53 protein-coding genes (1 of these 53 only partly in view) are annotated in these 57,671 nt (G+C 37.3%); 17 read left to right on the top strand and 36 right to left on the bottom strand.

Annotation, left to right across the window (positions count from 1 at the left end; all coding sequences use genetic code 11):
- Window positions 1–59 precede the first annotated feature (59 nt).
- From O0931_RS19030 to O0931_RS19015, 4 genes are read right to left on the bottom strand one after another with little or no spacing between them, the layout of a single operon-like run.
- Window positions 60–641 (bottom strand): peroxiredoxin-like family protein, encoded by a 582-nt coding sequence (locus O0931_RS19030; protein ID WP_269417076.1) that lies wholly within the window; start codon window positions 639–641, stop codon window positions 60–62.
- Window positions 642–691: 50 nt separating this feature from the next.
- The gene (locus tag O0931_RS19025) at window positions 692–940 is read right to left on the bottom strand and encodes a hypothetical protein (protein ID WP_269417075.1); all 249 of its coding nucleotides are present in this window, start codon (window positions 938–940) and stop codon (window positions 692–694) included.
- Window positions 941–998: 58 nt separating this feature from the next.
- The gene (locus O0931_RS19020) at window positions 999–1,265 is read right to left on the bottom strand and encodes a hypothetical protein (protein ID WP_269417074.1); all 267 of its coding nucleotides are present in this window, start codon (window positions 1,263–1,265) and stop codon (window positions 999–1,001) included.
- A 1-nt stretch (window position 1,266) separates the two neighbouring features.
- Window positions 1,267–1,860, bottom strand: a complete 594-nt coding sequence (locus tag O0931_RS19015; RefSeq protein ID WP_269417073.1) for a sigma-70 family RNA polymerase sigma factor — start codon at window positions 1,858–1,860, stop codon at window positions 1,267–1,269.
- Window positions 1,861–1,988: 128 nt separating this feature from the next.
- On the opposite strand from O0931_RS19015, the gene O0931_RS19010 reads away from it, so the two are divergent.
- Genes O0931_RS19010 through O0931_RS19000 form a run of 3 tightly spaced genes read left to right on the top strand, consistent with a single transcriptional unit; the run spans window position 1,989 to window position 4,239 of the window.
- Window positions 1,989–2,741 carry a DUF1223 domain-containing protein gene (locus tag O0931_RS19010; RefSeq protein WP_269417072.1) on the top strand — a complete coding sequence of 251 codons (753 nt, stop codon included), beginning with the start codon at window positions 1,989–1,991 and terminating at the stop codon, window positions 2,739–2,741.
- Between the two features lie 21 nt (window positions 2,742–2,762).
- Entirely contained in the window at window positions 2,763–3,464 is a 702-nt protein-coding gene (locus O0931_RS19005) for a cytochrome b/b6 domain-containing protein (RefSeq protein WP_269417071.1), read from the top strand.
- On the top strand, window positions 3,448–4,239 hold the full coding sequence (locus O0931_RS19000) for a molybdopterin-dependent oxidoreductase (protein ID WP_269417070.1): 792 nt from the start codon (window positions 3,448–3,450) through the stop codon (window positions 4,237–4,239). Before O0931_RS19005 ends, O0931_RS19000 begins: the two co-directional genes overlap by 17 nt.
- Window positions 4,240–4,392: 153 nt before the next feature.
- Here the strand turns inward: O0931_RS19000 and msrA are convergent, their stop codons facing one another.
- The 3 genes from msrA to O0931_RS18985 all read right to left on the bottom strand — a co-directional run bounded on the left by msrA (window position 4,393) and on the right by O0931_RS18985 (window position 6,729).
- Window positions 4,393–5,049 carry a peptide-methionine (S)-S-oxide reductase MsrA gene (gene msrA, locus O0931_RS18995; protein WP_269417069.1) on the bottom strand — a complete coding sequence of 219 codons (657 nt, stop codon included), beginning with the start codon at window positions 5,047–5,049 and terminating at the stop codon, window positions 4,393–4,395.
- Window positions 5,050–5,056: 7 nt separating this feature from the next.
- Window positions 5,057–5,557 carry a peptide-methionine (R)-S-oxide reductase MsrB gene (gene msrB / locus O0931_RS18990; RefSeq protein ID WP_269417068.1) on the bottom strand — a complete coding sequence of 167 codons (501 nt, stop codon included), beginning with the start codon at window positions 5,555–5,557 and terminating at the stop codon, window positions 5,057–5,059.
- 191 nt (window positions 5,558–5,748) lie between these two features.
- Entirely contained in the window at window positions 5,749–6,729 is a 981-nt protein-coding gene (locus O0931_RS18985; protein WP_269417067.1) for a GlxA family transcriptional regulator, read from the bottom strand.
- A gap of 203 nt (window positions 6,730–6,932) precedes the next feature.
- Between O0931_RS18985 and O0931_RS18980 the strand changes: the two genes are divergently transcribed.
- From O0931_RS18980 to O0931_RS18970, 3 genes are read left to right on the top strand one after another with little or no spacing between them, the layout of a single operon-like run.
- Window positions 6,933–7,823: an alpha/beta fold hydrolase gene (locus tag O0931_RS18980; protein WP_269417066.1), complete on the top strand. Its 891-nt coding sequence runs from the start codon at window positions 6,933–6,935 to the stop codon at window positions 7,821–7,823.
- A 19-nt stretch (window positions 7,824–7,842) separates the two neighbouring features.
- Window positions 7,843–8,250 (top strand): DoxX family protein, encoded by a 408-nt coding sequence (locus O0931_RS18975; RefSeq protein WP_269417065.1) that lies wholly within the window; start codon window positions 7,843–7,845, stop codon window positions 8,248–8,250.
- The gene (locus tag O0931_RS18970; protein ID WP_269417064.1) at window positions 8,247–8,852 is read left to right on the top strand and encodes a dihydrofolate reductase family protein; all 606 of its coding nucleotides are present in this window, start codon (window positions 8,247–8,249) and stop codon (window positions 8,850–8,852) included. Before O0931_RS18975 ends, O0931_RS18970 begins: the two co-directional genes overlap by 4 nt.
- 8 nt (window positions 8,853–8,860) lie before the next feature.
- On the opposite strand, the gene O0931_RS18965 is transcribed toward O0931_RS18970, so the two are convergent.
- The 4 genes from O0931_RS18965 to O0931_RS18950 form a co-directional block, all read right to left on the bottom strand.
- Window positions 8,861–9,100, bottom strand: coding sequence for a hypothetical protein (locus O0931_RS18965; RefSeq protein ID WP_269417063.1), 240 nt, complete (start codon window positions 9,098–9,100; stop codon window positions 8,861–8,863).
- A gap of 326 nt (window positions 9,101–9,426) precedes the next feature.
- On the bottom strand, window positions 9,427–10,746 hold the full coding sequence (locus tag O0931_RS18960) for an OmpA family protein (RefSeq protein ID WP_269417062.1): 1,320 nt from the start codon (window positions 10,744–10,746) through the stop codon (window positions 9,427–9,429).
- A gap of 96 nt (window positions 10,747–10,842) precedes the next feature.
- Window positions 10,843–12,564 carry a gamma-glutamyltransferase gene (gene ggt, locus O0931_RS18955; protein WP_428982699.1) on the bottom strand — a complete coding sequence of 574 codons (1,722 nt, stop codon included), beginning with the start codon at window positions 12,562–12,564 and terminating at the stop codon, window positions 10,843–10,845.
- The gene (locus O0931_RS18950; protein ID WP_269417061.1) at window positions 12,536–14,311 is read right to left on the bottom strand and encodes an AMP-dependent synthetase/ligase; all 1,776 of its coding nucleotides are present in this window, start codon (window positions 14,309–14,311) and stop codon (window positions 12,536–12,538) included. Before O0931_RS18950 ends, ggt begins: the two co-directional genes overlap by 29 nt.
- 255 nt (window positions 14,312–14,566) lie before the next feature.
- On the opposite strand from O0931_RS18950, the gene O0931_RS18945 reads away from it, so the two are divergent.
- The gene (locus tag O0931_RS18945) at window positions 14,567–15,034 is read left to right on the top strand and encodes a hypothetical protein (protein ID WP_269417060.1); all 468 of its coding nucleotides are present in this window, start codon (window positions 14,567–14,569) and stop codon (window positions 15,032–15,034) included.
- A gap of 91 nt (window positions 15,035–15,125) precedes the next feature.
- Here the strand turns inward: O0931_RS18945 and O0931_RS18940 are convergent, their stop codons facing one another.
- A complete protein-coding gene (locus O0931_RS18940) occupies window positions 15,126–16,994 on the bottom strand; it encodes a M61 family metallopeptidase (protein ID WP_269417059.1) in 1,869 nt (622 codons plus the stop codon).
- 464 nt (window positions 16,995–17,458) lie between these two features.
- Between O0931_RS18940 and O0931_RS18935 the strand changes: the two genes are divergently transcribed.
- From O0931_RS18935 to htpG, 6 genes are all read left to right on the top strand, one after another.
- Complete coding sequence (locus O0931_RS18935; protein ID WP_269417058.1) at window positions 17,459–18,565, top strand: efflux RND transporter periplasmic adaptor subunit; 1,107 nt, start codon at window positions 17,459–17,461, stop codon at window positions 18,563–18,565.
- Window positions 18,562–21,672 (top strand): efflux RND transporter permease subunit, encoded by a 3,111-nt coding sequence (locus O0931_RS18930; RefSeq protein ID WP_269417057.1) that lies wholly within the window; start codon window positions 18,562–18,564, stop codon window positions 21,670–21,672. Before O0931_RS18935 ends, O0931_RS18930 begins: the two co-directional genes overlap by 4 nt.
- A gap of 5 nt (window positions 21,673–21,677) precedes the next feature.
- Complete coding sequence (locus O0931_RS18925) at window positions 21,678–22,991, top strand: TolC family protein (RefSeq protein ID WP_269417056.1); 1,314 nt, start codon at window positions 21,678–21,680, stop codon at window positions 22,989–22,991.
- 17 nt (window positions 22,992–23,008) lie between these two features.
- On the top strand, window positions 23,009–23,872 hold the full coding sequence (locus O0931_RS18920) for an N-acetylglucosamine kinase (RefSeq protein WP_269417055.1): 864 nt from the start codon (window positions 23,009–23,011) through the stop codon (window positions 23,870–23,872).
- 94 nt (window positions 23,873–23,966) lie between these two features.
- A complete protein-coding gene (locus tag O0931_RS18915; protein WP_269417054.1) occupies window positions 23,967–24,359 on the top strand; it encodes a response regulator in 393 nt (130 codons plus the stop codon).
- A gap of 353 nt (window positions 24,360–24,712) precedes the next feature.
- On the top strand, window positions 24,713–26,599 hold the full coding sequence (gene htpG, locus O0931_RS18910; protein ID WP_269417053.1) for a molecular chaperone HtpG: 1,887 nt from the start codon (window positions 24,713–24,715) through the stop codon (window positions 26,597–26,599).
- Window positions 26,600–26,691: 92 nt separating this feature from the next.
- On the opposite strand, the gene O0931_RS18905 is transcribed toward htpG, so the two are convergent.
- Window positions 26,692–27,186, bottom strand: a complete 495-nt coding sequence (locus O0931_RS18905) for a type I restriction endonuclease (RefSeq protein ID WP_269417052.1) — start codon at window positions 27,184–27,186, stop codon at window positions 26,692–26,694.
- 379 nt (window positions 27,187–27,565) lie between these two features.
- Between O0931_RS18905 and O0931_RS18900 the strand changes: the two genes are divergently transcribed.
- Entirely contained in the window at window positions 27,566–28,306 is a 741-nt protein-coding gene (locus O0931_RS18900) for a LytR/AlgR family response regulator transcription factor (protein WP_269417051.1), read from the top strand.
- A 907-nt stretch (window positions 28,307–29,213) separates the two neighbouring features.
- Window positions 29,214–30,326 carry a sensor histidine kinase gene (locus O0931_RS18895; RefSeq protein ID WP_269417050.1) on the top strand — a complete coding sequence of 371 codons (1,113 nt, stop codon included), beginning with the start codon at window positions 29,214–29,216 and terminating at the stop codon, window positions 30,324–30,326.
- Between the two features lie 30 nt (window positions 30,327–30,356).
- Here the strand turns inward: O0931_RS18895 and O0931_RS18890 are convergent, their stop codons facing one another.
- The 21 genes from O0931_RS18890 to O0931_RS18790 all read right to left on the bottom strand — a co-directional run bounded on the left by O0931_RS18890 (window position 30,357) and on the right by O0931_RS18790 (window position 53,727).
- A complete protein-coding gene (locus tag O0931_RS18890; RefSeq protein ID WP_269417049.1) occupies window positions 30,357–33,146 on the bottom strand; it encodes a lantibiotic dehydratase in 2,790 nt (929 codons plus the stop codon).
- 152 nt (window positions 33,147–33,298) lie between these two features.
- Complete coding sequence (locus O0931_RS18885) at window positions 33,299–34,138, bottom strand: OmpA/MotB family protein (protein WP_269417048.1); 840 nt, start codon at window positions 34,136–34,138, stop codon at window positions 33,299–33,301.
- 188 nt (window positions 34,139–34,326) lie between these two features.
- Window positions 34,327–34,986: a DUF2461 domain-containing protein gene (locus O0931_RS18880; protein ID WP_269417047.1), complete on the bottom strand. Its 660-nt coding sequence runs from the start codon at window positions 34,984–34,986 to the stop codon at window positions 34,327–34,329.
- Between the two features lie 219 nt (window positions 34,987–35,205).
- Window positions 35,206–35,604: a DUF983 domain-containing protein gene (locus tag O0931_RS18875; protein WP_269417046.1), complete on the bottom strand. Its 399-nt coding sequence runs from the start codon at window positions 35,602–35,604 to the stop codon at window positions 35,206–35,208.
- 2 nt (window positions 35,605–35,606) lie between these two features.
- On the bottom strand, window positions 35,607–35,879 hold the full coding sequence (locus O0931_RS18870) for a hypothetical protein (protein WP_269417045.1): 273 nt from the start codon (window positions 35,877–35,879) through the stop codon (window positions 35,607–35,609).
- Between the two features lie 94 nt (window positions 35,880–35,973).
- The gene (locus tag O0931_RS18865; RefSeq protein ID WP_269417044.1) at window positions 35,974–36,516 is read right to left on the bottom strand and encodes a DUF420 domain-containing protein; all 543 of its coding nucleotides are present in this window, start codon (window positions 36,514–36,516) and stop codon (window positions 35,974–35,976) included.
- 38 nt (window positions 36,517–36,554) lie between these two features.
- Window positions 36,555–37,253, bottom strand: a complete 699-nt coding sequence (locus tag O0931_RS18860; RefSeq protein ID WP_269417043.1) for an SCO family protein — start codon at window positions 37,251–37,253, stop codon at window positions 36,555–36,557.
- On the bottom strand, window positions 37,250–37,606 hold the full coding sequence (locus O0931_RS18855) for a cytochrome C oxidase subunit IV family protein (protein ID WP_269417042.1): 357 nt from the start codon (window positions 37,604–37,606) through the stop codon (window positions 37,250–37,252). Before O0931_RS18855 ends, O0931_RS18860 begins: the two co-directional genes overlap by 4 nt.
- Before the next feature lie 24 nt (window positions 37,607–37,630).
- Window positions 37,631–38,338, bottom strand: a complete 708-nt coding sequence (locus O0931_RS18850) for a cytochrome c oxidase subunit 3 (RefSeq protein ID WP_269417041.1) — start codon at window positions 38,336–38,338, stop codon at window positions 37,631–37,633.
- 31 nt (window positions 38,339–38,369) lie between these two features.
- Window positions 38,370–38,936 carry a cytochrome c oxidase subunit 3 gene (locus tag O0931_RS18845; RefSeq protein WP_269417040.1) on the bottom strand — a complete coding sequence of 189 codons (567 nt, stop codon included), beginning with the start codon at window positions 38,934–38,936 and terminating at the stop codon, window positions 38,370–38,372.
- Between the two features lie 18 nt (window positions 38,937–38,954).
- Window positions 38,955–39,863 carry a heme o synthase gene (cyoE, locus tag O0931_RS18840; RefSeq protein WP_269417039.1) on the bottom strand — a complete coding sequence of 303 codons (909 nt, stop codon included), beginning with the start codon at window positions 39,861–39,863 and terminating at the stop codon, window positions 38,955–38,957.
- Between the two features lie 11 nt (window positions 39,864–39,874).
- Complete coding sequence (locus O0931_RS18835) at window positions 39,875–40,933, bottom strand: COX15/CtaA family protein (RefSeq protein WP_269417038.1); 1,059 nt, start codon at window positions 40,931–40,933, stop codon at window positions 39,875–39,877.
- 84 nt (window positions 40,934–41,017) lie between these two features.
- Entirely contained in the window at window positions 41,018–42,898 is a 1,881-nt protein-coding gene (locus O0931_RS18830) for a cytochrome c oxidase subunit I (RefSeq protein WP_269417037.1), read from the bottom strand.
- Window positions 42,899–42,921: 23 nt separating this feature from the next.
- Window positions 42,922–44,154, bottom strand: coding sequence for a cytochrome c oxidase subunit II (locus O0931_RS18825; RefSeq protein WP_269417036.1), 1,233 nt, complete (start codon window positions 44,152–44,154; stop codon window positions 42,922–42,924).
- Between the two features lie 67 nt (window positions 44,155–44,221).
- Complete coding sequence (locus tag O0931_RS18820; RefSeq protein WP_269417035.1) at window positions 44,222–45,475, bottom strand: quinol:cytochrome C oxidoreductase; 1,254 nt, start codon at window positions 45,473–45,475, stop codon at window positions 44,222–44,224.
- 16 nt (window positions 45,476–45,491) lie between these two features.
- Window positions 45,492–46,076: a c-type cytochrome gene (locus O0931_RS18815; protein ID WP_428982698.1), complete on the bottom strand. Its 585-nt coding sequence runs from the start codon at window positions 46,074–46,076 to the stop codon at window positions 45,492–45,494.
- The gene (locus tag O0931_RS18810) at window positions 46,069–46,605 is read right to left on the bottom strand and encodes a DUF3341 domain-containing protein (RefSeq protein ID WP_269417033.1); all 537 of its coding nucleotides are present in this window, start codon (window positions 46,603–46,605) and stop codon (window positions 46,069–46,071) included. Before O0931_RS18810 ends, O0931_RS18815 begins: the two co-directional genes overlap by 8 nt.
- Before the next feature lie 2 nt (window positions 46,606–46,607).
- Complete coding sequence (gene nrfD, locus O0931_RS18805; protein WP_056869620.1) at window positions 46,608–48,080, bottom strand: NrfD/PsrC family molybdoenzyme membrane anchor subunit; 1,473 nt, start codon at window positions 48,078–48,080, stop codon at window positions 46,608–46,610.
- A gap of 26 nt (window positions 48,081–48,106) precedes the next feature.
- The gene (locus O0931_RS18800; protein ID WP_269417032.1) at window positions 48,107–51,142 is read right to left on the bottom strand and encodes a TAT-variant-translocated molybdopterin oxidoreductase; all 3,036 of its coding nucleotides are present in this window, start codon (window positions 51,140–51,142) and stop codon (window positions 48,107–48,109) included.
- Between the two features lie 48 nt (window positions 51,143–51,190).
- Complete coding sequence (locus tag O0931_RS18795; protein ID WP_269417031.1) at window positions 51,191–52,492, bottom strand: c-type cytochrome; 1,302 nt, start codon at window positions 52,490–52,492, stop codon at window positions 51,191–51,193.
- 254 nt (window positions 52,493–52,746) lie between these two features.
- The gene (locus tag O0931_RS18790) at window positions 52,747–53,727 is read right to left on the bottom strand and encodes a deoxyhypusine synthase family protein (RefSeq protein ID WP_269417030.1); all 981 of its coding nucleotides are present in this window, start codon (window positions 53,725–53,727) and stop codon (window positions 52,747–52,749) included.
- 383 nt (window positions 53,728–54,110) lie between these two features.
- On the opposite strand from O0931_RS18790, the gene O0931_RS18785 reads away from it, so the two are divergent.
- Both O0931_RS18785 and O0931_RS18780 read left to right on the top strand, forming a co-directional pair.
- Window positions 54,111–55,181 carry a BamA/TamA family outer membrane protein gene (locus O0931_RS18785; protein ID WP_269417029.1) on the top strand — a complete coding sequence of 357 codons (1,071 nt, stop codon included), beginning with the start codon at window positions 54,111–54,113 and terminating at the stop codon, window positions 55,179–55,181.
- Window positions 55,182–55,931: 750 nt separating this feature from the next.
- A complete protein-coding gene (locus O0931_RS18780) occupies window positions 55,932–56,684 on the top strand; it encodes a GH12 family glycosyl hydrolase domain-containing protein (protein ID WP_269417028.1) in 753 nt (250 codons plus the stop codon).
- Window positions 56,685–56,716: 32 nt separating this feature from the next.
- On the opposite strand, the gene O0931_RS18775 is transcribed toward O0931_RS18780, so the two are convergent.
- The gene (locus O0931_RS18775) at window positions 56,717–57,154 is read right to left on the bottom strand and encodes a CAP domain-containing protein (RefSeq protein ID WP_269417027.1); all 438 of its coding nucleotides are present in this window, start codon (window positions 57,152–57,154) and stop codon (window positions 56,717–56,719) included.
- 150 nt (window positions 57,155–57,304) lie between these two features.
- Window positions 57,305–57,671, bottom strand: the 3' portion of a protein-coding gene (locus O0931_RS18770; RefSeq protein ID WP_269417026.1) for a hypothetical protein. Its footprint extends 41 nt past the window's final position; only the last 367 of its 408 coding nucleotides appear in the window; the start codon falls outside the window, past its right edge — the gene reads right to left on this strand; the stop codon is at window positions 57,305–57,307.

The following is a 57,671-nucleotide window of genomic DNA, read 5'->3' as shown; positions in this document are numbered from 1 at the left end:
GAAAGGTGAATACATATTGATGTAATGTTAATTATTCCGTTGAACCGTCAAAATTGGCCTTAGAGTTCGGCAAGTAACGTTTTGACAGAAGCTCTTTTCTGATAATTCGGATCAAAATGCATAAACTTTATCTTACCTGAACGATCGATGATATAAGTTGCAGGCACCGGAAGGGTACGGCGGGTATTGCCATTATTTGCTTCCAAATCAATACCATAGCCTTTATATTTTGTAAAAGTAGCATCATCCATGGTAAAGTTAACCCCATAGGCTTTCATGATGGCATCGTCCTTATCCTGGATAATGGAGCAGCCTGCGCTTGTTTTCTTTATCGTTTTTGCAATGTTATCGCTCGTTTCTGGCGTAACCCCGATAACATAAGCATCCTTACCGGTAAGTAATTGCAATGAATCCTGCAGTTCTTTAATATGTTTATTGCAATATGGGCACCATTGGCCGCGGTAAAAAAAGAGTACAACCGATTTATGTTCTTTTAGTAAACCCTTCAATGTAATTTTTTTACCGTTCTGATCTACCCCACTGAAAGCCGGGGCATTAGCGCCGGCAGCTAAACCTTTTTGAGCATTGGCATTTGAAGCCAAGGCGATGAACAGCGCAAAAAATAGTATAATTCTTTTCATGATCATAATTAAAATTTGGCAGGGAAGAATTACCCTCCCCTGCCTTTTTTTTACATTTTACTTTTAGACATTTTAGATTGCTCCATTTTAGCTTTTTTTGTCGAATCTGCTTTCATTTTTGACATTTTGCTTTTCTCCATCTTATCCATTTTCTTCTTGCCCATCTTATCCGGTTTCATTTTGGACATTTTTTCTTTTTCCTGCTGAAGACTGTTTGCGAATGTTGGCATCGAAAGGCTTAAAGCAACCAAAGCCATAATAAAAACTTTACCTGCCGATTTTAAGAATTGATTTTTCATGTTATTGTGTTTTTGTTTCCCTCTTAGTCGCAGCATTTCGTAACACCTTACAATAAAATCAATTTTTATTTATTTCCTTTTCAATTCTACGCTTTAAACCGGCTTTAAAATCCTCATCAAGCTTTAAATCCTTTGTTTGAAAACCGGTGAACAAACGATTTATGAGTAAACTTTGCTGCTGGTAAGTCCTGCAAACAGCACAGCCTGCAAGGTGTATCTGCAATTGTAAAGCCTCTGCTACGGTAATTTTCCCTGAGTTTTTTTTCTCAATAAGAAAAGTCGCCTGTTTGCAGTTATAAATTATCTTTTTTAGTGCGCTTGTCATATCATTTCAGGTATTTTTGAAGGCAAGCCCTCAGGTTAAGTTTTGTACGGTGCATAATCACCCAGAAATTCGAGTCTGTAAGTTTAAGTTCCATGCAAATTTTCTCCGATTGCAGATCATCCATATGTTTCATTGAAAATACCGAATACCATAGCGGCGGTAGTTTCTTTAAGCAAGCGGTTAAAATACCGCTCAATTCTTTTGTTAACAAAGGATTATTAATTTCTAGACCAAATACGCCCGGCGCATGTAGCGCATTCCAGTGTCCGTTTTCTAAATCGAAGAAATCCTGCTGCACTGTTTCAGATTGTCTGATTTCATTTAAACCCCTTGAGGCCTGCTTCCTGTAAAAATCTGAAATCTTATTTTTTAATATTGCGGCCAGCCAGGTTTTTTCGCTACTGTTTCCTTCGAAGCGACTTAACTGACTTAAAGCAGCAAGAAAAGTATCCTGCACCAGGTCTTTTGCCACTTCTTCATCTCTCAATCTTGAAATGGCAAAGCGGTAAAGGTCATCAGCATATTTTTCAACCCAGCTCACCGGGTCGCTATGAAGTTGTTTACTTATTCCCAAACCGTTTTTTTCTTCATTCATCTTTTTACGTACATTGTATAAATATAGTGCTTAACCTAATTAGTCGTCATAATTCAGATTCCTTACATTTTATTTATTTTTTTGTAAGGAATAATCAAAGCCTGCGACTAATTTTTAAAATTAATGTCATGGTTAAAAAAATAGCATTTGTACTTATCGCAATTTCTACGATAAGTTTAGCTTTTACTTTAACGCCACATCAACCACCACAAAATGGTTTTGCCGTGGTAGAACTGTTCACCTCCGAAGGTTGTTCAAGTTGCCCGCCTGCTGACGCACTAATTGCAAGGATAGCAAAAGAAAGCAAAGAAAAACCGGTTTATATATTGGCTTATCATGTCGATTATTGGGATAGGCTGGGCTGGAAAGACAGTTTTAGTAGTGCCAGGTTTTCGCAAAGGCAAAACCAGTATGCAAATTGGTTGCATCTTAATAGTGTTTACACACCTCAAATTGTTGTGAATGGAACGCAGGAGTTTATTGGTTCACAAGAAAAAACCCTTAGAAATGCACTGCAGCATGCTTTAGTACAAACCGCTTCCAATGGTTTGGAAATTGCCATTGAAAAGCAAACCGATGGAAATATTTCGCTAAGCTATCAAACCAGCCAGCAGATACAATCAGAGAACCTTGTTGTCGCAATTGTTATCCCAAATGCAACGAATAAAATTGAACGGGGTGAAAATAAAGGTAAAACACTATCACATATTCAAATAGTAAGCAGCTTTGAAACTTTTAACCTCAACAGGAAAGAAAAGGGAGTCGTAAATTTAGCTTCAGACAAAATAAAAAATGATTCCGAGCTTATCGCATTCCTGCAAAACGTTAAGACGGGAAAAATAACCGCAGCCGCGAAACGCCCGTTCAAATTACCTGGTTAATCATTAATATTATAAAATCAGATGAAAGAAATAAAGGAAAAACACGCTTTTCTTATGCGCTGGACCCATTGGGTAAATTTCCCGGTACTGGCGGTAATGATTTGGAGCGGCTTATTTATTTACTGGGCAAATGATGCTTATGGCATTTCCATATTTGGCATTACATTAATTAAATTCTTTCCGGAGTGGTTTTATAATTACTTCCATATTCCCCAGCGCCTGGCCGAAGGTATGGCCTTTCATTTTCTGTTTATGTGGTTCTTTTTTATCAATGGCCTCCTTTATATAATTTATACCATTTTTTCGGGCGCCTGGCGGGAACTTATTCCTCAAAAACATTCATTTAAGGAGGCGTGGCTCGTTTTACTGCACGATTTACACATCCGAAAAACTGTTCCTCCGCAAAAGAAATATAATGCTGCACAACGAATCGCATATACCGCAATTATATTGATGGGTGCCGGCTCGGTGATAACAGGACTTGCCATTTACAAACCTGTTCAGTTTTACTGGATATGCTGGCTTTGTGGTGGCTATCATTTCGCAAGGATAATCCATTTTACCCTGACCATCGGTTATGTACTTTTCTTTCTGATACACATTGTTCAGGTAGCACTTGCCGGCTGGAATAATTTCCGTTCGGTTATATCGGGCTTTGAGGTGGTAGAAAGTGAGCCAAAAATTAAAGCAAAAAAAACAATTGAAAATGGAACAGCCGAATAAGAAAAAAGTTAAAGCACCGCTTACAATTGAACAGAAAATAAAACGCCGGAATTTTATTTCTTTTGGTGCTTTTTTCGCCTTGGGGGGTGGTGCAGTTGCAGGCTGGAAATGGCTGCTCGATGCACCTGAAGAAACTGCGGGTATTACCGGGGGAGCAAGAGCACCATTAAGAAGGGCATTGAATAAGACAGAACTTTTCTTCCGCAATTTTTTCAGCAACAACCATACAGTTAAAACCTATCCAAAAGAAAGGGCTGCAAAAACGGTTCGTGTTAATAGCCTGATTGGTATTGAAGATGATGAAGATTTCAATGAGAAAAACTGGAAACTTGAGGTTAAAACCGGTGTTTTGCAGTCGTTACATATCGGTATTGAGGAGATTAAGGCCTTACCCAAAACGGAAATCGTATTCGATTTTAAATGTGTGGAAGGCTGGGACCAGATTCAACACTGGGGCGGCGTTAAGCTAAGCGATTTCTTGTCGCATTTTAAGCTCGAAACACTTGCAGAAAAAAACTACATGGGACTTAAAACACCAAATGGGGAATACTATGTTGGCCTGGAAAGAGATAGTGTATTGCATCCTCAAACCATTCTGGCTTACGAAATGAATGGCCAGCCGATTACCATCAATCATGGTGCACCGTTAAGGTTGATTATACCGGTTAAATATGGCATCAAAAACCTGAAGAGAATTGGCGTAATGTCTTTCAGTAACAGCCGGCCACGAGATTACTGGGCAGAGCAGGGTTATGATTATTATTCGGGTTTATAATTAAAAGAAACTATTCTCATAAAATGAAATATTATCCTGAGTTAGCTCGCACTGGGCGAAGTCGATTGAAGGACAAATATTTTTTGTTATGAATTAAAGAGGTCTTCGCTTTTTCGAAGACCTACATAACGATTAAAAGTTAACCACATCCTGTTATTTTTTGAACTCCGGTTTTAGGAGTGCAGCCATACTCTTCCGGAGTTTCATAACCTTCGGTACCGAAACATTTTGAATATAGCCGCTTCCGGGATTTAATTTATAGTAATTCTGGTGGTATTTTTCAGCCGGATAAATAACCTTGAACGGCAAAACCTGCGTTACAATTTTATTTTCGTAATGCTTGCCTGCATTTACTTTTGCGATAACTTCTTCAAGGCTTCGCTTTTCTTCGGCATCTCTGTAAAATGCAATTGAACGATAATCTTTACCCTCATCCGGACCTTGCCTGTTCAATGTAGTCGGGTCGTGTGCATAAAAAAATGCTTCTGCAAGTTGTGCATAACTAATTACAGCAGGGTCATAATAAACCTGAACAGATTCGGCATGACCGGTATTATCTGAACAAACTTCTTCATAAGTCGGATTTTTTACCGTTCCGCCGGCATAACCTGCAACAACCTTGTCAACTCCTTTAAGTTCGCTCATTCCTTCTGCCAAAGCCCAGAAACAGCCGCCGGCAAAAGTTGCAACTTTTTCATTTACCTTTGGAGCAGGCAGCTCGGCAAAGGCATTTTCATTTTTTCGGGTTTGACCATTAGTACACGAGCCCAGAAAGATTAATGCAACAAGCCATAATTTATACTTTTCCATAAATTTCTTATTTAGCCGGAATAAACTTTAATGCGTAAGAATTCATACAATACCTTTTTCCGGTTGGCTTTGGCCCATCATCAAATACGTGCCCAAGATGCAAACCAGTGCTGGCTTCAACAACTTCATCTCTTACCATTCCATCTGATGTGTCGCGAACAATTTTAATGGCTTTTTGGTCAATTGGTTTGAAAAAACTTGGCCAGCCCGTTCCGGATTCAAATTTAGTATCAGAACTGAATAAAGGCTTGCCTGTAGCGGCACTTACATAAATACCTTTTCTATGATTATTCCAGTATGGATTTTGGTAAGGCGTTTCTGTTCCGCTGTTTACCATAATATCATATGTTTGTGCAGAGAGCACCTTTTTCCAATAGGCGGCTGTTTTAGCTTGCGGGTATTTTTTGATGTCTCTCGAAAATGCGTTTTTATTTGAATTTTTATCCTGAGCACAAGAACTCAACGCCAGTCCTATAAACAATACGCTTAATATTTGTAATCTTTTCATAGCATTTAGTCGTTAAATATGACATATCCTTACAAGGAGATAAAATCTAACCTTGATACATTGATATTTACGCATAAAATAGCATACCAGTTCTTCATACAAACGTAAACTGTTTAATTTCGAACTAAACAAATTTAACGGACTTTTCATAGTATTACCGCGGAAGTCGTTTCAAAGAACACCTTCTATAATTAAGCTGCCGCTGCCTGACGGTTATACTTCTGCTTGTAATCTGCAGGCGAAAGGCCTGTAAATTTTTTAAATACAGCCCTGAACGATTTACTGTCCAGGTAACCGACATCGTACATGACTTCGTTTACATTTTTAGAAGAATTTTCAAGCTGCTTTTTTGCTGCTTCTACCTTTACCCGCTGGATATATTCTGAAGGCGTATTGTTGGTTGCTTTTTTAAATCTTCTTTCAAAATGTCTTCTTCCGATTGCGAATCGATCGGCCAGTTCCTCAACAGAAAGCTTTTCCTTATAATTTTGCTCAATAAATTCCTGGGCACGTTTAACCGGCTCATCTTCATGTTTCTTCTGCCCGTTAAACATAATAAATGGCGACTGGCTCTGGCGATCGATTTCAATTGCAAAAAATTTGGCAGCCATAATGGATAATTCTCGTCCGGCATATTTTTCTATAATATGAAGCAAAAGATTCCAGTAAGAACTTGCTCCCCCACTTGAATACAAACCATCTATCTCTGTAATAATCGTTCCATCTGATAGCGAAACATCAGGAAACATGGAGCGAAATTCGTTAGCAGAAAGCCAGTGGGTTGAACAGGAACGCCCGTTGAGCAACCCGGTTGAGGCAAGTAGAAAAGCACCCAAACAAAGCGAAGCGACTTCAGCCCCTTTTTCATATTGATCAATTATCCATGGAACAAAAGGTTGATTGAGTTCGACCATACCTGCCATATCACCGGATAAAGCAGGGATGATAATGAGATCGGTTTTCTTTAAATCCGAAATCAATATATCCGTATTAACAGCAAACGCGCCACTGTTAAGCTGCACCTGTGCACTAAGGCCAACGAGTTGAATTTCGAACGCCGGCGCCTTACCGCTGTTAATTAAAAACTGGTTTACCGCCGTAAACATATAACGGGGATCAACAATAGCTGAAGGCACTGCTTCAATCGGGACTAAAATGGATACATGTTTCATAATTGCGGGGGTAGCCGGCCGGGCTTTATCAAATTTAATCAAATAGTTTTTATTGAAACAATAGCCCATGCAATAAGGCTGATACAATTTATACAGCTTTATTAACCAAAGTCGCATTAACCCTCAAACAGGTCATAATTACACCTCACGAACACCAACCGAACCGAACTACCTTTACTGAAGTTAATCCAATAAATAAAAAGATGAAATATATTAAAAACCTAGTTTCAAATATTCTCCTGATGGCTTGTCTGTTCGCTTTCCCTTGCAAAGCCAACCCAACGCCTATCGTTAATGCGTTTAAAAAAACACCCGGCGATAATTATGCAAACATCAACGGGATGAAGATGTATTACTTCACCGCCGGTAAAGGAACGCCACTGATTTTATTACATGGCGCTTTTTCTACCATCGAAAAAGACTTCGGTAAACTCATTCCAACACTTGCAAAAAGCCACCTGGTTATTGGCATTGAACTTCAGGGCCATGGCCATACCAATAATATTGCCAGGCCTTTCAGTTATCAGAATATGGCCGCAGATGTAATTGCCCTGATGAATACACTCGGTATTCCGAAAGCTGACTTTATTGGGTACAGCATGGGTGGTGGGGTAGCATTGGAAATCGCCATCAGTCAGCCTCAGCTCATTGGCCACCTCGTGCTCGAATCCGTTGCTTACAGTCCTGCCGGAATGAACATGCAAAATCCTTCTAATCTTAAACCAAAAGCGCAAACTGATTTAAATCATTCTGTTTGGAAAGAAAATTACCTGAAGGTTTCGCCAGACACCGCCGGCTGGACAAAGCTGGTTTCAGGAATTTACAGTTTAATGGGCAACTGGAAAGGCTTCACCAGCGAACAAATTAAAAGCATAAAAGCGCCTGCCCTACTTATTTTTGGCGATTCGGATATGAGCAAAGGTGAACATCAAATAGAAATGTTCAGGCTTTTGGGTGGCGGCAGCTCGGGAGATTTATATCAAACACCTAACCTACGACTGGCCATATTGCCAGGAACAACACATGTAAGTATGGTTGATCAATACCAATTACTCCAACCTATAATCGGCGACTTTTTAAAAACCTCCTTATAAAATAACTTAAAAATAAAGCATGGAAACATTAATTACAACTCAGCAAAAAAAAACCAGCGTTACGAAACCAGCATTGTGGACAGGCCGTATAATAAGCAGCATTTGTATTGCTTTCTTACTATTTGATGCCGTAGGCAAAATTATCCGGGAAGCGCATACAATTAGTGCGTGTATGACACTTGGCATTCCCGAGAACACCATTACAGGTATTGGCATAACATTATTTTTGTGTACAATTTTATATTTAATTCCAAAAACATCAGTTATTGGTGCTATCTCACTTACCGGATACCTTGGCGGCGCTGTTGCCATAATGAACCGTGCAGGCCAGCCTGTTTACTTTGCACTTGCTTTTGGCGTACTTATTTGGTTAGGATTATACCTGCGAAACCAAGCTGTTCGTAAGCTATTTGCACTTGAGCAATGAGAAAGCTGGTTGCCTATTTAAATATCACCAATAATGGTTTCGTTGCAGCCAGCGACGGAAACCTTGACTGGCACCTGCGCTATTGGAATAGCGACCTTCTTGAACATTTAATTGATAGGCTGGCTCGCACAGACACTATCTTACTTGGCAAAAACACTTACGTGGCATTTTCAGCTTATTGGCCAGTGTTGACCAGTAAGCTGAATGTTTCAAAAGAAGATTTACTGCTCGCTGAAATTTTAAATGCAGCTAAGAAAGTTGTAAAATCAAATACGTTATCCGAAAATAACTGGTTTAATACTTCTTTTCTTTATGGCGATTTGCAGGAAGAAATCTTAAAATTAAAAAACAGTGAAGGTGAAGAAATTATAATTCTGGGGAGTAGTAGCCTGGTTTCCGGACTTAACAGGCTTGATTTAATTGACTGTTATGATTTCTTAATTCATCCCGTGGCCATTGAGAGTGGGATAACCATTTTTAATCCGCAAGATAAGCTGGAAAATTTTGAAATGTCAGGCTTCAAACAACTATCCGTCGGACTTATTAACGCAAACCTTACCCGTAAAGCTACTAGCTGGTCGAAAGATATCAAAAACTTTTAAACGGTAAATTAATCTATAAAATCACCTATTTTTAAGACCAAATCATCGATGATATTATATTTCAGATTTATCCAGTTTTTCTTTGTCGGTAAATCTTTTAGGATCAGTTTAATTTTTGGTGTCTGTAATTGCGGAGAACTTCTTAAAACATCTAAAATATTTTCAATATTTTTTGGCTCATAAGTTTTAAGTGTTTCTATCCGCATTACAAGATCCTGTAATGCCTGCAAATAGATCTGATTCTTCATAACAGCTAAGGTTTAAACAAAAATACACATCAAATCAATTCGCTTAACCGTAAAAATACCCTATTTGAAAGAAATATTTGATAATTATCATCTATTTTAGGTTAAATAGTCCTACAGATTAGGCGTATTTGGTTTCAACACAACCACATTTTTTATTCAAAGATGTTAAATAGCATATAAGTTTAGGTGCCTGCTACTAATATAGTTATTGCTTTTTGTGACAGTCGCCTTGCTATAAAATAATAACATCAAAAACACAATAAGAACTTAACCAAAAAAAGCCCCCGATTAAAATCGGAGGCTTTCAACTAATATTTTATAATTAACTAGTATAATGTGAACTCTACACGACGGTTTTTCTGACGACCGGCAGCAGTTTTATTTGTTGCAATCGGTTGAGCTTCACCATAACCTGTCGCTTCAATACGCGAAGCATTCGCGCCCTGAGAAACTAAGTAAGCTTTTACTGATTCCGCTCTGGCTTTAGATAAACGTAAGTTTAAAGCATCAGAACCTGTATTGTCCGTATGGCCAGCTAATTTTAAGCTAAAGTTTTTCTGAACCAATAGTGCCGCAACTCTGTTTAGAGAAGCAAAAGATTTAGAACGAATAGTTGCTTTATTTAAATCGAATTCAAGATTTTTAATAGCCTCTGCAACAACTTTACGATCTTCTTCAGTAACAACTACTTTCTCTACTACTTTTTCAGGCGTTTTTAAAGGACAACCAGCACCATCTACTACAGTAGCTGAAGGTGTACCAGGGCATTTATCTAATTTATCTGCAACACCATCGCCATCTGTATCTGTTAACAAGCTGTTTAAATCAGAACGTAATCTTGCATTTTCAGCTTTCTGTGCATCTAAATCACCTTTTAATGCATTTGCCGCATTTTTAGCAGCTAAAGCTTCATCATAAGTTGCCGCAACCGGATTGTGGAAAGCCAATTGTTTTCCTTTGCCTATCGCAAATTCTAAACCTGCATAGGCATAGTTATATTTATCATTAGACCCTCTGTAGTAACCGTCAAGGTTGTCTCCGTCAACATAAGTGATGGTCCAGCCTAAGTCAAAATTAACACCATCAGAGATTTTGAATTTAGCACCTAAACCAACAGGAATGATTAATTCACTAATGGTTTTATCACCTGCATATAATGATGTACCTGCAGCAGTGGTAATTGTTGGTTTGTAACCTGCTAAACCAGCACCTACCGAAGTATACAATTGCAACACATTTTCTTTTTTAAACATATCGATGTTAAATAAATTAACAACGGCGTTTAAGGTTCCGGAGTATTGTAATTCTGTATCAAAAGCTCTTACAGGAGAATTGTTTACAAGACCGCTTTCATAGGCTTCTGCATTATCCCCTTTTAATTTACCTCTAACACCGTCTAAACGTAAAGAGAAGTATGGGGTAAATTGTTTTTTAATGTAAAGACCATAACCTAAAGACGATTTATTATTACTAAAATCGTTTTTACCGCCTAATGGAGAAAGTGGTGTTAAAACACCGGCGTTAACTCCGATTGACCAGGTTCTGAATGGAGTTGCTGTTGAAGCAGGTTCCTGAGCCATTGCAGCAGTACCTGCGAATAATCCGGCAAGTATTACCGGAAGTGATTTAAATAAATTTGATTTCATATTTTTTAAGTTTAACGTTAATAAGCGTTGCCACTTTATTACAACTGTCATACCAAAAAGAGTTTTTCGAAAAAATATTTTTAAACTTACTAACAATTAATAACCAACTGCCTTATCATCGCCACGTGGATCGGCCCCACCCTGGTAGGCTCCCCACTTCGTTTTCAAAATCGCATCAACCCTCCCTATTGCACCACGAGCCTGAATTTTGTATCCTTTTGCCTTTAATTTCGCTGTTGTTAAACTATCCAAAGCATCCTTTTCTACATATACTTCATCGGGCAACCATTGATGATGGAATTTTTTAGCGGCAACAGCAGATTGCATAGGCATTTCAAAATCGATAACATTTATAATGGTTTGAAAAACAGACGTTATAATCGTAGAGCCTCCGGGTGTACCGACAACCATAAATAGTTTCCCATCTTTTTCTAAGATGCTTGGCGTCATAGAACTGAGCATCCGCTTATTTGGTGCAATGGCATTTGCTTCTCCGCCAACCAGGCCATACATGTTAGGCGCCCCCGGTTTAACAGAAAAATCGTCCATTTCATTATTCAAGAGAAATCCGCCCCCCTTAACCACAACTAACGACCCATAAGATCCATTCAATGTAGTTGTTATCGAAACTGCATTACCTTCCTTATCTACGATAGAAAAGTGTGTGGTTTCTTCATGTTCTTTCCCTTTTACATTTCCGGCTAAAACAGCACTGCTTGGCGTTGCGGCATCCCAGGTAAAACTGGCCATGCGTTGCTTATTGTATTGTCTGTCTAAAAGTTCATTTTTTGGAACAGCGTAAAAATCCGGATCGCCTAAATGGGTTGCCCTATCTGCATAAACCCGCCTTTCTGCTTCTACAATAACCTGAACGGTAGAATCTTTATTATAGCCCCACTTCTTGAGCGGATATGGTTCTACGCTTTGCAGCAATTGCACTAAAGCAATACCTCCACTTGAAGTTGGTGGCATCGTAATAATTTTATAACCCCGATAGGTTCCTGTTATGGGCTTACGCCATGCAGCATGATAATTTTGTAAATCAGTTTTGGTAATTAACCCTTTTCCTTTTTGCATTTCAGCAACAATAGAATCCGCAACAGCGCCCTCATAAAAACCGGCCCTGCCTTTTTCCTGAACCAATTTTAAAGTATTGGCCAATTCTTTCTGAACCAGTAAATCGTTTTCTTTCCAGGTACTTTCCAAATTGATAAAAGCCGTTCCATCCGGATTAAATTTCATTAAATCGCGGTGCAAACCATTTAATTCAGAAGCCTGCCTTTTAGTTATCCTGAACCCATTTTGAGATAAATCGACAGCAGGCTGAACAACTTCAGCCCAACTTAATTTACCATATTTTTTATGTGCTTCAACCATTCCGTCAACCGAACCCGGAACGCCAGCAGCCAAATGCCCATACAAGCTTTTATTTACTATCGGATTACCAACAGAATCTAGATACATATCTCTGCTTGCGGATGCAGCCGCTTTCTCCCTGAAATCTAAAGCATTTATTTCTCCCTTTGCTGAACGGTAAACCATAAAACCACCGCCGCCAAGGTTACCTGCATTCGGGTATACGACCGCCAGTGCAAACTGTACAGCTACCGCAGCATCAACCGCATTACCGCCCTTTTTTAAAATTGCTATACCAACTTCCGAAGCTTCGGGATGTGCGGAAACCACCATCCCGTTTTTATATTCGCCACTATTATTTTTACCAAGCTGGCCACTCACACAGCCAGACATTAAGACTACAGCTATTAAAAAATAGCCTAAAAAAGAAACACTAGTTTGGTGCTTTGTAATCTTCTGCATCTTTATATATTTTTTCAATTATACTGTTATTTTTTTCGGTAATAACCTTTCTTTTCAAACTTAATTTTGGGGTAAGTTCGCCACCATCGATACTCCATTCTTTTGGTAAAAGGGCAAACCTTTTAACTTGTTCCCACTTACCAAAACCTGTGCCTGCCGCCTCAACTACCTCATTATATTTAGCTAAAACCTGTTCGTTCTTAATTATTTCCTCATTCGTCGTAAACGCAATACCTTTTCTGCCAGCCCAGGTTTTCAGGGTTTCAAAATTAGGTACAATTAGGGCTGAAGGAAACTTTTTGTTTTCACCTAAAACCATTATTTGCTCTATAAAAATAGATTCTTTGTATTTATTTTCGAGCATTTGGGGCGCAATATATTTTCCACCGGCAGTTTTAAACATTTCCTTCTTACGATCGGTAATTCTCAAAAACCGGTTATCAACCAATTCACCAATATCACCGGTATGGAACCAGCCATCTTTATCAATGGCTTCATCTGTTAAATCCGGGCGATTGTAGTAGCCTTTCATCACCTGGTGTCCGCGGGTTAAAACTTCACCGTCTTGCGCGATTTTAACTTCAACACCTTTTATCACTTCTCCAACAGAGCCAAACATGGTTCCGCCAAAATGATTTACCGTAATTACAGGAGAAGTTTCTGTTAAACCATAACCTTCAAAAACAGGCATACCTGCCGCCCAGAAAATTCTGGCCAATCTGGGGTTCAATGCTGCACCACCCGAAACAATGACAATAATTTCTCCACCCAAAGCTTCCTGCCATTTTTTAAAGACCAGTTTGCGGGCAATGCCTAACTTAAATTTATACCATGCACCTGCCTCTATTGTATATTGTTCGGCCAAAGCAACCGACCAAAAAAAGATCCCCTTTTTAAAACCGGTTAAAGCTTTGCCTTTTTCCATGATTTTATCGTAAACCTTTTCCAGCAAGCGGGGAACCGTAGAAAATGCATTAGGCTTTACCTGCTGAATATCCGCAACAATTGTTTCCATACTTTCTGCATAATAAACTGCCGTACGGTTAAACAAATACAGATAGATAATCATACGTTCGAAAATGTGAGACAGTGGCAGAAAGCTTAATCCTTTTTTAACCCCTTCCGGCATAACCACCGCTGAGTTTTCGAAGTTGGCAACCAGGTTCTGATGTGTTAACATTACTCCTTTAGGCGTTCCGGTTGTACCCGACGTATATATTAAAGTTAAAATATCTTCGGGTCCTATTTTTTCACGATATTCATCAAGATTGATTTCAGTACTTTTTTTCCCATCCTCAATTAATGATGTCCAGTTTTCGGCACCTTCAACATCATTAAAAGTATATATTTTTATATCCGGATTAACGGCTTCAGCATTTGGCTTTATCTTTTTATACAACTCCTCATCAGCCACAAATACAACTGAAACTTCAGCATCTTTTAATATAAACTGAATATCATGGTCGGCAAGTGTTGGGTAAAGCGGAATCTGATAGGCACCAATTTGATTGGCCGCAAAATCTGCAATGTTCCATTCCGGCCGGTTATGAGACATAACCGCAACGCGGCCTGCTTTATTGATGCCTTGTTTAACCAAACCACGACTTAAATTATCGACGGCTTCACAAAACGCTTCCGTACTGTAATTTAGCCACTTACCTTTAATTTTACCATTGATAAATTCTTGCTGAGGTTGCTCAAGGCTATATTTTAAAAGATCGAAAACCCGTGTAATTGCTGCAGCCATATAATTATTAATATTTGGTTAAGTTAAAAAATCAAACATAAAGATGTAACACCTCTACATTTTTTATCGAAAATTTTACCCGGTATAAATACCGGATTTGAATCCGTATAAAATATTTAGAATAAACTTAGCAATTAGAAAATTACTATGCAAGCATTGTTTTTATACATTTGAATTTTTACCTGAAAAACATAAACGGCATTAAAGTTGTTAGGCTGATTAATAATTAAAAAACATTAATTAAATATTTAGATTATGAAAAAATTACTTTTTACTATTTTTGGATGCGCAGCCTTATTTGCTTTAAGTACAACTGAAGTTAAAGCACAAAATTATAAAACAGGCGTTGGTTTAGGACTTGATTTCGGCGATGGCGCAACACTTGTTGGTCCATCTTTAAGACACCATTTCAGCAGAAAAGGCGCTGTACAAGCGGAAGTTTTATTTGGTGGAAATTCGACAATTATCCAAGGTTTTCTTCAATACAATACACCAATTAAAGGTGCTACAGGCTTAGATTTTTATGCTGGTGGTGGTCCTTCAATTCAGTTGTATGATGGTGGTTCAAGTTTCTATCTGGTACCAATGGCTGGTTTAGATTACAAGTTTAACGGGGCACCCTTAGCAATTGCTTTAGACTGGAGACCAAGACTTTATATCGGAAGTAATGATAGTGATTTCAATGCCGGAAGGTTTGGCCTGGGCTTTAGATATACTTTTTAGGCTAAAAGCGTAAAACGAAACGCAAAGCTTAAATAAAAAATCCTGTTCGAAATTCGAACAGGATTTTTTGCTTTATAAATTTTAATATTTATTAAATACCCATCCATTTTTTAAGCACGGTTTTCTGTGCTGCGGTGGCATTTTCATCGATTGTAGCTTTCAAGCGAACACTTGGGTTTGCTTTTAGGGTCAAGGCGATTTCTTTATCAATTCCATCGCGTTTCACTTTTAGTTTTAAAACATCGCCGATTTTCTTGCCGGCAACAACAGGTAAAGATTCTAATGAAACCTGGGGCGCACGAAGTCTCAATGTGCTGATTGCATCGCTTACGGTTACATCATCAAGCGAAACAATTACATCATTTACATTTAAACCTGCGTCCCATGCAGCGGAACCCCTTGTTGTAGACGTTATCGCCAATCCATCGTTGGTTAACTGTGCTGCTGCACCTGTAACCGGTTTATCGGGCGTCGCGTTTTCCGTTGATACCTTCACACCTGCATATCCAAAATATTTTACATATTCGGCATCATCAACACCATTTACATATTTAGTCCAAAAGTTAGTAAAACTAATTCCTGATATTTTTTCGACCATTGCTTTAAATTCGGCGTCTGTATAACCACGTTTTAAAGTTTTGCACTGCAAGTACATGGCTTTCATCACATCATCTAAACTTTTAGCACCCTTTGTTGCATTGATGATTTCCAAATCCATTAAAATACCAATAACTTCTCCTTTGTTATAATAAGATATGGAATTGTTTTTCGAGTTTTCGTTAGGACGGTAACCAATAATCCAGGCATCGTAACTGGAGGCGGCGGCCGACTGCACTTTTGCGCCTGGTGTGTTTAAAACAGTGGCAATTCCACCTGCCAATCCGTTAACAAAACCATTTGGATCATCAAAGCCTGCTCTTAAAATATATTTATTTTCATAATAAGAAGTAAAGCCTTCTGCTACCCAAAGGTTGGTTGTATAGTTTTCATTATCATAATCAAACGGGCCCAAAGCAACAGGACGCAAACGTTTAACATTCCAAAGGTGGTGATATTCGTGAGCCACCAGACTTAAGAAACCTTTATACCCTTTTTCGGTTTTATATGCATCTCTTGTAGCACCTAAGGTTGTAGAATTTAAATGTTCTAAACCGCCGCCGCCACGGGCGTAATTGTGTACAATAAATAAATAGTATTTATTCGGATTTTCGCCATAAACTGCAGTTTCCTGTTCTACAATTTTAGCCATGTCAACTTTTAATCTTTCCTTATCATAGTTGCCGCCACCATACATGGCAACTTCGTGGCGAACACCGGCGGCCATAAATTCAAAGATATCCTGGTTACCAACTTCAATCGGGCTGTCGTACAGCCAATCGAAATCCGGCGCAGTATAGGTGAATTGTTGTCCTGTTACAGGTGTTAAACCCGTAGAAACTTTACTCCAGGATTTAAATGGGATAATTTTTACCGTACTTGGCGATTTTATCATGCCTGCGGGATGCATAAAAATTCCGGTTGGCGATAAAAATGCGTGCGATTCATCGATAAAGGCCGTACGAACAGAAATTTCGAAGGCATAAACACGATAATTTATTTTGATGTCCTTTGCCTTAGCTGAATAAACCCTCCAGCTATTTTTTCTGACTTTTTCTACTTTTAATGTTTTGCCGGAAGCTGAAGCGGTAAATCCTTCAACACTTTTTTCAAATTCGCGAACCAGGTAAGAACCTGGCGTCCATACTGGCATTTTAACATCTACATAATCTTTAACCAGACCTGAAATGTTCATCTGCACTTCTGCATAATGTGCCTGAGGTTCTTTAAAGGAAACCTCGAAACCTATTTTTACCTGCGCCTTCGCTGCCATAATAAATGTTAGTAATGCAACTAAACTTAAAATCGATTTTTTAATAAACATATAAGTGTGTTTTGCCACAAATTTATAGTTTCTGGCCATCCTTCAAAATTTAAATGCGAATTGAACGATAAATTTTACTCAACAGGAATTATCGAATTGGTTTTTGACCGTTGGAGCTCCGATAATTCCGTCGTTGGATGACGATTTTTGGAAATCCGTTCTTAATCAAACCCCGCTCTCGAACCCTTTCTCCCCAAGGATAAAGGTGCCTGCAGACGGATAGAGGCTAACCTTTTGTTCGACTCTTGTTCGACTCTCCTTCGGGAAATCGGCCTTTAAACCCCACTTTCAGCAACGTTTCCCGAACAAGTCCCGAAGAAACCCCCTTAAAAGCATTATCATTTAAAACTGGTATCGGTAAAATGTATACAGGCTTCGGCTCACTAACTACTAACCTAATTTAGTAACATCCTTAATACAACAAATTTATGATTAAACTAATTGAATATTTTTACAAGCTTTTTTAGAATATTGATGTTTCTAAAGAAACCTACACATTACAAATGAAGAAAAGATATATTATTTACATTGTTTTAGCTTTAGGGCTTGCTTACCTGATTTATTACCGAATTAATGCAAACAAAAAACTGGAAGGCAAAGGAGGTGCATCTGCCGGGCAGGGAAAAGATGGTAAAGGTGGAAAAGATGGAAAATCTGCGCCGGCAATAGCGGTTGATGGTATAGTGGTAAAATTAGCCCAATTTGATACGGATTTGGAAATTACCGGAGCAATTGAGGCAAATGAATCCGTTGTGCTGAAAAGTGAAGTTTCGGGCCTGGTAACGGGCATTTATTTTAAAGAAGGGTCGAATGTTTCTAAGGGCAGTGTTTTGGTTAAGGTTAACGACAGGGATATCCAGGCGCAATTGCAGGATGCATTAACCAAACAAAAGCTATCGGGCACAAACGAGAACAGGGCAAAACAGTTGCTGGCTAAAGGCGCAATCAGTCAGGAAGAATATGATACCGCACTTGCAGATTTAAAGTCGTTTCAATCGCAAACCAATTTAATCAGGGCGCAGCTGGCCAAAACAACCATACGTGCCCCATTCAGTGGTAAAATTGGCCTGCGTAATATTTCAGCAGGAACCTATTTAACCCCTGCAACGGTTATTGCAAACCTGGTTAGTACAAATCCCGTTAAAATTACTTTTTCAGTTCCGGAAAAATATGCGGGGCAGATTAAAATTGGTTCCGAAGTTTCATTTACAACCGATGGCTCATCTAAACAAAATACAGGTAAAGTTTATGCAATAGAACCAGGCATTAATGCGACAACAAGAACCTTACAATTACGAGCACTGGCGCCAAATGCTGATAATGCTTTGCTACCAGGTTCTTTCGCAAAAATTAAACTGGCACTTAATACCCTGCAAGATGCCATTCTGATTCCAAATGAAGCGGTAATCCCGGTGCTGAAAGGAAAAATCGTTTATGTGCAAAAAGACGGGAAAGCACAGGAGGTTAAGGTAGAAGCGGGTACCCGTACGGATGAAAACATTGTGATTACCTCCGGATTAAAAGCCGGAGATACCGTTTTAACAACAGGTTCAATGGCTTTAAAAAAAGATGCGCCTGTTAAGGTTCATCTGGTTAAACAATCATTATGAGTATCTCCACCACGAGCATAAAAAGGCCGGTTCTTGCCATCGTTATGAACCTGCTGATTGTCCTTTTCGGGATAATTGGCTATAACTTCTTGGGTGTACGTGAATATCCGTCCATCGACCCTACGGTTGTTTCTGTAAGAACTTCCTACCCCGGCGCTAACTCCGATATTATTGAATCGCAGATTACAGAGCCGCTGGAAAAATCCATTAACTCAATTGATGGGATTAGAAATATTTCATCATCAAGTAACCAGGGAACGAGTAACATCACCATAGAGTTTAACCTGGATAAAAATATTGAGGAAGCCACAAATGATGTTCGCGATAAAGTTTCGCAGGCAGCAAGAACGCTACCGAGGGATATTGACGGATTACCGATTGTAAGTAAAGCAGATGCAAATTCGGATGCGATTTTATCTATGACCATTCAGAGTGATAAAAAAAACACCCTGGAACTTAGTGATTTTGCTGAAAATGTTATCGCAGACAGGATTCAAACCATTCCTGGTGTAAGTAGTGTTCAGATTCAGGGGCAACGGAAATACGCCATGCGCATCTGGATGGATCCGAATAAACTGAGTGCTTATGGCTTAACTGCCCAGGATATTGTAACCGCACTGGATAATGAAAACGTAGAGTTGCCATCTGGTAAAATTACAGGCGCTACAACAGAATTAACCGTTAAAACTTTAGGAAAATTAACCGATGAAACACAGTTTAATAACCTTATCCTAAAAACAGATAGCAACCAGGTTGTTAAACTGAAAGATGTTGGTTATGCCGTTTTAGGACCTGAAAATGAAGAAACCATTTTACGGGAATCGGGCAAACCAATGGTTGCCGTGGCCATTATTCCTCAACCCGGCGCCAATTATTTAGACATCAGCAAAGAATTTTATAAACGCTTTGATAAGCTAAAGGCAGATATTCCGCAGGATATAAAATTAAAAGTAGCTTTAGATACAACGCTTTTTATTAAACGTTCCGTTACCGAAGTAGCTGAAACCATTGGTCTCTCGCTGGTTTTGGTTATCCTGATTATTTACCTCTTTTTCAGGGACTGGGCAATTGCTTTCCGGCCGCTGATCGATATACCGGTATCCTTAATCTTCACTTTCTTTATTATGTACGCTTTTGGTTTCTCCATTAACGTACTGAGCTTACTCGCCATTGTGCTTGCAACCGGTTTGGTGGTTGATGATGGTATCGTAGTAACAGAAAACATTTTTAAAAAGGTAGAAGAAGGCATGTCGCCGTTTGAGGCTGCGATTAAAGGTTCGAATGAGATTTTCTTTGCTGTAATTTCAATTTCAATCACGCTGGCAGCCGTATTTCTTCCGGTAATCTTTTTACAGGGATTTGTAGGTCGCCTGTTCAGGGAATTTGGCGTTGTAATTGGCGCTGCAGTATTGGTTTCGGCATTTGTATCCCTAACCTTAACACCAATGCTTAATGCCTATTTAATGAAAAAGGGCGGGCATAAACCCTCCAGATTTTACAACTGGACCGAACCATATTTTGTTAAACTAAATGATTCGTACGAATCGAACCTGAATAAATTTCTTGATAAAAGATGGCTGTCTGTTCCGATTATTCTGGTTTGTATGGGGATGATTTTCTTGTTTTGGAAAATATTACCAAAGGAAACAGCCCCTTATGATGATAGAAGTGCCATTAACATAAATGTAACCACACCCGAAGGTTCTTCATTTACTTACACAGATAAGTTCATCATGAAGATTAACCAGATGGTCATTGATTCGGTACCTGAAAAGAATGTAAACATTACCATCACATCTCCCGGATTTGGTGGTGCCGGTTCAACAAACTCAGGTTTTGTTAGGATGGGCTTGGTAAATCCGGAAGACCGGGAACGCTCTCAGAAAGAAATTGCCGATATGCTGACTAAAATCACCAAAAGATACAGTGAGGGTAAAACCATTGTGAACCAGCAACCAACAATTTCTGTGGGCCGCCGGGGCGGATTGCCAATTAGCTATATCATTCAGGCACAAAATTTTGAGAAACTTCGTGAAAAGGTTCCTCTTTTTATGGACGCAGTAAGTAAAGACCCAACATTTACAGTTTCCGACGTAAATTTAAAATTCAATAAGCCGGAGATCAATTTAACTATCGATAGAGATAAGGCAAAAAACCTGGGTGTTTCAATTTCTGCGATTGCACAGACTTTAAACCTGGGGTTAAGTGGCCAGCGTTTCTCCTACTTTTTCATGAATGGAAAACAATACCAGGTTATCGGGCAGTTTGACAGAACAGACAGAAAAGACCCTTTAGATTTAAGTTCCGTTTACGTTCGAAGCGATAACGGCACGTTGGTTCAGCTTGACAATGTGGTTACCGCTAAAGAAGAAAGCAGCCCGCCACAATTGTATCGCAATAACCGTTTTATATCTGCAACGGTTTCGGCAGGTTTGGCTCCGGGAAAAAGTATAGGCGAAGGAATCGATGCGATGGACCAAATAGCCGCTAAAGTTTTAGATGAAAGCTTTTCGACCGATTTAAGCGGTGAATCACGGGATTTCAAGGAAAGCTCTTCGAATACCTTTTTCGCCTTCGGATTAGCCTTGTTATTGGTTTATTTAATTCTATCGGCACAATTTGAAAGTTTCAAAGACCCGGTAATTATCATCTTAACCGTACCAATGGCTGTTGCAGGCGCATTTTTATCGTTATGGTTATGTGGCCAGAGCTGGAATATTTTTAGCCAGATTGGTACAATTATGTTAATTGGCCTGGTAACTAAAAACGGAATCTTAATTGTGGAATTTGCCAACCAGCTTAAAGAAAAAGGCACCCCCATTCCCGAAGCCATTCGTGAGGCTGCTGTATCACGCTTACGCCCGATTTTAATGACAAGTTTAGCCATCGCCATCGGCGCATTGCCAATAGCCTTAGCTTTAGGTGCAGCTGCAAAAAGCAGAATGAGTATGGGAACCGTTATCGTTGGCGGAACAATGTTCTCTTTAATTTTAACGTTGTTTGTTATTCCCGCGATTTACTCTTACTGGGCAAAACCATACAAACCAAATAAAGATTTAAAAGAAGCAGAACGCTTTGAACATGAAGCTTTGGAAGGCGCAAAATAAAAAAAATGATTAATAGGATAAATTTATTCGTATTGTTAACGGCAATTTTTTCTTTCACCACGAAAGCACAGGAAAAATTGACTTTGCAGGAAGCAATTACGATTGCTATGCAAAACAATTACGATATTAAAATCAGTAAGAATAATATCGCCATTGCGAAGAATAATGCAACTATTGGCAATGCCGGTATGCTTCCGAATTTAACAGGTACTTATGCCAATGGAGGGAGCATTCAAAATACCCGCCAAACACCGGTAACCGGTGAAGACAGGGTGATAACCGGTGCAAAAAGTACAAATAATGATCTTGGCGCAGATTTAAACTGGACTATTTTTGATGGCTTTAGCATGTTTGCAAATTACGAGCGTTTAAAAGAGTTACAGAAACAAGGCGAAGTTACCTCGCGTTTAGCCATTTTAACAACAATTGCTGATGTGATTACCGCTTATTATGATGTTGCAAGGCAACAAAAATTAGTTATTGCAGCAGATAGCGCTATAGATATATCTGTTTTCAGAGAAAAGATTGCAAAAACCAAACTACAACTTGGCAGAGGTTCAAAGCTCGACGTTTTAACTGCTCAGGTAGATTACAATACAGATACATCTAATTACCTGCAACAAAAAAATGCCTTGCAGGTTGCTAAAGTTCGTTTAAACCAATTGCTGGTACGAAATGTAAATCTTACCTTTTTCGTTGATAACAATATCGATATCGATCAGGCATTAGTCTACAGCCAACTGGCAGAATTAGCAGAAAAACAGAATCCAAATGTTCAGAATGCCTTTATAAACCAGCGTGTTGCTAACCTGAATTTGAAGTCCATAAAAGGTGCCAGGTATCCTGTAGTAAGTTTAAATTCGGGTTACAGCCGAACCAACAGTACTTCGCCAACGGGCTTTAATCAAAAATTTGCAGCTAATGGATTTACCTATGGTGTAACGGCCAGCTTGAATCTTTTTAACGGTTTTCTGCAAAGGCAGCAGGAACGAAATGCTAAAATAGATATCGAAAATTCGACTTTAAACTTAGATAAAACAAAACTTGATGTAAGCACGCAATTGCTTACCGCCTATCAAAATTACAGCACCTACCTTGATTTGGTTAAGCTGGAACAAAGAAATGTCGACATTGCTAAGGAAAACTTAGACATTACCTTAGCAAAATATCGGCTGGGAAGCATTGCACCTTTAGAACTAAGAGAAGCGCAAAGGAATTCTATTGATGCGCAAAATCGCTTTATAGAAATGCAGTATCAGGCTAAGCTTGCTGAAATTACGTTAAAAGAAATAAGTGGTAATATAAATTTATCCAATTAATTTTTATATTTATTCCCATGATACTCGTTGCAGATAGTGGCTCATCAAAAACAGATTGGATGGGTTATTTTAATGGAGAAACCATTAAATTTAATACACAAGGCATAAACCCTTATTTCTTGAATGAGCAGGATATTAGCCGCATAATTTTAAAAAATGAAATCATATCGCCCCTGGCAAGCGAGGTTAAGGAAATTTATTTCTTCGGTGCAGGTTGTTCATCGCCAGATAAACATGAAGTGGTTTCAAATGGTTTGTCTACCGTTTTCACAAATGCTTTTATATCCGTTGAACATGATCTTTTAGGCTCTGTTTATGCAACCTGTGGCGATTCGGAAGGGTTAAACTGTATTTTAGGAACCGGTTCTAACATCTGTTATTTTGATGGTAAAAAAATACAGGAAGGCCATCATGGCTTAGGTTATGTACTTGGTGATGAAGGCTCAGGTACCTTTTTTGGTAAAAAAGTTTTATTAAGCTATTTGTATAAAAAAATGCCCGCTGATTTAGAAATGGAATTTATAAAGGCATTTCCTTCAGAAAAAGAACAAATCATAACTAATGTTTATCAGAAACCTTTTCCTAATATTTACCTGGCCGGATTTAGCCGGTTTTTAGCGAATAATTATGATCATGTTTTTGTTAAGGACATTTTAAAAAAGGGCTTTCAGGAATTTGTTGATACCAACGTTAAAGATTATCCGAATTATAAAACAATTCCCTGCCATTTTGTTGGTTCAATAGCCTACTATTACCAGGATATTTTAAAAGATGTTTTAAAAGAAAATGGAATTACAGCAGGGAAAATTTTGCAAAAACCTATTCAGGATCTTTACGACTTTATTTTACAGAAGGAAGATATTATAAAACAAGCCATTTAAACGCAGATTTTTGATATTAATAAAATCTTAAAACTTTGTAAACATAACATCAATCATTTTGTTATAATTACAATGCGTATAATTGCTAAAGAATATGAAGAGAATACTGGTAGTTGATGATGATATCGAGGTTTTAGAAACCATACAACTAATATTGGAAATAGGCGGATTTAAAGTTTCTGCGCTGAATAATGGTGAAGAAGTTTTCGATAGAATAGAAAGCTTTAAACCAGATTTGATATTACTGGATATTTCTCTCGGACATATTGATGGCCGTGTGCTTTGCGAACAGCTAAAATCTGTAGATACCACATCAAAAATCCCTATTCTTTTAATTTCAGGTTTATACGATCCTAAAGACTTTACCACTTTAAATTATGGTCAGGACGATTTTCTTTCCAAACCATTTCAAATGGATGTGTTGCTAAAAAAAATCAGTAAAATTCTCTCGCTTGAAGAAAGTGAACCAAGTTTCCATTTAAACTAGATTAAATTATCGAAATAACAGAAGCCAAATGCCTGATGCATTTGGCTTTTTACGTTTATTTCGGGAGCGTCATTGCGAATTGAAGCGTCGGAATGTGTACCGGCATTAAGCAATTTTTTTTGTAGAAGAAGTTCAAACTGACGCAGGAAAGATTGCTTCGTTGGCCGAAAAAGCCGCCTCGCATCCGATAGCTATCGGACAACAACTTTCTGAGGTAAAGTTACTAACGCTAATAATACAATCGCCATTAGCGTTAGTAACTTTAACAAAACACAACCCTGTCATTTTGGCAAACAAAATGCTTTGGAACAACCCTTGTTATGCAGCATGTAGATTAAACAATTTATTTACATATGAGCATACAGGAAAAGGGAAACATCTCCATCCATACCGAGAATATTTTCCCGATAATTAAGAAGTTTTTATACTCCGATAACGAGATTTTTCTTCGTGAGCTGGTTTCTAACGCAGTAGATGCCGTTCAGAAAATTAAAAGACTAGGTTCATTAGGTCAGTTTAACGGCGAAGTTGGCCAACCTTTGGTACAGGTTGCGGTTGATAAAACTGCAAAAACCATTACCATTAGTGATAATGGTTTGGGTATGACGGCCGAAGAGATTAAAAAATACATCAACCAGGTTGCATTTTCTGGCGCAAGTGAATTTGTGGAGAAATTTAAAGATGCTAAAGACGCGAATGAAATCATTGGTAAATTCGGTTTAGGCTTTTATTCGGCTTTCATGGTTGCAGATTTGGTTGAAATTCAAACTTTATCGTACCAGGATGGCGCAGAACCTGCCCGTTGGGTTTGCGATGGAAGTACTGAATTCGAAATCACGGAAGGTACAAAAACGACTCGTGGTACGGATATCATTCTTCATGTAAACAAAGATTCTGAAGAATTTTTAGAAGAATCGAAATTACAGCAAATTCTGGATAAATATGCTAAATTCTTGCCTGTACCAATTAAATTCGGAACTAAAAATGAGTCTGTTGAGGATGGTGAGGATGAAGAAGGCAAGAAAAAATATAAGGATGTAGAAGTTGATAACATTATCAACACCACAAATCCAATCTGGACTAAAGCGCCTGCAGATTTGTCAGATGAAGATTACTTAAATTTCTATCGTGAGTTATACCCGTTTAGTGAAGAACCATTATTCTGGATTCACCTGAATGTTGATTATCCATTTAATTTAACCGGCGTATTGTATTTCCCTAAGTTGAAAAACGATTTTGAAATGCAACGCAACAAAATTAAATTATATTCCCGTCAGGTATTTATTACGGATGAAGTTAAAGATATTGTTCCTGAATTTTTAATGTTATTACATGGTGTAATCGACTCACCGGACATTCCTTTAAATGTATCACGTAGCTTCTTACAGGCTGATAGTAATGTTAAGAAAATCAACAATTACATCACTAAAAAAGTAGCTGATAAATTAGCAGAATTATTTGCTAAAGACCGTAAATCTTTCGAAGATAAATGGAAGGATATTGGTTTATTCGTTAAATACGGAATGATTAGTGAGGAGAAATTCTATGATAAGGCAAAAGATTTTGCTTTGGTTGGCAACACTAAAAACGAACTTTTCACGCTGAATGAGTACAAAGATAAAGTTGCGCCTTTACAAACGGACAAAAACGGAACAGTCGTTTATTTGTATTCAAATGACGCCTCTAAACAAGATGCTTTTATTCAATCGGCTAATAAAAAAGATTACGATGTTTTAGTTTTAGATTCACCTATCGATAACCACTTCATCAATCAGTTGGAACAAAAGTTAGAAAAAACATCAATCAAACGTGTTGATTCGAGCGTTGCCGATAAGCTGATTGAAAAAGATGAAGTTAATGAACATGTTTTAAGCGAAGATCAGGTTAAGGAAGTTACTACAATTTTTGAAAAAGCCATTACAAAACCTGGTATGCAGGTAGAGGTTGTAGCGTTAAACCCTGAAGAATTGCCGGTTACCATTACCATGGATGAATTTATGCGTCGTATGAAAGACATGGCGGCAATGGGTGGCGGAATGGGTTTCTATGGTCAGATGCCAGATAGTTATAAAGTGGCCATAAACGGAAACCATAAATTGGTTAGTAAAATTTTAAAAGCAGAAGGCAAAGAGCAAAGTAACTTAGCGAAGCAAGCTGTAGATTTAGCTTTACTGGCTCAAGGCATGCTAACCGGTGCAGAATTAACCGCTTTTGTAAGCAGAAGTGTTGAATTAATTTAAAATAAACCTATAAGGTTTTGAAAACCTTATAGATTTGAAAACAAAAAGTCCCGATTTGCATCGGGACTTTTTCAGTATCAGATTAGATTGATTTAACTTGCAACATTTTGCTTAACGTTAAAATAATCTTTATGTTCTTCTAACAACTTCGCTATTTTAGCTGCTTTAGTGTCTTTAACATTAAATACAAATAAAGGTTCTTGTTTCTTTTTACTCCTTACCATTTTCTCGGTGTAAAAACGATATTCCAAACCATTAGTTAATAACCCGTATTTAGCTTTTGTTTTGCGGAAATATTTAGATAAACGTGAGTCGTTTATGTCCAGGCTATCTTCATGATGTTTACACTCCACTAAAATAGCAGGCTCACCATCTTTCATAATGGTATAATCAACTTTCTTGCTTTTTTTAACACCAAAATCCAAAACAGCTTCAGATTGAACTTCAGAAGGATTGAAAACATCGAAGCCTAATATCTGGATAAATGGCATAACCAATGCATTCCTTGTTAAATCTTCTGATTGAACCTGGGGAAGCATTTTCTTGATTCTTACGGCAAATTGCCCGATTTCGTCTTTAAGTTCCATGTCAATATATTTTTTAAGGTATTTTGTAAATGTTATTAGTCAAAAGCGTTGTTGCTTAATTCCCATAGTGTGTATGGCCTGTCAAATTTTGTTTATCCAGGCTACACATACTTAGGGCAGGCAGATGTTTCTAATCAAAAAGATGTTATCAAACAGACAAGCAATCTTTCCAATTATTCGTTTTTGGCAAACAGTAATAAAGATTGAAAAATAGACTGATGTTATTAACTTTTTTACATCAACCCTCCAAAATTTTACATCAACCACCCGCATTTTTACACGAAAAGCCAAAAAAGATTTTTTATTACAGAATATATGAACAAACTCTTTTTTTAGCTAACTTGCATTCAAATCATTCCAAACACACTTTATAATAATCATGAATTTAAAATGCGTTGTTATTGACGATGAACAACATGCTATTGAGGTTTTAACCGACCATATAGCTGAAATGCCCGGATTAACTGTTTTTAAAACCTTTACCAGCCCGGTGCAGGCACTTACTGAAATTAGTGTTGGCGATGAGATTGATTTATTATTCATGGATATTGATATGCCAGGAATAAATGGGCTGGAACTCGCTAAAAACATCAGGGAGAAAGCCAAATACCTTATTTTTACTACTGCCCACCCCGACTATGCGCTTCAGGCTTTTGACGTTCAATCCGATCAATACCTGCTCAAACCTATTTCATTTGCAAAATTTGCATTAGGAATAGACAGAATTTTGAAGAAGGAAGCCAACAATGCAAAAAATGCGGCTAAAGAAGCTGATCAGGTTGCCGCTTTATATATTAAGGGCGACCACAAATATGCTTTCTCTAATATTTTGATTGATGATATCTTATACATCAGGGCGCTTCAGAATTATATTCAGATAATTACAAAAACCGAAACCAACACAACTTACCTTACTTTAAAAGAAATTGAAAAGGCTTTAGAGAATCACGCCTTTATTCGCGTTAATAAATCAAATATCGTTGCCAAGGCAGCCATTAAAAAAGTAGATGGCAACATTATCAGATTGGTCAATAACGAAATGATTCAGATTGGGGAAGGCTATAAAGAAGCTTTTTTCGCCTATATACAAAGTAGTTTATTAAAATCAGGGAGAAGTTAAAACTACTTGTTAAAGATTTGTGACATTGATGAATTGGTAACTAATATGGTATTAGCTGTTGGGTCAGTGCTAAAGTTATTTTGACCTCTTAAACTTTTAAAAACAAATGCGGTACTCTTTTTTAATCTGCTAATGTTTACAGTTTTCATAGTTATTTATTAAAAACTTGCGACATAGATGAATTGGTGCATAAAATTGTATTTGCTGTAGGATCGGTGCTAAAGTTATTAACATTTCTAACATTTTTATAAACAAAGACAATATTTTTTTTCAGTTTAGTGGTGTTCTGATTCTCCATTTTAATTATTTGTTAAAGATTTGTGACATGGATGAGTTAGTACATAAGATTGTATTTGCTGTTGGGTCTGTACTAAAGTTATTCTGACCTTTAACACTTTTATAAACAAAGGCAGTGTTCTTTTTTAATTTACTGATATTTTGAGTTTTCATAATAATTACTTGTTAAAGATTTGTGACATAGATGAGTTAGTACATAAGATTGTATTTGCTGTTGGGTCTGTACTAAAGTTATTCTGACCTTTAACACTTTTATAAACAAAGGCGGTGTTCTTTTTTAATTTGCTGATATTTTGAGTTTTCATAATAATTACTTGTTGAAGATTTGAGACATAGATGAATTAGTACATAAGATTGTGTTTGCTGTTGGGTCTGTACTGAAGTTGTTTTGACCTTTAACATTTTTATAAACAAATGCTGTACTTTTTTTCAATTTTGCTGTGTGTTGTGCTTTCATTATTATGATATATTTTATTGTTATAGTATTTAAATTATTGTTCCGATTAACTGATGTAAAGGTGCGGCGAAAAGGGAGGTAGTCCGAAATTTTTACACAAACATGCTATTTTTACAGATAAAACCCCTGTTTTAGTAGATAAAACCCATTTAAATGAACATTCTTAAATTAAAAAACTGGTATAACCGAAATCACATCCACCTAAAAGCATGGGCTTTTTTCATTATTTATGAAGTTTTCATAACCGGTTTGATTTTTAGAAGCTTTTTTACTGTTCAAAGTTATCTTGTCCATTATGTAATAAATATTTCTTTGTTTTATTTTCATGCTTTTGGTATCAGAAAAATACTAAGTAGAAATATCAAGAATAAGGTTCTAATAATTATACCCTTTGTAATTTTTGAACTATTAGCTTTTATAGCCATTTCATTTTCATTAGAATATTCTTTAGCATTTATAACGAACGATATAAAAACGCTGAATGAATTGGCAATTAATCGTACTTATTTATCAAGATCTATATATAGAGCACTATACTTCATAGGTTTTAGCACAGGTTATGTATTTCTTCTTTCCTCTTTGCAGGAACGACGCAGAGTACAAAAATTAGAAAGACAAAACCTTGTTAATACCATAGAGAAACAAGCTTTAGAGAATGATTTAGTGCAATCGCAGAATAACTTTTTACGTAGCCAGATCAACCCGCACTTCTTATTTAACACATTGAATTTTATTTACAATGATGCCAGAAAGAAGGCGCCTTTGGCAGCAGATGCAATTATGAACCTTTCTGAAATGATGCGCTATGCTTTAAAAAGGCCGGAAGCATCAGAACTGGTACCGTTAAGTGAAGAAGTGGAGCAAATTGAACATTTAATTAACCTCCATAAATTACGCACCGCCAATACCATAAATTTTGATCTAGTTGTTAACGGAGACTTATTTGGTATACGTTTCCCTCCCCTTATCCTGCTTACTTTAGTAGAAAATATGTTCAAGCATGGAAATATTGCACATTCTACACAACCTTCTATTGTACAAATTGATTATAATAAAACAAGCTTAACAATCACAACCATAAATATGGTAAACGAGGTTAAGCGAAGAGAAGTCGAAAGCCATCATGTTGGATTAGAGAATATTGACAAACGCCTCAGTAACTTCTATAAAGACGAGTATTCATTTAAATTTTATAAAGATCCACTGAACAGGTACCTTACAGAAATTAACGTAAAAATAAATAATCCAATGGCTGGGTTAAATTAAATTAATATAAATCTATTACGTGAGTTTAGGCTACTTCATCGCATTTCTGCGTTGAACATCCTTTAATAAGAAATAATAAATAACCATTTCGTGGGTGCGCTGATCTTTATTAAAAAGGCGGTTCACATGCATATGCAGCAGGTCGCTAAAAAGCTGGATTTTTTTATCCGGTTTGCAGGTTTTAAGAATGTTGATAAAAGAGTTAGCAAATGAATTAAATGCATACAATTGGTCTTGATTTAAATCAAGATACGCCGATTTACGGTAAACCTGATATTGAGCATTTATTTTTTTGAAATCTGAAGCGTCCAGATGGTGTTCCTCGTTAAAGGAATCAGACATCATTCTGATTACGTCAGCAAATACCTTATCTTCAAACAAAGCCTCCTGCTGTATTTTATCTATCAAATCCGAACAATATTTATATTTACTCAGCGCATCGGGATGGGTTTCAAAAAGGGATAAAACAAACCGGCTATCTGCAGAAAAATGCTTTTCAACTTCCTCAATTAAATCATTTCCATAACGCTGTGTTTCCCTTCGATATGTTCTGAGTTGTAAATCAGACACCAAACCGGCCGCTAAATCCTCTTCCAGATGTGCTGAAAATGCGGCCGTTAAAATTTGCCCGTCCTTTTCATCATTCAGCAAAAGTCTGAATCTTAAATGATAGCCATTTTCATTATATCGAATAAAAAACCACGATTTAATCTGATTGCTGTACGTGTCTAAAAATTGGGCAATTGGCCCGCTCAAAAGCGTATCTGAACGTTGCTGATGACAATAAATTTCAAAATATAGCCATTCTTTTCCTGGTGGAAAAAATTGTTTCACTGAGGTTTCATCTAAAGCCGGCTGACTAAATCCATTATAAATTTTCTCCTGATGGTAGATATTCAAAATAAACTGCGCTAAATATGGGTTGCCTTTTTCGTCAACAACAACACTTTTTTCCGGAATAAGCACCTCCTCCAGATATACCTTATCTTGTTTTAGCATATATTGAAGAAAGGCATTTAAATCAAGGTCAATATTCTTATCAAAACATAAAGTCTGATCGGATAAACCTGCTTTGAAATTAGCACTTACACCTAGTTTATTCAAATAGTTTCTTAAATCAGTGAGGTTTAAAGATGAAACATCTGCCTTTTTAACCAGCCACCTTTGCTGAGATAAAACAATATTCTGGTATTGAAGTCGTGGATAGTATGGCAGTTCAGGGTATAAACTTTCTAAAAACAGCGTTAAGTTGGTTTGAATATTCTGATGCTGTAAATCGCACAGTAACCGGAACACAGATAAATCAGACCTTGCATAATTATATGCAGAAGCCATTCTTGGCACAACTCTTTTGTTCAGCTTTTTAGATCTTAGCACAACCTCATTCCCTTGTACAGAAAGCATAATATCATCCAATGTGAGTGGATTTTCAGACGTATCGAAGTTTAGTATGGAGAGTTGGTTATCGTAAACCAGTTTTCTTCGGTTTATATTATCTACATTGGTTTCGACCATGTAAGCAACATCAAAAAATAATATATCCGGATTTGCAGCTTGTTCGATTTGGCCGATTTTTTTACAATGCTGGTAAACTTTATCATTTGCCATCGTAAAACGACCGCTCAGTGCATTCGCCGTACTGCCACCGGTTTGGTCAACACAAATTAAATCATCAGAGACCGACAGGAGCATACTGAATGAATTCGGTAGTACAGTTGGTTTATCAGCCAATGGAAGACCAAGCTTATCTAATTTAATGGTTTCATTAAACCTGAATGACTTCGGATGAATTAGTTTTTTGAAATTTTGTTTTAATTTATCGTTAAGGTCATCACTTTTCTTATCCTGCTTACCAAAAAATTGGTTGATGAATTCGTCACCCTGGCCTGCCTGCTCCAGTTCATCATAACCAATGCCCATTTCGGGATCTAAAGCCATTGATAAAGGCACCTCTTTTTGTTCAAATTTCTTTTTAAACTTATTTACAAATTGCTTTAGTGCGTCACGTCCGTCAACAGGTAAAATGTGCTGCATCAGGTTTATTAATCCCGGAACCGCGTAAAACATTTTTTCATCCAAGCCCCCTGAAATTGTATTTCGCTCGGCAATAAGGTATTTGGGTGTTCCTTCGACGGGATTTACATGTATGCGGTCGAAATAGTCTTCGCCAATTATGTTAGGGTCAACATCGCTTAGAAGGAGTTGCAAAGACAACATATCTTCGAGCAGGGAAAGCACATCAGCTTGTACTTCTACAGAAACATCAAGGTTTTTAATCAATTCATTAACCCTGATTGGCTTTAAACAGGCTTTCAAAATCCGGATTACAAATTCATCTTTATCAATTTCAGCGAGTTCAAATAAACCATCTGTACAGGCAATATACCTGATACTTGTTGTTGTGAAATAGTAACTACTGTTCGCAAATAAAAAACAATTATTTTGCAGCAGCTCCGGTAAAGAAAAATTAAGGTTATTTTTATATGGCCAGTCTATAAATTGATGAACCAATTGCTTTTCTTCAAGTACAATCTGAGATGACGCAGTACTTAAGGCATCTTTTAGCATACTAAACCCGGCAAAAGTTCCATATGGTGTTGAGCGGAATTTAGCTCTATTGTAATACTTCCAAACCGTAAATAATACCTTAGGATTTAGTGTTGTCAATTCTTCGGCTTTTACCTCTTTAATGGTTTGATAGAAAGCTTCTGAAGAAATAGAAATGGCTTTTTTAAGTTCTTCCCAACAATCAGCCAGTTCAGATTGATATGAAAATCTTGGTGTTCTGAAAATTAAGTCTCGGTGTATGTTTACTTTCATGCAGGGAATTGATAAGCGAAAATTACAAAGATTAGTTTAAAACACAGAATTAAAGCAAAAAATTAAAGAGCTAACACATATAAGTACTCAGGAAAAGCAAAAAGCCCTGCAAGTATCATTTCGCAAGGCTTTGAAAGGCTTATTAAACCCTTTTATTTTATCAGATTATACAACTCATCCAGTTTTGGTGAAAGGACAATTTCTATCCTTCGGTTTTTACTTCTGCCATCAGCGCCGGTGTTTGGGCCAAGGGGTTGAAATTCGCCCTTTCCGGTTGCAGTCATGCGTACACTTTCTACTTTTTCTGTTTCTGTTAAATAACGAACAACCGAGGTAGAGCGTAAAACACTCAAATCCCAGTTATCTTTAATCTGACCCAGGTTATTTACTTTCTGATTATCGGTATGACCTTCTACCGCAATGTTAATTTCAGGTTGTTCCTTTAAAACCTTTGCCAATTGTGCAAGTGCCTTCTTTCCATTTTCATCAATGATGATACTTCCCGAAGGAAATAATAATTTATCCATTAAGGAAACATAAACTTTACCATTTTTAATTTCAACAGTCAGACCACTTTTAGTAAAACCCAATAAGGCTTGCTGCAGCTTTTCTTTTAACTGATTGGTTGCTTCATCACGTTTACGCAAAACCTCTTCAACTTCTTTTAAACGTTTTTCTCTTGCCACCAAATCGCCTGACAGTTTGGTTATTTCCGTTGAACTGTTGTTTTTGAGTTTATTATAGTTCGCATTTACATCATTAAACCTGCTCTGTAAATCGCGAAGATCATCCGCCAGCATTGAGGTATCTTTCTTCAGCTTTTTAACTTCATCTTCCAGGTTCTCAATCTTTATCTGGCCTTCGTTAAATGCAGTATACAAAGAATCTTTTGTGCCCAACAGTGCTTTATATTTTTTTGGAGATAATACAACGCAGGAGGTAATAGATGTGGCAAATAAGAATATCGCAAAAGCAAGGAAGGTATTTTTCATTTTAGTATCAAGTATTTAGTATTCAGTATCAAGTAATGAGTATCAGGTATCAAGTTTGGGTAAACTATTGAATTGCCACCAGTTCAGACTGAACAATTTTACAGTTATTTATATTTTTTTAACGGTTTAATTATAAAATTTGCACCAACTTAGTTAACCGATTCAAACAATTCTACAACTAACCGGCATTAAACATCTATAGCATTTCGCAAAAATACAACTAATGGTTGTACTGTTTTGAAAGAACTTATTAACTTATTAACGAGTGTTGGTTTAAAAAATTCTTCATCCGCAATAGGCATTGTTGCTTCGAAACTCTTTAATTTTAAATATTCAATATTCGGGTCGGACGGATCGTAACCTTTGGGCGCATTCTTTAATGCCGATTCTGTTCCCAGCTTAAAGTTTTTCTTAAAATCCTTACTTTCTACAATCTCCTTAAAATCGCCTATATTATAATCTATTTCCTGGCGGATGAGTTTAACATGTGGTGCATCGGGCATCCAATAGCCTCCCGCAATAAAACTTTTTCCGGGTTGGATATGCAAATAATAACCGGGTTCATTTCCGCCTTTTTTGGTAGAGAACCATATACCGAAGTTATTTTTGTAAGGATCTTTATTTTTACTGAAACGAACATCACGATAAATGCGCATTAAACTTTTCTTTGGGTCAGCTTCTGCAGAAAGTGCCGGATCAACCTTTGCCAATTCGGGTATAATGGAAGCGACAAGTGTTAAAACATCAGCCTTTGCTTCTTCATATCTCGGTTTATTTTCGGCGAACCATTCACGATTATTGTTTTCAGCAACGTCTTTAATAAAACTAAGGGTTTCTTTTTTTAACATAGGCTTTTTGGGGTCAAGTGTTAAATCTGGTTAATGGGTTAACTGTTGGTATCGCTTTATTGTTAAATTGTTGGATTGTTCTAAACCTAAAATACTCCATTGCAAGCAGAAATTTATTCTGATACTATTAACCAATTTCATTTTAAACAACTTAATACAATTAACCGATTTAAACAATTTCAACAATTAAAACAGTTTCGGCAATTAACATTCTAACAACTACACTTTATCGTAATAAGGTTTATATTTAATATTGGGCGATAAAACGTGAAGCAGTATAATTCTGGAGTACCTGTAATTAACGGGATAAAGGATAAAGCATCCGGTGAAAATTACAATTAAGTAGGTCCAGAAGGTATTGTCTTCTAAAGGGCCGACCAGCAAAAAAGTAATAAAGCTTACGATTAGCATTTCGATAACATTCATTGCATAACTAACGTACATGGCCGCATAAAAATAGCCGGGCTCTATTTCAATCCGCTGTCCGCAATGTGCACAAATCTCTTTTGTATGCTGAATATTCCATCCATATAAACTGCCTGTAAAAATAGCACCTCTGCGGCAATGCGGACATTTTGCATGAACGATTGCATACAGTTTAGATGTTTTTCCAGACATTTTTAATTCAGGTTAATCGGCTTTGATTTCATATTAAGGTGAACATTTTTCTTACGGTATTTTTTATACCATAAAATACCTACAGCGGTAAATAAAATGTAAGGAATTGCCAATAAGTATAAAACACCTGTGTTCAAACCTGCTGCCTGTGTATTGCCATTTTTAACACCTTGTTCGGCATTTATGGTACACATGGCACATTGTGCATTAACTTTAGGATGAATGGCAAATAATAATGCGAATATCAATAAGATAAAAAGTGCTTTTTTCTTCATCACAACAAATATACAGATAAACGAATTTAGGCACTTAAAAATTGTGTCATAAAAAAGGTTCAGGTTTGCAAGCTGAACCTTATTATTTTAATGGTTAGTATTGGTAATAGGGTGATATCATTAAGTAAACAACTACCCCCGTTATTGCCACATACAACCACAACGGATATGTTATTCTCGCTATCTTTCTGTGTTTATCAAATTTTTCGGCCAACGCCCTGACATAGGTTACTAGAACCAATGGAATTATGGCAATGGAAAGTAAAATATGAGTAAGTAAAATAAAAAAATATATGTATTTAATTGCCCCGTCGCCACCAAATTTTGTTGAAGGCGTTGTCATGTGATATGCAATATACATCACTAAAAACAGTAAAGAACAACCAATAGCCGCTTTCATTAAGTTTTGGTGCAACTGAACCTTTCCATTTTTAATTGCCCTTACTGCAATAATCAAAAGAATGGCTGTAATACCGTTAATGGTTGCATAAATCGGAGGCAAATATGGTAAAGGGCTTACATCTATACCCAGATCTTTCAGCTTAACCATAAATAGCACGGCTACCGCCACAGGGATAACTATAGATAAGATAATTATCCAAACGTTATACTTTTTTTCAATTGAATTATTTTCCATTAGATTAATACCCTTTAAGGGATTTAATTTATAGTCTTTTATCGTCCGTCTTTGAGGTTTCGCAAATCTTCGGCAACCAGGACTTTTATTTCGTCATCCAGCTTTGCTAAGGCATCGGCGTTGTTTGCCTCATAGTAACCCCTTATTCTATGCTGGTTATCCAACAGTATAATTTGATTCCCGTAGATGAATTTAGTTTTACCATATTCCTCATGGTGGATAATATCAAGTAATAATCCTTGTCTGATGAAAGGATAAACCCTCAAACTATCGCCACTTAAAAAGTCCCATTTCCCAGGTTTAGCACCTAACGAATCTGCTAAAGATTTTAAGTTGTAAGGGTAATCCTGCGGATCTACTGAAAGGCTTAGAAAACGAATTAAAGGATTTCTGTCATATCCTTCAGCAATCTTCTTGAGGTTGGTGTTTACATCTTTAAGTGGGCTTGCTCTATAAAATAAATTCAGCACCACTATTTTGCCTTGCAATACAGACCAGTTCAGGGTTTCATTATTTTGATTTACAAAGCTGAAATCCGGTACAACATGGTATATCGTATCGGGAATTTTTTTGCCTTTAACAGAATGGAAAGTTTTCGCAACAATCTTTTCCCCAAAAACAGGAAGGCTTTTATAACGGTTTTTTGCAAAGTGAGGCAATAAGTAAAAAAACAAAAATCCCGGTATAGCCAATATGCTTACCAGGATTAATGATTTTTTTATCGAGAATGGTCTCATGAATGCGCTGCCATGTGCAGATTTAAGAACCCGCCTTCAATTAGCATTAATACAATAAAGTAAATAATAAAAATGAATGATACTGTTAATGCTAATTGCAATCCCAATTTCTCAAATTTTAAGTGCATAAAGTACGCAACGATATAAAATGCCTTAACTAAAGTTAAAGCGATATAAATATAATTACCTATGTGCTGAGGAATATGTCCACCAGGAATTGCCCATAATGCGATGATAAACTCAATACCTGTAATTAAAGATAAAATACCGGCTACTTTCCAGATCTTACTTTTGGTCATTCCTGCATGGTCATCGTGTTCGTGACCCTCGGCTGTATGTGAATGTTCTGACATGTTAAATATTTTTATAAATTAAAATTAAACCAAATAGAAGAATGTGAATACAAACACCCATACTAAATCTACGAAGTGCCAGTATAAACCAACTTTTTCTACCATTAAATAGTGGCCTCTTCTTTCGAAAGTTCCATTGATGGTCATCACTAAAATGATAATATTAATCATTACCCCGCTAAATACGTGGAAACCATGGAAACCGGTTATGGTAAAGAACAAGTTTGCAAACTGTTGTGCGGCTACCAGCGATACATCTCCTGTAAATAAATGTTTCAATTCTTCGGCAGTTGGAATCTGGCCCCACCAAAAACCTTCATGGTGTAAGTGGCTCCATTCTAAAGCCTGACAGCCTAAGAACATAAAACCACCGATAATAGTTGCTATCATCCAGCCAATAACTTCTTTTTTAGCACGACGGTGACCGGCTTCTACAGCCATAACCATCGTTACCGAACTTAAAATCAGGATAAAAGTCATGATACCCACAAAAACTAATGGAGCACCGCTATCTTTTAAGCCGGGAATAGATTGGAAAACCAAATCCGGATCAGGCCAGGCTGATTTAGAAAAGCGCTGAGCGCCATAATAGATCAACAAAGAGGAGAATGTAAAAGCATCTGATAAAAGGAAAAACCACATCATGATTTTACCATATTCTACCGACCAGGGAGAACGACCACCGTTCCATGGTCCTGTTTTAACTTGATCTAATTGTGATACTGAATTCATTTGGAAATAGTATAATAGTTTGTTAACAAATTTAACGGTTCAAAAGTAAAAAAACATACAGATATATCCATAATATATCTATAAAATGCCAAAAAATAGAGGTTATCTCCATCCGGAATTTATTCTTTGCCAGGGTAATATTTTTATAGCTGCCAACTAAACTGCTGGTAATAAAGCCTAAACCTGCTATGATGTGGAATAAGTGCATTAACGGTACGACATAAATAAATGATATTGCAGCATTATTCCCGACCATAGTCGCACCGGTTTTTACCATACTGCCCCATGCAACAAACTGCATAAAGCCAAAACCAAATGCCAAAATAATGGTTAACCAAAGCATTTTACGCTGTAAGCTGAAATTTAATTTTCTTAATGCTCTTGAAGCAAGGGTTAATGTAACACTACTTGCAATAATTAATAGTGTACTGTAAATAAATGCATCAGGTAAAACCAGTCCGTGTCCCTTTCCCTTCGATGCTGCGAATACCAAATAATAACTGGTAAAGCCGCCAAACATAATGGTAGACGATACAACAAAAAGCCATACAATAAACTTTTTAGGCTTTGGGTCGAATATATCTTGTGTTTTTTCCATTGATAAAACCATAAATAATTATTTTGCTATAAAATCAAACATCAATACCAGCTGTACCGCAGGTATGTAAAAAAACGAACAGAACATTACTTTTTTTGCATCAACCAATTCTCTGTTCACTAATAATTTAAAAGCGAGCCAGCTGAAAATAGCGCCGGCCACTATTGATAAAGCTGTAATGTAATAACCGCCAAAGCCATAAAATGTTGGCAGTAAACTTACCGGTATTAAAATCAGCGTACTTACAAAAGTAAATAATGCGGATGTTTTGTCTCTCTTTTTTGTCGGCAATAATCTAAATCCGGCTTTTTTATAATCATCATCCAAAACCCATGCAATTGCCCAAAAATGCGGAAACTGCCAAACAAATTGGATTAAAAATAATATAACGGCGATTTTGTAATCAATATCTAAAAACAAATCAGATTTTAAACTACCAAATGCTGCTAAATACCCAATCAGTGGTGGCAATGCGCCTGGTATTGCACCTACAAAAACCGCAATCGGCGACTTTCTTTTCAATGGTGTATATGCAAACGCATACAATAAAATTGAAAATACCGATAATAACCCCGTTTCTAAATTTAACTGACCTAAAAGCCAGGTACCTAAAAAAGCCATAAAAACACCGAGAACCAATCCTTGTCCGGTGGTCATCCTACCGGCAGGCATTGGCCGGTCTTTGGTCCGGCTCATCAACTTATCCAGGTCGACTTCTATAATTTCATTAAAACAATTTGCAGCAGCGGTAACTAAAAATCCCCCGGCAATTAATATTAACCAGTTTCCCCAATCTATTGATGGGATATGCCCTCTACCTACCTGCATTTTCTGACCAATCAAAAAGGATATGGATGCAGAGAACACTACCGTAAAGGATAGCCTGAATTTAATTAGCTTAGAAAAATCTGAAAAAAATTGTTTCAATTCTCTTATTATTATTGTCTGTATGTCCTTGTTCTGTAAACCAGCAAGTACAAATAAAACTGTAAACTAAATAGCATTGTCGAAAATAATATGTGCAATGCCTGGGCAACAGGTGGTAAAGAAATATATGCCAATGCAACCCCGCTTAATAATTGGATGAGTAAAGTAAGCAAAATAAATCTCGCAGTTAATAACGGTGCTGCTTTTCCGCTAAATCTGTCTATAACCATTTTATAAATGATACCGTTACAAACAATAACCAGAATGGCCATGTCTCTATGGTAATTAAAAACGTCACCAACCTTTGCAATCCATGTATCTCTACCGCCAGATGAAAGCGATTTGGCAATCACATCTATTGCTTCTCTGACATCAGTGCCTAAAATGATTTGTACAATACTGACCATTAATGTAAAGAACAAAAAACCTTTCAACCACAAAATCCGGTACATAATAACCGATGGTTCTTTATGCAGCTGTTTTGCATAATTATAGGTATAAATTGAAATTACTAAAATAACAAGTGCCAAGAGCATATGCAAGGTAACAACCCATTGCGCCAGGTTTGTAGATACCACTATCGAACCCAGCCAGGCCTGATAGCCAACAACAAAAATATTCAGGATACTTAATACAATTATTCGCTTTGCTGTTTTTCTATATATAAATGAATAACCAGCGGTAAGCAATAAAAACAGGCCGGCCAAAACACCTGCCAAACGGTTTAAATATTCTGTCCAGGTTTTTGCAGGATTAAATTCTTCAGGTACCGTTATATTCTTATCATGCCTGATGCTATCTGCTAATTCCTTTTTGCCCATACTTTCGAGGTATCTGGCAAATTTTTCATTCTTCTTAATCCTGCCGGCAACGTACTTTTCTTTATAATCTGCAGGAAGTTGCGATACGTTCGTAGGTGGAATATATCTGTCGAAACATTTCGGCCAATCAGGACAACCCATGCCAGACCCGGTGCTGCGAACAATACCGCCGGCAAGTATAACCAATAGTGTAATTATAATGGTTATAAAGTTGATGCTGATAAAACGTTTTTCTGATCCGCTGATCATATATCTGTTAAGATGAAAAGGGTATCCGGATAAGCAGAAACTTAATCAGATACCCCTTTAAAATTTTTGTTAAAGCTAGCTAAACTAGCCCTTATTTTCTGTCACAGGATTGGCGATTTCCCAATCTTGCTGAATTTTTTCCGCTTCCTCATTTCCTTCAAAATCATGAGGTAAATTAGAACTCATTGTTTGAGAGAAAGGAACGGTTTGAGGAATGAAATCAGCATCGTGACCAGGTTTACTATAGTCGTATGGCCATCTGTAAACTGTGGGAATTTCTCCCGGCCAGTTTCCATGTAAGTGTTCTACAGGAGCTGTCCATTCTAATGTATTTGATTCCCAAGGATTTTGAGGTGCTTTCTTTCCCTTATAAATTGAGTAGAAGAAGTTAAATAAGAATGCTACCTGTGCTAACGCAGCCATAATAGCAGCCCATGTTACGAATACGTTAACCGTTAACCATTTTTTCATGAATTCGAATTCAGTGAAAGCATAGTAACGACGTGGTACGCCATCTAAACCTAAGAAGTGTAATGGGAAGAAAACAAGATAAGCTGCGATAAATGTTAACCAGAAGTGCAGATAACCCAGTTTCGCGTTCATCATACGACCGAACATTTTAGGGTACCAGTGATAAACACCCGCAAGCATACCAAAGATCGCTGCAGAACCCATAACCAGGTGGAAGTGGGCAACTACGAAATAAGTATCGTGTAAGTTAATATCTAAGGATGCATTACCTAAAAAGATACCGGTTAAACCACCAGAGATAAAAAATGAAACTAAACCAATAGCAAATAACATCGCAGGGGTGAAACGAATGTTACCTCTCCATAATGTTGCTAAATAGTTAAATGTTTTTACTGCTGATGGAACTGCAATAATTAAAGTGGTAATCATAAATACACCACCCAATAACGGGTTCATACCCGTAACAAACATATGGTGACCCCATACGATAAATGAAAGTACAGTAATACCGATTAATGAATAAACCATTGCATGGTAACCAAAAATTGGTTTACGTGAATTTACAGAGATAACTTCTGATGAGATACCCAATGCCGGCATAATTACAATATATACCTCAGGGTGACCTAAGAACCAGAATAAGTGTTGCCATAAAATTGGAGAACCACCTTCATTAGGCAAAATGTTTGTACCCATTACGATATCAGACAGATAGAAACTTGTTCCGAAACTTCTATCGAATATCATTAATACAACGCCCGCTACAAGAACTGGGAAAGATAAAATACCTAAAATAGCCGTTAAGAAGAATGCCCAGATAGTTAAAGGCATTTTCCAAAGATCCATTCCTTTAGTACGCATATTTAATATTGTACTTACGTAATTTATACCACCCATTAAGGATGAAGCAACGAAAAGTATCATACTAATTAACCACATTGTCATCCCTAAGCCTGAACCCGGAATTGCAGTTTCAATGATTGATAATGGCGGATAAACCGTCCACCCACCTGATGCAGGTCCAGTTTGAATAAAGAATGAACCCATCATTACCACACAGGCCGTAAAGAAAAACCAGTATGAAAGCATATTCAGGAATGGTGATGCCATATCCCTGGCTCCAATTTGTAATGGAATTAATAAGTTACTGAAAGTACCGCTTAATCCTGCCGTTAGTACAAAGAATACCATGATGGTACCGTGAATGGTAACCAAAGCGAGGTAAAAATCAGATTTAATACGACCACCTTCTGCCCATTTACCTAAAAATGTTTCCAAGAAAGGGAAGTTTTTATCAGGCCACGCTAACTGAATACGGAATAAAATAGATAAACCCATTGCAATAACCGCCATGATAATACCGGTTATCAAAAATTGCTTCGCAATCATTTTGTGGTCCATACTGAAGATGTACTTTGAAATTAAAGTCTCTTTATGGTGCCCGTGATCAGCGTGATCGTGATTGTGTTCGTCGTGTAATGCTATTGTTGACATAATTCTTTTCGCTCTTCGGTATATTATTTATTTAAAGCCATTTGGTTTGTTTTAACAGCTGCAGAATCTGTAGCTGCCGAATCTGTTCCAGAGTTAACTGGAGCAGGCGCCACCGGCAAATTAAATTGTTTTCTTAAATCGTCGTTTAAGTATGTTTTTTGTTCAGCTAACCAGGTTTTATATTCTTCCATGGAAACTACACGAACAACCTTTTGCATGTTATAGTGACCAGAACCACAAATCTTTGCACAGTAGAAAAGATATTTAAAGTTAGGATCGTTTGTTTTTTGTTGCATTTCTGCGGTTGTAATGGTTGGCGTAAACTCGAATATGGTTTGCATACCCGGTACCGTATTCAACTGCACCCTGAAATGAGGCATATAAAAACTGTGTATAACATCTTTACTGGTTAAAATAAGTTTGATTGGCTTGCCTACCGGTATAACCATCTCATCTGCCATTTGGTCATCACGAGATTTCAAATCTTTAAAATCAATACCTAAAGTATTTGATGCTGTAATTAATTTATAGTTCTTATGTCCCACAACGCCATCAGTTCCAGGGTAACGGATAGTCCATTTAAACTGCTCTGAAGTCATTTCGATCTGAATAGGCATGTTTTTAGGGTCATCAACTTTGTAGAATATTGATCTCCATGTTAAGAAACCCATTAATACCAATACTGTTAAAACCAAAGCTGGTACAATTGTCCAGATTTTTTCAATGAGGTTATTGTGCGGGTAATAATATGCTTTTCTTTTAGCCGAATATTTATAGACATAAGAAAATCCGAATAATAAGATGTGCGTAACAACGAACACGATTGTCGTAATGATTAATGTTAAATTAAACATGTCGTCAATACGTTTTCCATGGATTGAAGCTGCATCAGGCAATAACATTGCACCATGTACCGTGTATTCCCAATACACACCGTATAAGCCTAAAACCAGGAATAGTGCAAATAAACTTGCATGTACCCTGTTCCAGTTAATGCCAACAGGTTTACCTTGTGCTTCGCGGCTCAATTCATAAACTCTTATGGATTTACCCACAATGGCTATGAATAAACATATTGCAAGAAATACCAGAATATAAAATATTACTGATTTATAAACCTCGCCCATATCAACTTTCGGTGCCGCGGCAGCACCTGCAGCTGCATCCTGCGCAAATACGCTCGTGTTTGCAAAAACAGTAAGTAATACTGCTAAAGCTGCGGTCGTTTTATTCGTGATAAACTTTCTTAAACTCATTTTCTTAAAAGTAGTACGCTGTACTTCTATATAATAATTAAAATATTCGCTCTTATAAAATCATCAATTAAAGCTGATGATGCAAACTTTCTTGTAATAAAGGGTGATTTTTCGCTATTAAAGGTTTTTTGCTTAATGCGCTTAAAACGGTAAAGGTAAACAATCCTACAAAACCTGCTGCAATTCCGATTTCAATAAAGCTGAAACCGTTAGTTCCTTCTTCAACCGCTCCAGGCATAATCATTTGATAGTAATCTACCCAGTGGCCTAACAACACAACAATGGAAACAAATAATAATCTCACATCTGTTCTTTTGTTATCCCTGTCCATTAATAATAACACCGGCGCTAAGAAGTTCATTGCCAGGTTTAAAAAGAACCAGAACTTATAATATTCAAAGCGTTTATAGAAATAAACAGTTTCTTCAGGCATGTTTGCATAGTAAATTAACAAGAACTGCGCAAACCATACGTAAGTCCAGAAGATAGAGAAACCAAAGATAAACTGACCTAAATTATGTAAGTGGCTATTGTTAACCCATTGCATGTAACCGGCTCTTCTTAATAAGATGATGATTATTGCGATTGTTGCTAAACTGCTTACCCACATCGCGGCAAAGTTATACCAGCCAAACATGGTTGAGAACCAGTGTGCCTCTAACGACATGATGGTATCGAAAGCGAAAATTGGTGTTGTGAAACCGTATATTACCAAGAAAATACAAGCATTCTTAAAGCTTTTTCTGTAAGAATTTAATCCACCTGCTAAATCTTCGTTGTATGAAAATTTAACAAATAGCATAGCGAAAATACTGTAAACACCTAAAAACAATAATTGGCGACCTAAAAAGAAAGGCTTATTTAGAAATACAGATTTACCGGCAATAATTGCATCATAATGTTCCGAACCTTTTTCTGCCAAACCGTGGGTTGCCCAATGTTTATAAAGATAAGGCACACTAACGCTTTGTCCATGCTCTACAATTGTATGTTCTATAAATAAACCTGCAGATATGATTGCAATAAGTATTACGGCGGCAATTGGCAATGTTTTCGCCATTGCCTGTGGTACGCGTAAAATTGAAGCAGACCAACCTGCCTGCGCTACAAATTGAACAGCTAAGAAAAACATCCCCGACATACAAACGCATGCAAAGTAATATCCCATAAGCAACAGGTTGGCAAAAGTGCGCTCTTGGTGGCCACTTAAAAAACCGTAAGCAATAGCAGCGATACCTAAAACGATACCAACTATACTTAAAGTTTTTACTTTTCCTGTAAACTCAAATTGTTCACTAAAATTAATATTGTGAGTTCCCATTTATATTCTGCTTTACTTATTGTCCTTTTTGTAATTGTTGAACATACATCACTATTTTCCAACGATCGATTGGTAAAATTTGCGAAGCATGCGAGCCCATGTTATTTACACCATATGTAATGGTATGATAGATTTTACCAGGCGTTAAATCTGCCATATTACCACCTCTTGATGAAGCACCAGTTGAATAGGAAGGAACGCCGGTAAATTTCTCAATTTTAACCAGGTGACCCTGACCATCTCCCTTTTCACCATGACATGGTGCGCAGAAAACCACAAATGAGTGTTTACCTTGTTCTAAATTAATACTGTCAGCAGGTAACGGATTGACCATTTTAGCGCCTGCCTCATTATACCCTTCTAAAGTATTTGGATATTCATCATATTCTTCAAAACCTACAGGTTTTGTATTTGCAGGCGGTAATTGTGCCGTTTTACCATCCTTAAAGTTTTTATTTGGCTGGTCAGGATTATAAGCAATCGGATCATACATGTTCCTTGCGTACTCTAATCCTGTACTGCGTTTATCTTTACAAGCCGAAAAAGTAGCTGCAAAAGCGATAGCTAAAAACGCGGCATAAACAAATTTATTCTTATTCATAGCTAATGTACTTCCTTTCATTATACTTTACTTCTAAAGCACCGGCATCTTTTAATAAACCATCAATTACGGTGTGTGCTGCATTTTCATGCGCATCAACTGCGATAACAAAGCGATCATCTGTTGCGCGGAGATCCATTACTCTTGGTGCTCTTCCCGGAAATAAATGCGTTGAAGCATAGTAAGATAAAACCATACCGAAAGCACAGAATAAAACGGTTAACTCGAACATTATCGGAATAAAATCCGGTAAAGCAAATGATGGTTTACCACCAATGTTTACTCTCCAGTCAATTACTGCGCAAAAATAAATTAAAGCAAAAGCTGCGCAAGTACCCGTTATACCGAAGCAAAATGCTGCGATGTCGATTCTTGATCTTTTAACGCCTAATTTGGCCTCTATTCCGTGTATAGGCATTGGCGTATATACATCATAAATACTGATGTTATTTTCCTGAAGTTTTTCGATGCCATGCATCATTTCATCAGGGTCTCCAAAGCTGCCTAAAATATATTTGATATCACTCATTGTTATATTTTTGCGTATTCTTCTTGTTTAACACTATCAAATTTCTCTAAAGATTCTATGTATTCAGCTACATATTCTTTATTCTCATGTCCTTCTTTAATCTGTTTTAATTTCGCTTGCTCACTTGCAGATTTCAATAATAACTTAACCTCTGCGATAGCAATAGATGGCAATACCCTTAAGAATAATAAGAATAAAGTAAAGAACAATCCGATTGAACCTACGAATACACTCACATCAACCCATGTTGGATAGAACATTGCCCAACTTGATGGAATATAATCACGGTGTAATGAAGTAACGATAATTACGAAACGCTCGAACCACATACCTACGTTTACAACGATCGACAGAATCCAGGTTGCTTTAATGCTTAAACGGATTTTTTTGAACCATAACAACTGCGGAGAGATTACGTTACAGGTCATCATCATCCAGTATGACCACCAGTAAGGACCGGTAGACCTGTTGATAAATGCATACTGTTCGTACTCAGAACCCGAATACCAGGCAATAAAGAACTCTGTTAAGTAAGCAACACCTACAATTGAACCTGTTAAGATGATGATTTTATTCATCGACTCGATGTGGAACATTGTGATGTAGTTTTCCAGACCTAAAACTTTACGTGCAACCAATAATAAGGTTAATACCATCGCAAAGCCTGAGAAAATCGCACCTGCAACGAAGTAAGGAGGGAAAATGGTCGTGTGCCATCCCGGGATTACCGATGTTGCAAAGTCCATCGATACAATAGTGTGTACCGAAAGTACCAGTGGTGTAGAAATACCTGCTAAGATTAGAGACACCGCTTCGAAACGTTGCCATGTTTTAACACTTCCACTCCATCCAAAAGAGAAGATTGAATAAATTTTTCTGCGTGTACCAACTGCACGATCGCGGATGGTTGCAATATCCGGTAATAAACCCGTATACCAGAATAATAAGGATACAGAGAAATAAGTTGAGATTGCAAACATATCCCAAACCAGTGGCGAATTAAAGTTTACCCAAAGTGAACCAAACTGATTTGGTAAAGGTAAAACCCAGTACGCTAACCAGGGACGGCCCATGTGAGATACAACGTAGGTTGCCGCACAGATAACCGCAAAGATGGTCATTGCCTCTGCCGAACGGTTAATTGAGTTACGCCAGTTCTGACGGAATAGTAATAGTACTGCAGAGATAAGCGTTCCTGCGTGACCAATACCAACCCACCATACGAAACCGGTGATGTCCCATGCCCATCCAACTGTTTTATTTAAACCCCAAGATCCGATACCATTCCAGAAGGTATAGCTTACTGCTACAACCCAAAGCAAAGCACCTAAAGAGGCAAAGATGAAACCAATCCACCAGGCTTTATTTGGCTTATTTTCTACCGGGCCTAAAATATCATCCGTAATTTTTGCATACGTGATGTTATCGCCGGTAATTAATGGTTCTCTAAGTATTGATTCGTTATGTCCTGACATAATTTGTATTTTCTTTATACTAAAGCTTACGCTTGTACTGTTGTATCTGTATTTCTAATTTTTGTCATATATCCGATACCCGGTTTCACGTTGATTTCTTCCAATACGTAGTAGATACGCTCAGAACGTAAAGCTTTTGAAACCTCAGAATTAGGATCATTTGCATCACCGAAAATGATTGCATTTGCTGAACAAGCTTCCTGACAAGCCATTTTAATATCGCCATCTTTTAACGGACGTTTCTCAATTTTAGCTTTCAATTTACCGCCTTGTATACGTTGAATACACATAGAGCATTTTTCCATAACACCACGTGAACGTGTTGTTACATCAGGATTTAAAACCAATTGGGTAAACTCGTTATTTAAATAGTTATCGAAGCGGGAATCGTTCCAGTAATTGAACCAGTTAAAGCGACGAACTTTATACGGACAGTTGTTTGCACAGTAACGGGTACCTACACAACGGTTATAAGCCATGTGGTTTAAACCATCAGATGAGTGTACAGTTGCTAACACCGGACAAACGGTTTCACAAGGTGCGTGATCACAGTGTTGACACAACATTGGTTGGTGAACAACAGAAACATGATCTAAATCTTCCAGCTTAGCAATTTCTTTTTCTCTTGTTACATCACCGGTTGGTGTTTCATAGCTGTAGTAACGATCGATACGAATCCAGTGCATTTCACGACGACGGCGAACCTCGTCACGACCTACAACAGGAATGTTGTTTTCTACGTTACAGGCAACAATACATGAACCGCAACCTGTACAAGCATTTAAATCGATAGCCATAACCCAGCTATTGCCTGGTTGTTCGTATTTATCCCAAAGGTCATAGTTTTTATGTCCTTCTTCGCTTTTACCTGTACCCGCTGCAGGGTTTTTTAAATATTCTTTGAAAGTAGCTTCGCGAATTACATTACGACCCTCGAAAGAGTGGTGTGTTTGTGTTTGTGCTAATTCATAATAACCACCTGTCGGGGTAATCGTTACGTTGGTAGCATATTGCATGGTTCCATTTACAAAAGAAATGAAAGGGAAAGCATTTTTACCGACGCCGTTACCAGCTTTACCAACTTTCTCACGGCCGTAACCTAAAGCAATTGAAGCCGTTCCCTGTGCTTGTCCAGGCTGAATAAGAACCGGTAAGTCGATTGAGTAGCCATTGCCACCTTTAACCGTTACAACATCAAATTCTTTAACTTTTAATTTTTCCGCAAATTTTGGAGCAAGCGCAACATAGTTGTCCCAGGTTACTTTTGAAACCGGATCAGGTAATTCCTGTAAGAATGCGTTGTTAGCATTTTTACCATCACGCATCGGGATGTTTTCGTAAACCTGCAATTCTACCTGGTCGCCACCTTTTGCTAAAGCTTTACTGCTATTTACAATTGAAGTTGCAACCGCTGCTAATGATAAACTGAATGAATAAGCTGCTGCCGGTTTAGCCGCAACTTTAACCACACCTTTTTCTAAAACATCATTCCATTTCAAACCAAGTGCCGGAAGCATTTTGGTTTCCCAGTTGCTGCGAACAAACTGATAGTAATCCTTAACCGGAGCATCAGCCCAGGTTAATAAACTTTCTTCTGCCTGACGGCTATTGAAAACAGGATTAATTGTTGGCTGTACGATTGAATAATAACCTTCGTAAGCATTTGCATCACCCCATGATTCTAAGTAGTTATGGTTAATCGCAATTGCATCACAAAGTGAAGCCGTTTCATCAGCTCTGTCTGCAAATGAAATTTTTGCAGGAACTTTAGCTAACACATCAGCAAATTTCTTTCCGTCGATAGTATCGTAAACCGGGTTACTGTTTAAAAATAAAACAGCACCAACTTCGCCACGTCCCATCTCAGCAACTAAACCATTAAATTCAGCATCGTTACCAGCATATAAATAGCAAGGGTTATCTAAATCGATGGTTGTACCATAACTACCGATTGCGGCGTTAATGGCATTGACTAAAATTTGTGTAGAAACATCGTTAGAACCACAAACAACAAGTGCTTTACCTTTATTTTGAACTAATTCCTTAGCTGCTAATTTGATTACTTTATCAGCAGTTCCGTTGTTAGGTAATGCTCCGCCAGGTAAAGTCTGCCCGGTAATTGCATTATATAAAGCGATTAATGCAGGGCCTTCTTCCGATAATTTAACCGGAACACGGGTGTCTGCATTAGTACCTGTTAAGCTCATACCACTTTCGAACTGAATGTGGCGGCTCATTTTTTTATTTTCTAAAGATTTGTAGTTACGGTTAGCCGTATATTGAGCAGTAAACTCCTCACCGCTAATCCAGGTTCCTAAGAAATCGGCGCCGAAACTTACAATTAAATCTGCTTTATCGAAATTGTATTTAGGTAATACGGCTTTACCAAAACTATTTTGATTGGCCTGAATGATACCTGTATAAGAAACTGCATCGTACTGCACCAATTTAGCTGCAGGATATTTTGCAATAAACTGAGCGATTACCGCATTTGTAGACGGACTGTTTACTGTTGAAGCAACAAGGCGAATCTTTTTACCACCAGTTTGCGCTTTAGCCAACTCACTTTTTACAAAGCTGTCGATTTTTGCCCAGGTTGTTTCTTCATTTTTAAGAACCGGTGCTTTTAGTTTAGATACATCATATAAATCTAAAACTGAAGCCTGTGCTCTTGCATCAGTACCACAATTGAATTCACCTGCATTAGGGTTTGGTTCAATTTTAATCGGACGGCCTTCTCTTGTTTTAACTAAAATACTCTGGCCGTTAAAGCTGGAAGTATAGTAGTTAGGAATACCAGGTGTAACCTCTTCAGGTTTTACCAGGTAAGGAATAGATTTATGAACAGGCGCACTTTGACATGCTGCTAACGTTACTGCACCTAAACCAAAACCTAACGCCTTTAAAAAGTCGCGGCGTGGGGTAACGGTACTTAACCCTGCTTCATTTAAAACATCTTCTATTGGAAGTGGCTCGGCGAATTCGTTTTTGTTATTCTTAACAAAATCGGGTGTATTGTTATACTCCTCTAAGCCTTTCCAGTATTTTTTGTTGCTTTCCATTTAAGCTATATTACTGTTTATCGAACGTTCTTACTAAAACTCTATCTATTAATAGTGGCATTTACCACACTCTAAACCACCCAATAATGCTGGTGTGATTTTCTCACCTTTTTTAATTTTTTCATGCGCTTCGATAACCTTAGCGTAGAAAGCATTGTTTTTCTGACCAGAAATATCAGTCTCTTTATGGCAGTTAATACACCATTTCATGGTTAAAGGAGAATATTGATAAATTTCTTCCATTGTATTAACCGGACCATGACAAGCGAAACATACCGGTTCAGTTGGCTGTAATCCTTTTGCTTTACGAATGGCATCTTCTGCAACAACTACGTGCTGAGCGTGGTTGAAGTAAGCAAAATCAGGAAGGTTGTGTACACGTACCCACTCCATTGGCTTTTCTTTGCTCTTATCGTATTTCTGTGTTTCAGGATCGTAACCTAAAGCATTGTATATTTTCTTGATTTCAGGAGAAATTTCACCTTCATAATTGTCTCTCGCCTGTACCGCTTTGTGGCAGTTCATACAAACGTTTAATGATGGAATAGTTGCATTTTTAGATTTGAATGCACCATTATGACAATACTGACAATCAATTTGATTTGTACCTGCGTGTAATTCGTGAGAGAATTTAATAGGTTGTACCGGCTGATAACCTGTATGAACACCGGTATTCCACATACCCATCCAGCCCCAAGAACCTAAAGCGATGATTAAGCATAAAATGAAGAACATCACAAATTTTTTGTTCTTAAACATTTTGCGCACACCCACCTTCAACGGCACATCTTCTTCAATTTCGATGCCTTGTTTTTGTAAAATTAAGCGCTCTAATAATTTAGAAGCACGGCCTAAGATTACTAAAATTACGACAGCAATAGCAACAATGGCAACAATACCTGCAATAGATAAACCTGAAGTGGTGTCATCTTTTGCCGCAGTGGCACCTGCGCCAGCAACACCGCCTTTTGGTTTAGGCTCACCTTCTTTGATGTATGCTAAAATGCTTTTAACTTTTGCCTCATCCAATTCAGGAAAAGAAGTCATCGCAATTTTACCATTCTCATTAAAAAGCTTAACTGCTTCAGGGTTTCCGGAAGCGATTAAACCCTGCGAATTTGGAATCCACTTTAATAAGAATTCTTCAGAATGACGATCGCTAACACCGGTTAAGGCAGGACCAATCATTTTAGCATCTAACGCGTGACATGCGGTACATTTAGCTTTGAAAAGCGTTCTTCCTTCTGCAGCATCTTGCGCATTAACGGTAGAAACCGCTATAACGGAAATAGCTGAAAACACGAATAACGATTTCCAAACGCTTTTTAAAATCATCGAGATATCTCTCATAATGAACACTTTATACTTATTTAATTTACTTTTTGTTGTGAAATTGATGATTGAACCCAAATAGCCCCATCAAAACTTGAACAAAAGTATAACTTATTAATAAATCCCATGACATAATACTGACTTGAAATACAATTTATAATCATTCTAAACAAACCTTGTTTCCGGCCAGTCAGCCTATAAAAATGCCCATTTTCGAAGTTTTTCTCCAATGGGCACACTCAAAACTATTTTGGTTTTATAAAATTTTCTTGTTATTGTTTTAATATCCAGGCAAACATTAACGGCGCAACAATTGTCGCATCGCTTTCCACAATAAACTTAGGCGTATGAATATCTAATTTGCCCCAGGTTATTTTTTCATTCGGAACCGCACCTGAATATGAGCCATACGATGTAGTTGAGTCAGATATCTGACAGAAATAGCTCCAGAAAGGAATATTTTCCATTTCCATATCCTGATAAAGCATTGGTACAACGCAAATCGGGAAATCGCCGGCAATACCTCCGCCGATCTGGAAAAATCCAATTCCTTTACCACTACTGTTTGCAATATACCAGTCGGCCAGCCAACCCATATACTCAATACCGCTTTTCATGGTCGTTGCTTTCAATTCTTTTTTCATTACATACGATGCGAAAATATTACCCATCGTCGAATCTTCCCATCCCGGTACAACAATCGGCAAATTCTTTTCAGCCGCAGCCAACATCCACGAATTTTTTGGATCAATTTCGTAGTATTGCTCTAAATCGCCGCTTAAAAGCATTTTGTACATAAATTCATGCGGAAAATACCGCTCGCCTGCTTCATCAGCATCTTTCCAGATTTTATGAATATGCTTTTGTAAACGACGGAAAGCTTCTTCCTCCGGAATACAGGTATCCGTAACGCGGTTGTAATGATTTTCCAGTAAATCCCACTCGTCCTGCGGACTTAAATCTCTATAATTGGGAACACGCTTATAGTGAGAGTGTGCAACCAGGTTCATAATATCTTCTTCAAGGTTGGCACCGGTACAAGAAATAATGGCCACTTTATCCTGACGAATCATTTCAGCCAGCGATATGCCCAATTCAGCAGTACTCATCGCACCGGCGAGCGTAATCATCATTTTACCGCCTTCATCTAAATGCGTTTCATATCCTTTAGCTGCATCCATCATTGCTGCAGCATTAAAGTGGAGGTAATTACGCTCCATAAACTGAGATATCGGTCCTCTTGTATTGCTCATCGTGTTTTGTCTTATTTGCCGCAAAAATAGGTATTTAGGCCGAAAGGTTAAAACCTAAAAGTTTTTAACCATGAGGGCTTGGCGTTTAGCCTTGATAGCGGACTTAAATAGCTAAGCAGTTACAACTTTTCTATAACAAAGCACAAAGCAATTTTATTCTATGATTTGAAAATGCATCCAATTAACCGATTAACCGACATATTACCTTACCACCAAGGCACGAAGGCACAAAGCCATTTTATTTTGTGATTATCGAAAACGATTCCAATTAACCGGTTTAAACAATTAACCAACATATTACTAAATTTCCTTTTCTTTGCGCCATGAAAAAACTGGCGATTTTATGTACATTCCTTTTGCTATCGATTTCCGGAATGGCTCAAATGAAACTAATTAAAAAAATGCTTTCGAATGAAAAAGATACCACGAGAAAAGCGAGTTTTTTACCTATTCCAGCTTTCGGTTATTCGCAGGAAACGGGTTTTGAATTTGGTATAGGTGCTATTTATTCATTTTATAGCTACAGAAAAGATACGGTAACGAGAAGTTCTAATTTTTCAGCTAATGCAACTTATTCCACAAAAAAAACTTACAATTTAGCTTTAAAAGGTGATGCATGGAGTAAAGGAAATATATACCATATAATAGGCGAAATCCGATTCAAGAAAATGCCATTCAATTTTTATGGTTTAGGAAATAACACCAATAAAACTGATGAAGATAAATTAGTACAGCAACAAATAAAGGTAGCTTTCGACTTAGAAAAAACCTTTATAAAAAATGCTTACTCAGGCATTTCATTAGGATTTGAAAATTATGATTTTAATGATCAAGCTGCAGGTGGGATTTATTCATCAGATCCTGCTATTTTTGGAAGGCCCGGAGGAAGGGTAATTTTCACCGGCATTTCTCAAAGTTATGATACAAGAAATTCTAATAACTATCCATCCAAAGGTTTTTTTGGAAGAATAACTTATCAATATGCACCAGATTTTTTTGGCGGTGATAATTTTAATGGAAGTCAGATTAAATTAAATCTTCGCAACTTCTGGAAACTGAGTAACAAATTTATACTTGGTGCACAAGGCTTATACCATACCGTACAAAGTAATCATACACCTTTCTATCTGTTACCACAATTAGGTAATGATGAAATGATGAGGGGCTACTATACCGGCCGCTACCGCGACAAAAATTTACTGGCCATACAAACAGAACTTCGCTACAGGTACAATAACCGTTTCGGGGCAGTACTTTTTGCAGGTACAGGAACCGTTTGGGGAACATCTGATTTTGCTGTCGATGCTTTTAAACCCAATTTAGGTGGTGGCTTAAGGTATTTCTTTGATCCCGCAAAAGGGTTAAGTGTTCGTTTAGATTATGGGATTGGAGAACGAAAAACAAATGAAAAACGACAGAGCGGATTTTATATAAGTTTGGCGGAAGCATTTTAATTGTAGGGGTATTGAAGATTTCCCGCAGATTTTCGCAGATATGAAACGCAGATTTTCGGGGATTTAAAAAAGCAAGGTGCTAAGTCAGGTTTTAATGTTAGAAAGTAAAATCAGCATGAAAATTTAGTTGTTTATTTTCCCGCAGATATTCGCAGATAAAAAACGCAGATTTTCGGGGATTTAATAAAAAAAGTAAGTCAATTTTGGGTTAGAAAGTAAAATCAGCGTAGATCAGCGGTTTCTAAATCAGCGTGCATCAGCGGGAAATTTTATATTTATTTCTCCCGCAGATTTTCGCAGATATGAAACGCAGATTTTCGGCGATTTAATAAAAAAAGTAAGTCAATTTTGGGTTAAAAATTAAGATCAGCGGTTTTTAAATCAGCGTGAATCAACGGGAAATTTTATATTTATTTCTCCCGCAGATTTTCGCAGATATGAAACGCAGATTTTCTGCGATTTAATAAAAAAATGTAAATCAATTTTTGGGTTAGAAAGTAAAATCAGCGTGAATCTTCGGAAAACATTTCCATAAAAATCAAAACTCCAATTTTAATCCCGTTATCATACACCCTCCACTCAATACTTGATACTTTATACTAGATACTAGATACTAGAATAAAATAACTCAAATTAAGCCTTGCCTTAACAATTGAACACCTATTTGTAAACAAAAGTATACTTCGAGTAGGATAAGTTACTGGTATTTTTGATTTAGAAAAAATTACTAGCCAAAATTAAATTACCATTATGAGAAAAATTTTAATGTATGCAGTGCTTGCAACCATCTCTCTTGCAGCCTGTAAAAAAGACCAGTCTTCGACTCAGCCAGCCGGAGAAGTAAAAGCAGACTGGACATCTGACAACAGTACAAACAATTACACCAGTAAAGCCTATTCACCCTACACTGTTTTTAATAATGTTTGGGGCAGTGGTTATGGTTATCAGAGTATCTGGGCTAACAATGGAAATAATTGGGGCATATGGTCCAATCATCCGAATACATCGGGTATTAAATCCTATCCAAATTCAGAAAGGAAAGTTCAAAGGTTGTTAAGCAGTTTAAACAGCTTAACCTCGCACTATGATGTCACCGTACCTGCTGATGGATCGTGGGGCGCAGATTATGATGTATGGACCAACAATGACAAGTACGAAATAATGCTCTGGATGAATTACAGAGGTAATGTTGGTCCGATTGCCAGTGCATACCCAAATGGTGTTGCCCAAATCAATGTAGCCAATAAAAGTGTTGGCGGACATACCTGGAACATTTATAAGGGCCCGGTAAATGCCAATGGCAAACAAGTCTTTTCCTTTCTTCGTACCAGTAACTCTTTAGTTGGTGATGTGAATATAAAAGACATTATGAATTACCTGCGAAACGACCTGCAATGGATAGGAAATGAGACCATCGATAGGGTGCAGTTTGGTTTTGAAGTAACCAGCACAGCCGGAGGCAGAGACCACAGGGTAAATAATTACACTGTTTCTTTTAATTAAACCTATTTAAAAAATCTAACTAAATGGGCGAATTAATTTTTTCTACCTAAATCCATAACCCAGTAGGTGCCGGTTTTTCCTGCACCTACTTCGTCAAATTCAGCATCCATCATCGCCTTGCAATGGCTTTCACTTGCTTTCCAGCCTTCAATCACCTCATCTACAGTTGTGTAATTCCGGGCAATTACTTCACCTATGCTTAGTCCGGCATAACCTTCTTGCCGGGAACGCTGTATTGCCGGCACACCTTCCGGACTGATGTGGCTAAAATAATTTCTATTTACCATATCAGCAGCATGCGCTTTCGCTGTTTTTTCAAGCGCAATATTCCACACAACTTTTTTTACCGCAGGCATTATATCTGTACCACATGTACAGCCACTTACCCTCAAATTGTTGAGTTTATTCAAAATTTCTTCCTTAATTTCAACATCAGCACGCTCCTGCACCTCTTTTTTGCAGGAAGCCATTATCATGACAAGTATAATTTGAAGTGTATATTTAAAGAAAGGCCTCATTTAATTTTCCCTTAGTTCAGTAAATATACGATAATGGAGATTTTAAATATCCATAGTTAAAAAGGAAAATAATTGTAGAAGATTTTGATATAAGTTTTCTACTTACGGCTCAACAACTATGTTGCTATTTGCATTCTGCCAGATTTCGACTTTTCCATTAATGTTAAATTCGGCATTTGAACCTTTTATTTTTGTGCCGGAGCCAAGCTGAGTGATGACCATATTTTTAGCTGAACCTATTTTAGTTTTATTGTTGTAAATAATTTCATCAGCTTCCATTTTTAAGTCTTTAAAAAACATTTTTGCTTTACCCATTACTGTAATCGTATTTTTATCCTTACTCATTCTCACAGAATCTGCAGTATATCGAATGCTTTTGACTATCATATTCTCATTTTCTTTTAAGTCGAAATCAATAAAAGATATTTTTTTATCGGTCTCAGAATTTGATTCATAACTTCTATATGTT

The organism is Pedobacter rhodius (assembly GCF_027213645.1).
Lineage (GTDB): Bacteria > Bacteroidota > Bacteroidia > Sphingobacteriales > Sphingobacteriaceae > Pedobacter > Pedobacter rhodius.
The sequence above is the reverse complement of the archived record's forward strand: the minus strand, read 5'-3'. Positions and strand labels throughout refer to the sequence as shown.

What these genes read in the sequence shown, in the direction of transcription:
- O0931_RS19030 (WP_269417076.1), bottom strand. Translation starts at nt 641, where the DNA reads ATGAAAAGAATTATACTATTTTTTGCGCTGTTCATCGCCTTGGCTTCA.
- O0931_RS19025 (WP_269417075.1), bottom strand. Translation starts at nt 940, where the DNA reads ATGAAAAATCAATTCTTAAAATCGGCAGGTAAAGTTTTTATTATGGCT.
- O0931_RS19020 (WP_269417074.1), bottom strand. Translation starts at nt 1,265, where the DNA reads ATGACAAGCGCACTAAAAAAGATAATTTATAACTGCAAACAGGCGACT.
- O0931_RS19015 (WP_269417073.1), bottom strand. Translation starts at nt 1,860, where the DNA reads ATGAATGAAGAAAAAAACGGTTTGGGAATAAGTAAACAACTTCATAGC.
- O0931_RS19010 (WP_269417072.1), top strand. Translation starts at nt 1,989, where the DNA reads ATGGTTAAAAAAATAGCATTTGTACTTATCGCAATTTCTACGATAAGT.
- O0931_RS19005 (WP_269417071.1), top strand. Translation starts at nt 2,763, where the DNA reads ATGAAAGAAATAAAGGAAAAACACGCTTTTCTTATGCGCTGGACCCAT.
- O0931_RS19000 (WP_269417070.1), top strand. Translation starts at nt 3,448, where the DNA reads ATGGAACAGCCGAATAAGAAAAAAGTTAAAGCACCGCTTACAATTGAA.
- msrA (WP_269417069.1), bottom strand. Translation starts at nt 5,049, where the DNA reads ATGGAAAAGTATAAATTATGGCTTGTTGCATTAATCTTTCTGGGCTCG.
- msrB (WP_269417068.1), bottom strand. Translation starts at nt 5,557, where the DNA reads ATGAAAAGATTACAAATATTAAGCGTATTGTTTATAGGACTGGCGTTG.
- O0931_RS18985 (WP_269417067.1), bottom strand. Translation starts at nt 6,729, where the DNA reads ATGAAACATGTATCCATTTTAGTCCCGATTGAAGCAGTGCCTTCAGCT.
- O0931_RS18980 (WP_269417066.1), top strand. Translation starts at nt 6,933, where the DNA reads ATGAAATATATTAAAAACCTAGTTTCAAATATTCTCCTGATGGCTTGT.
- O0931_RS18975 (WP_269417065.1), top strand. Translation starts at nt 7,843, where the DNA reads ATGGAAACATTAATTACAACTCAGCAAAAAAAAACCAGCGTTACGAAA.
- O0931_RS18970 (WP_269417064.1), top strand. Translation starts at nt 8,247, where the DNA reads ATGAGAAAGCTGGTTGCCTATTTAAATATCACCAATAATGGTTTCGTT.
- O0931_RS18965 (WP_269417063.1), bottom strand. Translation starts at nt 9,100, where the DNA reads ATGAAGAATCAGATCTATTTGCAGGCATTACAGGATCTTGTAATGCGG.
- O0931_RS18960 (WP_269417062.1), bottom strand. Translation starts at nt 10,746, where the DNA reads ATGAAATCAAATTTATTTAAATCACTTCCGGTAATACTTGCCGGATTA.
- ggt (WP_428982699.1), bottom strand. Translation starts at nt 12,564, where the DNA reads ATGCAGAAGATTACAAAGCACCAAACTAGTGTTTCTTTTTTAGGCTAT.
- O0931_RS18950 (WP_269417061.1), bottom strand. Translation starts at nt 14,311, where the DNA reads ATGGCTGCAGCAATTACACGGGTTTTCGATCTTTTAAAATATAGCCTT.
- O0931_RS18945 (WP_269417060.1), top strand. Translation starts at nt 14,567, where the DNA reads ATGAAAAAATTACTTTTTACTATTTTTGGATGCGCAGCCTTATTTGCT.
- O0931_RS18940 (WP_269417059.1), bottom strand. Translation starts at nt 16,994, where the DNA reads ATGGCCAGAAACTATAAATTTGTGGCAAAACACACTTATATGTTTATT.
- O0931_RS18935 (WP_269417058.1), top strand. Translation starts at nt 17,459, where the DNA reads ATGAAGAAAAGATATATTATTTACATTGTTTTAGCTTTAGGGCTTGCT.
- O0931_RS18930 (WP_269417057.1), top strand. Translation starts at nt 18,562, where the DNA reads ATGAGTATCTCCACCACGAGCATAAAAAGGCCGGTTCTTGCCATCGTT.
- O0931_RS18925 (WP_269417056.1), top strand. Translation starts at nt 21,678, where the DNA reads ATGATTAATAGGATAAATTTATTCGTATTGTTAACGGCAATTTTTTCT.
- O0931_RS18920 (WP_269417055.1), top strand. Translation starts at nt 23,009, where the DNA reads ATGATACTCGTTGCAGATAGTGGCTCATCAAAAACAGATTGGATGGGT.
- O0931_RS18915 (WP_269417054.1), top strand. Translation starts at nt 23,967, where the DNA reads ATGAAGAGAATACTGGTAGTTGATGATGATATCGAGGTTTTAGAAACC.
- htpG (WP_269417053.1), top strand. Translation starts at nt 24,713, where the DNA reads ATGAGCATACAGGAAAAGGGAAACATCTCCATCCATACCGAGAATATT.
- O0931_RS18905 (WP_269417052.1), bottom strand. Translation starts at nt 27,186, where the DNA reads ATGGAACTTAAAGACGAAATCGGGCAATTTGCCGTAAGAATCAAGAAA.
- O0931_RS18900 (WP_269417051.1), top strand. Translation starts at nt 27,566, where the DNA reads ATGAATTTAAAATGCGTTGTTATTGACGATGAACAACATGCTATTGAG.
- O0931_RS18895 (WP_269417050.1), top strand. Translation starts at nt 29,214, where the DNA reads ATGAACATTCTTAAATTAAAAAACTGGTATAACCGAAATCACATCCAC.
- O0931_RS18890 (WP_269417049.1), bottom strand. Translation starts at nt 33,146, where the DNA reads ATGAAAGTAAACATACACCGAGACTTAATTTTCAGAACACCAAGATTT.
- O0931_RS18885 (WP_269417048.1), bottom strand. Translation starts at nt 34,138, where the DNA reads ATGAAAAATACCTTCCTTGCTTTTGCGATATTCTTATTTGCCACATCT.
- O0931_RS18880 (WP_269417047.1), bottom strand. Translation starts at nt 34,986, where the DNA reads ATGTTAAAAAAAGAAACCCTTAGTTTTATTAAAGACGTTGCTGAAAAC.
- O0931_RS18875 (WP_269417046.1), bottom strand. Translation starts at nt 35,604, where the DNA reads ATGTCTGGAAAAACATCTAAACTGTATGCAATCGTTCATGCAAAATGT.
- O0931_RS18870 (WP_269417045.1), bottom strand. Translation starts at nt 35,879, where the DNA reads ATGAAGAAAAAAGCACTTTTTATCTTATTGATATTCGCATTATTATTT.
- O0931_RS18865 (WP_269417044.1), bottom strand. Translation starts at nt 36,516, where the DNA reads ATGGAAAATAATTCAATTGAAAAAAAGTATAACGTTTGGATAATTATC.
- O0931_RS18860 (WP_269417043.1), bottom strand. Translation starts at nt 37,253, where the DNA reads ATGAGACCATTCTCGATAAAAAAATCATTAATCCTGGTAAGCATATTG.
- O0931_RS18855 (WP_269417042.1), bottom strand. Translation starts at nt 37,606, where the DNA reads ATGTCAGAACATTCACATACAGCCGAGGGTCACGAACACGATGACCAT.
- O0931_RS18850 (WP_269417041.1), bottom strand. Translation starts at nt 38,338, where the DNA reads ATGAATTCAGTATCACAATTAGATCAAGTTAAAACAGGACCATGGAAC.
- O0931_RS18845 (WP_269417040.1), bottom strand. Translation starts at nt 38,936, where the DNA reads ATGGAAAAAACACAAGATATATTCGACCCAAAGCCTAAAAAGTTTATT.
- O0931_RS18835 (WP_269417038.1), bottom strand. Translation starts at nt 40,933, where the DNA reads ATGATCAGCGGATCAGAAAAACGTTTTATCAGCATCAACTTTATAACC.
- O0931_RS18830 (WP_269417037.1), bottom strand. Translation starts at nt 42,898, where the DNA reads ATGTCAACAATAGCATTACACGACGAACACAATCACGATCACGCTGAT.
- O0931_RS18825 (WP_269417036.1), bottom strand. Translation starts at nt 44,154, where the DNA reads ATGAGTTTAAGAAAGTTTATCACGAATAAAACGACCGCAGCTTTAGCA.
- O0931_RS18820 (WP_269417035.1), bottom strand. Translation starts at nt 45,475, where the DNA reads ATGGGAACTCACAATATTAATTTTAGTGAACAATTTGAGTTTACAGGA.
- O0931_RS18815 (WP_428982698.1), bottom strand. Translation starts at nt 46,076, where the DNA reads ATGAATAAGAATAAATTTGTTTATGCCGCGTTTTTAGCTATCGCTTTT.
- O0931_RS18810 (WP_269417033.1), bottom strand. Translation starts at nt 46,605, where the DNA reads ATGAGTGATATCAAATATATTTTAGGCAGCTTTGGAGACCCTGATGAA.
- nrfD (WP_056869620.1), bottom strand. Translation starts at nt 48,080, where the DNA reads ATGTCAGGACATAACGAATCAATACTTAGAGAACCATTAATTACCGGC.
- O0931_RS18800 (WP_269417032.1), bottom strand. Translation starts at nt 51,142, where the DNA reads ATGGAAAGCAACAAAAAATACTGGAAAGGCTTAGAGGAGTATAACAAT.
- O0931_RS18795 (WP_269417031.1), bottom strand. Translation starts at nt 52,492, where the DNA reads ATGAGAGATATCTCGATGATTTTAAAAAGCGTTTGGAAATCGTTATTC.
- O0931_RS18790 (WP_269417030.1), bottom strand. Translation starts at nt 53,727, where the DNA reads ATGAGCAATACAAGAGGACCGATATCTCAGTTTATGGAGCGTAATTAC.
- O0931_RS18785 (WP_269417029.1), top strand. Translation starts at nt 54,111, where the DNA reads ATGAAACTAATTAAAAAAATGCTTTCGAATGAAAAAGATACCACGAGA.
- O0931_RS18780 (WP_269417028.1), top strand. Translation starts at nt 55,932, where the DNA reads ATGAGAAAAATTTTAATGTATGCAGTGCTTGCAACCATCTCTCTTGCA.
- O0931_RS18775 (WP_269417027.1), bottom strand. Translation starts at nt 57,154, where the DNA reads ATGGCTTCCTGCAAAAAAGAGGTGCAGGAGCGTGCTGATGTTGAAATT.